The organism is Massilia sp. BSC265 (assembly GCF_000740675.1).
GTDB lineage: Bacteria > Pseudomonadota > Gammaproteobacteria > Burkholderiales > Burkholderiaceae_D > Telluria.
The window spans coordinates 110,372-163,919 of the sequence record NZ_JPXI01000034.1 but is presented as its reverse complement, the minus strand read 5'-3'; the positions used below and the strand labels follow the sequence as shown (position 1 = coordinate 163,919).

The 53,548-nt window shown below is 66.0% G+C and carries 45 protein-coding genes (1 of these 45 only partly in view); 26 read left to right on the top strand and 19 right to left on the bottom strand.

Annotated elements, in window-relative coordinates; all coding sequences use genetic code 11:
• Nucleotides 1-1,047: choice-of-anchor Q domain-containing protein (locus MA09_RS15870; protein ID WP_036250511.1), on the top strand; the 1,047-nt coding region annotated here is incomplete at its 5' end.
• 87 nt (nt 1,048-1,134) lie between these two features.
• Here the strand turns inward: MA09_RS15870 and MA09_RS15865 are convergent.
• Nucleotides 1,135-2,439 carry a replication-associated recombination protein A gene (locus MA09_RS15865; protein WP_036250509.1) on the bottom strand — a complete coding sequence of 435 codons (1,305 nt, stop codon included), beginning with the start codon at nt 2,437-2,439 and terminating at the stop codon, nt 1,135-1,137.
• Between the two features lie 156 nt (nt 2,440-2,595).
• Here MA09_RS15865 and MA09_RS15860 point away from each other — a divergent pair, with 156 nt between their 5' ends.
• Nucleotides 2,596-3,144: a hypothetical protein gene (locus MA09_RS15860; protein ID WP_036250507.1), complete on the top strand. Its 549-nt coding sequence runs from the start codon at nt 2,596-2,598 to the stop codon at nt 3,142-3,144.
• 82 nt (nt 3,145-3,226) lie between these two features.
• Here the strand turns inward: MA09_RS15860 and lolA are convergent, their stop codons facing one another.
• Both lolA and MA09_RS15850 read right to left on the bottom strand, forming a co-directional pair.
• Nucleotides 3,227-3,862: an outer membrane lipoprotein chaperone LolA gene (gene lolA, locus MA09_RS15855; protein ID WP_036250504.1), complete on the bottom strand. Its 636-nt coding sequence runs from the start codon at nt 3,860-3,862 to the stop codon at nt 3,227-3,229.
• A 97-nt stretch (nt 3,863-3,959) separates the two neighbouring features.
• Nucleotides 3,960-6,443, bottom strand: coding sequence for a DNA translocase FtsK (locus MA09_RS15850; protein ID WP_036250501.1), 2,484 nt, complete (start codon nt 6,441-6,443; stop codon nt 3,960-3,962).
• A gap of 219 nt (nt 6,444-6,662) precedes the next feature.
• On the opposite strand from MA09_RS15850, the gene trxB reads away from it, so the two are divergent.
• The 4 genes from trxB (at nt 6,663) to MA09_RS15830 (ending at nt 11,297) form a co-directional block, all read left to right on the top strand.
• Nucleotides 6,663-7,628 carry a thioredoxin-disulfide reductase gene (gene trxB / locus MA09_RS15845; RefSeq protein WP_036250499.1) on the top strand — a complete coding sequence of 322 codons (966 nt, stop codon included), beginning with the start codon at nt 6,663-6,665 and terminating at the stop codon, nt 7,626-7,628.
• Between the two features lie 14 nt (nt 7,629-7,642).
• A complete protein-coding gene (locus MA09_RS15840; protein WP_036250497.1) occupies nt 7,643-8,311 on the top strand; it encodes a Smr/MutS family protein in 669 nt (222 codons plus the stop codon).
• A 116-nt stretch (nt 8,312-8,427) separates the two neighbouring features.
• A complete protein-coding gene (locus MA09_RS15835; RefSeq protein WP_229440750.1) occupies nt 8,428-10,608 on the top strand; it encodes an ATP-binding protein in 2,181 nt (726 codons plus the stop codon).
• Nucleotides 10,609-10,691: 83 nt separating this feature from the next.
• Entirely contained in the window at nt 10,692-11,297 is a 606-nt protein-coding gene (locus MA09_RS15830; protein ID WP_036250491.1) for a trimeric intracellular cation channel family protein, read from the top strand.
• 140 nt (nt 11,298-11,437) lie between these two features.
• Here the strand turns inward: MA09_RS15830 and MA09_RS15825 are convergent, their stop codons facing one another.
• Nucleotides 11,438-11,776, bottom strand: a complete 339-nt coding sequence (locus tag MA09_RS15825; protein ID WP_036250489.1) for a P-II family nitrogen regulator — start codon at nt 11,774-11,776, stop codon at nt 11,438-11,440.
• A 25-nt stretch (nt 11,777-11,801) separates the two neighbouring features.
• Complete coding sequence (locus MA09_RS15820; RefSeq protein WP_036250486.1) at nt 11,802-13,850, bottom strand: NAD(+) synthase; 2,049 nt, start codon at nt 13,848-13,850, stop codon at nt 11,802-11,804.
• Between the two features lie 51 nt (nt 13,851-13,901).
• On the opposite strand from MA09_RS15820, the gene MA09_RS15815 reads away from it, so the two are divergent.
• Both MA09_RS15815 and MA09_RS15810 read left to right on the top strand, forming a co-directional pair.
• A complete protein-coding gene (locus MA09_RS15815; protein ID WP_036250484.1) occupies nt 13,902-15,041 on the top strand; it encodes a GNAT family N-acetyltransferase in 1,140 nt (379 codons plus the stop codon).
• A gap of 94 nt (nt 15,042-15,135) precedes the next feature.
• Entirely contained in the window at nt 15,136-16,236 is a 1,101-nt protein-coding gene (locus MA09_RS15810) for a serine hydrolase (protein WP_051933508.1), read from the top strand.
• On the opposite strand, the gene MA09_RS24885 is transcribed toward MA09_RS15810, so the two are convergent.
• Together MA09_RS24885 and MA09_RS15805 are read right to left on the bottom strand one after the other, a co-directional pair.
• Nucleotides 16,223-16,399, bottom strand: a complete 177-nt coding sequence (locus MA09_RS24885; RefSeq protein WP_161783231.1) for a hypothetical protein — start codon at nt 16,397-16,399, stop codon at nt 16,223-16,225. The two genes, MA09_RS15810 and MA09_RS24885, sit on opposite strands and share 14 nt — an antisense overlap.
• Nucleotides 16,400-16,499: 100 nt before the next feature.
• Nucleotides 16,500-17,420, bottom strand: coding sequence for a LysR family transcriptional regulator (locus MA09_RS15805; protein WP_036250482.1), 921 nt, complete (start codon nt 17,418-17,420; stop codon nt 16,500-16,502).
• Between the two features lie 272 nt (nt 17,421-17,692).
• On the opposite strand from MA09_RS15805, the gene MA09_RS15800 reads away from it, so the two are divergent.
• From MA09_RS15800 to MA09_RS15755, 10 genes are all read left to right on the top strand, one after another.
• On the top strand, nt 17,693-19,984 hold the full coding sequence (locus MA09_RS15800; RefSeq protein WP_036250480.1) for a TonB-dependent receptor: 2,292 nt from the start codon (nt 17,693-17,695) through the stop codon (nt 19,982-19,984).
• A 113-nt stretch (nt 19,985-20,097) separates the two neighbouring features.
• Nucleotides 20,098-20,982, top strand: a complete 885-nt coding sequence (locus MA09_RS15795; protein WP_036250477.1) for an alpha/beta fold hydrolase — start codon at nt 20,098-20,100, stop codon at nt 20,980-20,982.
• A 19-nt stretch (nt 20,983-21,001) separates the two neighbouring features.
• Nucleotides 21,002-22,204, top strand: a complete 1,203-nt coding sequence (locus MA09_RS15790; protein ID WP_036250476.1) for a substrate-binding domain-containing protein — start codon at nt 21,002-21,004, stop codon at nt 22,202-22,204.
• Between the two features lies 1 nt (nt 22,205).
• Entirely contained in the window at nt 22,206-22,997 is a 792-nt protein-coding gene (locus MA09_RS15785) for an ABC transporter ATP-binding protein (protein ID WP_036250474.1), read from the top strand.
• Entirely contained in the window at nt 22,990-23,724 is a 735-nt protein-coding gene (locus tag MA09_RS15780; protein ID WP_036250472.1) for an ABC transporter ATP-binding protein, read from the top strand. The genes MA09_RS15785 and MA09_RS15780 overlap by 8 nt, the downstream gene beginning before the upstream one ends.
• A gap of 8 nt (nt 23,725-23,732) precedes the next feature.
• Nucleotides 23,733-24,773 (top strand): branched-chain amino acid ABC transporter permease, encoded by a 1,041-nt coding sequence (locus MA09_RS15775; RefSeq protein ID WP_081897629.1) that lies wholly within the window; start codon nt 23,733-23,735, stop codon nt 24,771-24,773.
• A gap of 5 nt (nt 24,774-24,778) precedes the next feature.
• Nucleotides 24,779-25,861, top strand: coding sequence for a branched-chain amino acid ABC transporter permease (locus MA09_RS15770; protein WP_036250575.1), 1,083 nt, complete (start codon nt 24,779-24,781; stop codon nt 25,859-25,861).
• A 231-nt stretch (nt 25,862-26,092) separates the two neighbouring features.
• A complete protein-coding gene (locus MA09_RS15765; protein WP_036250469.1) occupies nt 26,093-26,779 on the top strand; it encodes a choice-of-anchor J family PEP-CTERM protein in 687 nt (228 codons plus the stop codon).
• A 29-nt stretch (nt 26,780-26,808) separates the two neighbouring features.
• Nucleotides 26,809-27,234, top strand: a complete 426-nt coding sequence (locus MA09_RS15760) for a post-PEP-CTERM-1 domain-containing protein (protein WP_152594677.1) — start codon at nt 26,809-26,811, stop codon at nt 27,232-27,234.
• Nucleotides 27,231-28,694, top strand: coding sequence for a PA domain-containing protein (locus MA09_RS15755; RefSeq protein ID WP_051933507.1), 1,464 nt, complete (start codon nt 27,231-27,233; stop codon nt 28,692-28,694). The genes MA09_RS15760 and MA09_RS15755 overlap by 4 nt, the downstream gene beginning before the upstream one ends.
• 123 nt (nt 28,695-28,817) lie before the next feature.
• Here the strand turns inward: MA09_RS15755 and ppa are convergent, their stop codons facing one another.
• From ppa to hemC, 5 genes are all read right to left on the bottom strand, one after another.
• Nucleotides 28,818-29,357 carry an inorganic diphosphatase gene (gene ppa, locus MA09_RS15750; protein ID WP_036250464.1) on the bottom strand — a complete coding sequence of 180 codons (540 nt, stop codon included), beginning with the start codon at nt 29,355-29,357 and terminating at the stop codon, nt 28,818-28,820.
• Between the two features lie 103 nt (nt 29,358-29,460).
• Nucleotides 29,461-30,657: a heme biosynthesis protein HemY gene (locus tag MA09_RS15745; protein ID WP_081897628.1), complete on the bottom strand. Its 1,197-nt coding sequence runs from the start codon at nt 30,655-30,657 to the stop codon at nt 29,461-29,463.
• Nucleotide 30,658: 1 nt separating this feature from the next.
• The gene (locus MA09_RS15740) at nt 30,659-31,786 is read right to left on the bottom strand and encodes a uroporphyrinogen-III C-methyltransferase (RefSeq protein WP_036250459.1); all 1,128 of its coding nucleotides are present in this window, start codon (nt 31,784-31,786) and stop codon (nt 30,659-30,661) included.
• The gene (locus MA09_RS15735; RefSeq protein WP_036250457.1) at nt 31,783-32,568 is read right to left on the bottom strand and encodes a uroporphyrinogen-III synthase; all 786 of its coding nucleotides are present in this window, start codon (nt 32,566-32,568) and stop codon (nt 31,783-31,785) included. Before MA09_RS15735 ends, MA09_RS15740 begins: the two co-directional genes overlap by 4 nt.
• Before the next feature lie 38 nt (nt 32,569-32,606).
• On the bottom strand, nt 32,607-33,611 hold the full coding sequence (hemC, locus tag MA09_RS15730) for a hydroxymethylbilane synthase (RefSeq protein ID WP_081897627.1): 1,005 nt from the start codon (nt 33,609-33,611) through the stop codon (nt 32,607-32,609).
• A 180-nt stretch (nt 33,612-33,791) separates the two neighbouring features.
• Between hemC and ppc the strand changes: the two genes are divergently transcribed.
• Nucleotides 33,792-36,596 carry a phosphoenolpyruvate carboxylase gene (ppc, locus tag MA09_RS15725; protein ID WP_036250454.1) on the top strand — a complete coding sequence of 935 codons (2,805 nt, stop codon included), beginning with the start codon at nt 33,792-33,794 and terminating at the stop codon, nt 36,594-36,596.
• Nucleotides 36,597-36,724: 128 nt separating this feature from the next.
• Here the strand turns inward: ppc and MA09_RS15720 are convergent, their stop codons facing one another.
• The 4 genes from MA09_RS15720 to rpoD all read right to left on the bottom strand — a co-directional run bounded on the left by MA09_RS15720 (nt 36,725) and on the right by rpoD (nt 44,469).
• Complete coding sequence (locus MA09_RS15720; protein ID WP_161783230.1) at nt 36,725-38,923, bottom strand: family 10 glycosylhydrolase; 2,199 nt, start codon at nt 38,921-38,923, stop codon at nt 36,725-36,727.
• 264 nt (nt 38,924-39,187) lie between these two features.
• On the bottom strand, nt 39,188-40,783 hold the full coding sequence (locus MA09_RS25540) for a methyl-accepting chemotaxis protein (protein WP_036250452.1): 1,596 nt from the start codon (nt 40,781-40,783) through the stop codon (nt 39,188-39,190).
• Nucleotides 40,784-40,794: 11 nt separating this feature from the next.
• Nucleotides 40,795-41,571, bottom strand: coding sequence for a transporter (locus tag MA09_RS15710; protein ID WP_036250450.1), 777 nt, complete (start codon nt 41,569-41,571; stop codon nt 40,795-40,797).
• 204 nt (nt 41,572-41,775) lie between these two features.
• Nucleotides 41,776-44,469, bottom strand: a complete 2,694-nt coding sequence (gene rpoD, locus MA09_RS15705) for an RNA polymerase sigma factor RpoD (protein WP_036250448.1) — start codon at nt 44,467-44,469, stop codon at nt 41,776-41,778.
• A gap of 827 nt (nt 44,470-45,296) precedes the next feature.
• On the opposite strand from rpoD, the gene MA09_RS24195 reads away from it, so the two are divergent.
• The 4 genes from MA09_RS24195 (at nt 45,297) to MA09_RS15685 (ending at nt 48,436) form a co-directional block, all read left to right on the top strand.
• Complete coding sequence (locus MA09_RS24195) at nt 45,297-45,674, top strand: ProQ/FINO family protein (RefSeq protein WP_229440754.1); 378 nt, start codon at nt 45,297-45,299, stop codon at nt 45,672-45,674.
• Nucleotides 45,674-46,315, top strand: a complete 642-nt coding sequence (locus MA09_RS15695) for a 3'-5' exonuclease (RefSeq protein WP_051933503.1) — start codon at nt 45,674-45,676, stop codon at nt 46,313-46,315. The genes MA09_RS24195 and MA09_RS15695 overlap by 1 nt, the downstream gene beginning before the upstream one ends.
• 118 nt (nt 46,316-46,433) lie before the next feature.
• On the top strand, nt 46,434-47,171 hold the full coding sequence (locus tag MA09_RS15690; RefSeq protein WP_036250445.1) for a cytochrome c553: 738 nt from the start codon (nt 46,434-46,436) through the stop codon (nt 47,169-47,171).
• Entirely contained in the window at nt 47,168-48,436 is a 1,269-nt protein-coding gene (locus MA09_RS15685) for a cytochrome c (protein ID WP_036250444.1), read from the top strand. Before MA09_RS15690 ends, MA09_RS15685 begins: the two co-directional genes overlap by 4 nt.
• Before the next feature lie 11 nt (nt 48,437-48,447).
• Here MA09_RS15685 and MA09_RS15680 read toward each other — a convergent pair whose 3' ends face one another.
• The 3 genes from MA09_RS15680 to MA09_RS15670 form a co-directional block, all read right to left on the bottom strand.
• Nucleotides 48,448-49,008 carry a hypothetical protein gene (locus tag MA09_RS15680; protein WP_051933502.1) on the bottom strand — a complete coding sequence of 187 codons (561 nt, stop codon included), beginning with the start codon at nt 49,006-49,008 and terminating at the stop codon, nt 48,448-48,450.
• Between the two features lie 87 nt (nt 49,009-49,095).
• Nucleotides 49,096-50,385, bottom strand: coding sequence for a sorbosone dehydrogenase family protein (locus tag MA09_RS15675; protein ID WP_036250443.1), 1,290 nt, complete (start codon nt 50,383-50,385; stop codon nt 49,096-49,098).
• Complete coding sequence (locus tag MA09_RS15670; RefSeq protein WP_036250441.1) at nt 50,382-50,825, bottom strand: DUF2231 domain-containing protein; 444 nt, start codon at nt 50,823-50,825, stop codon at nt 50,382-50,384. Before MA09_RS15670 ends, MA09_RS15675 begins: the two co-directional genes overlap by 4 nt.
• 155 nt (nt 50,826-50,980) lie before the next feature.
• Between MA09_RS15670 and MA09_RS15665 the strand changes: the two genes are divergently transcribed.
• From MA09_RS15665 to MA09_RS15655, 3 genes are all read left to right on the top strand, one after another.
• Nucleotides 50,981-51,193, top strand: a complete 213-nt coding sequence (locus MA09_RS15665; RefSeq protein ID WP_152594676.1) for a hypothetical protein — start codon at nt 50,981-50,983, stop codon at nt 51,191-51,193.
• 145 nt (nt 51,194-51,338) lie between these two features.
• The gene (locus tag MA09_RS15660; RefSeq protein WP_161783229.1) at nt 51,339-51,791 is read left to right on the top strand and encodes a hypothetical protein; all 453 of its coding nucleotides are present in this window, start codon (nt 51,339-51,341) and stop codon (nt 51,789-51,791) included.
• Nucleotides 51,788-53,548 carry the 5' portion of a pitrilysin family protein gene (locus MA09_RS15655; RefSeq protein WP_200883077.1) on the top strand. The gene runs 1,089 nt beyond the window's last position, so the window shows 1,761 of its 2,850 coding nt (coding positions 1-1,761); it begins with the start codon at nt 51,788-51,790; the stop codon falls past the right edge of the window. Before MA09_RS15660 ends, MA09_RS15655 begins: the two co-directional genes overlap by 4 nt.

The window sequence follows — 53,548 nt, the reverse complement described above, 5'->3', positions numbered from 1 at the left end:
ACCTCGTTCTACCCCCTGTACGTGGCCACCACCGGTTCGGATTCGAACCCGGGTACCCAGGCGCGTCCGTTCAAGACCATCAACAAGGCCGCCTCGGTGGCCAAGGCCAACACCACCGTGCACGTGGCCCCGGGCACCTACTACGGCAATGTCTCGACCAGGCTCAGCGGCACCTCGACCGGCGCCATCCGCTTCGTGTCCGATACCAAGTGGGGCGCCAAGATCGTCGGCAGCGGCACCGAAGTCATGTGGCTCAACAACGGCAGCTATGTCGAGATCAACGGTTTTGATATCAGCGGCCCGGGCCGCCTGGGTATCCAGAACATGGGCTCGAACACCCTGGTGACCAATAACCGCGTCCACCACATCACCGTCTCGGGCGGCTGCACCGGCAGCGGCGGCGCCGGCATCGTCAACGCCAACTACACCAGCTCGGCCGGCCACATCATCGGCAACGTCGTGCACGACATCGGCAAGCCGGGCGGCTGCAACGGCGTGCAGGGGATCTACTCGTCCAACAAGGGCAGCAAGATCCTGAACAACATCGTCTACCGCGCTTCGGCCTACGGCATCCACCTGTGGCACGCCGCGACCGATTCGATCATCGCCAACAACACCGTGTTCGCCAACGGTTCGAGCGGCATGGGCGGCGGCATCGTCACCGGCGTGGGCGACAAGCCGGGCAACATCCAGCTGAAGAACACGATGGTCGTCAACAACATCGTGTACAAGAACCCGCGCCAGGGCATCTCGCAGTACTGCTACTCGGGCCAGAACTGCATCGGCTCGGGCAACGTCACCGCGAACAACCTGGTCAACGGCAACGGCTCGGCCATCACGCTGCGCGCCGGCAGCGCCACCGGCACCGTCACCGCCGATCCGAAGTTCGTCAGCTACAACCCGACCGGCGCCGGCGACTATCGCCTGCAGAGCACCTCGCCGGCCGTGAACAAGGGCACCAAGAACTATGCCCCGACCGTCGACATCCTCAACGTGGCCCGTCCGAAAGGCGGCGCCTGGGACATCGGCGCCTACGAGAACTACTGATCGAGGCATAGCGGCAGGGGCACTCGATACAGCCCTGCCCGCAACACCAAGCCCTGCGATGGCCAGCCCATCGTGGGGCTTTTTTTGTCAGGCCCCGCCCGCCTCGTCGTCGAGGCTGCGCAGGAAGGCAAGCTTCTCGGCGATCTTCGATTCCACGCCGCGCGGCACCGGCCGGTACCAGCCCGGCTCGCGCATGCCGTCCGGCAGGTAGGTCTCGCCCGCCGCATAGGCATGCGGCTCGTCGTGGGCATAGCGGTAAGCGTGGCCGTAGCCGAGTTCCTTCATCAGCTTGGTCGGCGCATTGCGCAGATGAACCGGAACCTCGCGCGACTTGTCCTTCTTCACGAAAGCCATCGCTTCGTTGAAGGCGTTGTAGCCGGCATTGCTCTTGGCGGCGATCGCCAGGTAGATCACGGCCTGGCCCAGGGCCAGCTCGCCTTCGGGCGAACCGAGGCGCTCGTAGGTCGTGGCGGCATCGTTGGCGATCTGGAGCGCGCGCGGGTCGGCCAGGCCGATGTCTTCCCAGGCCATGCGCACGATGCGGCGCGACAGGTATTTGGCGTCGGCGCCGCCATCCAGCATGCGGCACAGCCAATAGAGCGCCGCGTCCGGATGCGAGCCGCGCACCGATTTGTGCAGGGCCGAGATCTGGTCGTAGAAGTTGTCGCCGCCCTTGTCGAAGCGGCGCGCGTTGAGCGTCAGCGCGTTCTCGACGAATTCGGCCGTGATACGGGTGACGCCCGCCGTGTCGCTTGAGGTCTTGGTCTGTTCCAGCAGGTTGAGGAAACGGCGCGCATCGCCGTCCGCATAGCCGACCAGGGTGTCGACCGCGACTTCGTCGAAGCTCAGGTGCTGCAGCACGCGCTCCTGGGCGCGTTTGAGCAACTGGCGCATCTCCTCGTCGTTCAGCGCCTTCAGCACGTAGACCTGCGAGCGCGACAACAGTGCCGAGTTGACCTCGAACGAAGGATTTTCGGTGGTGGCCCCGATCAGGGTCACCAGGCCCGACTCCACGAAGGGCAGCAAGGCATCCTGCTGCGACTTGTTAAAGCGGTGAATCTCGTCGATGAACAGGATAGTGTGCTTGCCCTGCTGGAGGTAGTGCTCGGCCTGTTCGACGGCGGCGCGGATGTCCTTTACGCCTGACAGCACGGCCGACAGCGCGATGAACTCGCAGTCGAAGGCGTAGGCGGTCAGGCGCGCCAGCGTGGTCTTGCCCACGCCGGGCGGCCCCCACAGGATCATCGAATGCGGCTTGCCGGACTTGAACACGAGGTTCAGCGGCTTGCCGGGGCCGAGCAGGTGGCTCTGGCCGATGACTTCGTCGATGGTACGCGGGCGCAGCGCTTCCGCCAGCGGCGGAGAGGGTTCGGTCTTGAACAGGTCATCCATGACGCGCTCCTGGGACGGTCAACGGGGATGCGAATTGAAGCAAATGGTTGTGCATGTGGCTAGTGTAGCCGATGCGGCCACCGCGGGCAGGCGGGCAGCAGGCTGCGCGGGCGGGCCTGCCCTATAATCCGGTGTTTTCCACGCCGGAGCCGTCCCATGAAGAAAGCCGCGCCCGTCCTGATGATCCAGGACGTCTGGTCCAGGTGGACCAAGGCCTCGCGCGCCGCCGCCGATGCCGGAGTGCGATTGGCCGTGCCCCGCGTCCACCGCCTGCCGCTCTTGAGCGGGGATGACACGATCCGTCATGAAGTGGCGGTGCTGGAAACGGAGGGCTTCGAACCGCGCCACCTGGTCCGGCCCCTGGACGATCCCGCCTGGGCCCATGACCGGCCTGCCCGGCCGGACAATCTGAAAGCCTGGCGGGTCGGCGATGCGTTTGCGGTGTCCTTGTTTCGGCCCTGGGACAGCATGCTGACCACCCAATGGCCGGCCTGGCTGGCCTCGCCCCTGTTCGAAGGCGGCGTGGGTGATGCCGTCCGGATCGACTGGAACGCCCGCTTCCGCTCTTCGCTGTTCGGCTCGAACCGCTCCTACTTCTACGAGGAGCACACCATCTGGGTCACGCTGCAGGCCGCACCGACCGACTCCGCCTTCCTCGATCTCGAGCCGATCAAGCACATCGACCTGCGTACCCGGATCTACTGAGTTCAGGGCTTGCCGACCGCCCTTCCGCTTTCGCTCAGCGCGGGCGCCGCCACGACGATCATCCGGTAGCGCCCGAAAGACTTTACTGGTTGACCACGTCGGCGCCCTTCGGCACCGAGAAGGTGAACTGCTGGGCGCCCAGCGCCGGATTGCGCTGGAAGTTGGTGAACTTCAGCAGCGAGACCTGGCCGAACTGGTCCTTCAGCTCCATTGCCACCGGCACGCCGCCCTTCAGGCCGATGCCGATCTGCTCGAAGGTGGTGTCCTTCGTCTTGGGCACCGCGGTCAGCCACTCGGCGCCGTCACGCTCGCCCGCTTCGGACAGGGTGAAGTTCTTCTCCAGGTCGTTGCTGCCGAACAGGATGGCGGCCGGGGACGAGCCCAGGGCGTTGCCCAGCTTGCGGGTGGTGACCTGGTTCAGGTCCTTGTCGTAGATGTAGAGCGTTTCGCCGTCGGCCTGCAGCAGCTGCTCGTAGGGCTTCTGGTAGGTCCAGATGAACTTGCCGGGACGGGCGAAGACGAAGCTGCCGCTCGAGACCGGAGCTAGCTTGCCGCTCTTGGATTTCGTCAGCTGCTGCTGGGTGAATTCGCCCTTGGCGGATTTGGTGGTGGCGACGAAGCTCTTGAACTGGTCGAGAGCGGCGGCGCTGGCGGTGCCCGAAACGGCCAGCGTTGCGCCTGCGATGAGTGCTGCGAAGCGGGTAGTCGTGAATTTCATATGCATTCCTCTTGTTGTGGTCCGCCACCGTGCGTTGACCGCGTGGGCGGGGGACCCGCCCACCCTACGAAAAACGATCCGCGGCGGTGGGCGTGGGTTATTCGGCGGTCGTGGCCGGCACGAGGATGTCGCGGTTGCCGTTCGACTGCATCGGCGACACCAGGCCGCTCTGCTCCATCTGCTCGATCAGGCGGGCGGCCCGGTTGTAGCCGATGCGCAGGTGGCGCTGGACCAGCGAGATCGAGGCCTTGCGGTTCTTGAGCACCACGGCCACGGCCTGGTCGTACATTGCATCCGATTCGCCGCCGCCTTCGCCCGCGGGGATGCCTTCGGCATTGCCCTCTTCCAGCGTGCCGCCTTCGAGAATGCCTTCAATATAGTTCGGTTCGCCCAGCGACTGGAGATGTTTTACAACTCGATGCACTTCGTCGTCCGACACGAAGGCGCCGTGCACGCGGATCGGCAGGCCGGTACCGGGCGGCATGTACAGCATGTCACCCATGCCCAGCAGGGTTTCCGCGCCCATCTGGTCGAGAATCGTGCGCGAGTCGATCTTGGACGAGACCTGGAAGGCGATGCGGGTCGGGATGTTCGCCTTGATCAGGCCGGTAATGACGTCCACCGACGGCCGCTGGGTCGCCAGGATCAGGTGGATGCCGGCCGCGCGCGCCTTCTGGGCGATACGGGCGATCAGCTCTTCCACCTTCTTGCCCACGACCATCATCAGGTCGGCCAGTTCGTCGATGATGATGACGATGGTCGGCAGCTTCTCCAGCGGTTCCGGCGAATCCGGGGTGATCGAGAACGGGTTCGGGATGTGCTCCTCGCGCTTGGCGGCCTCGAGGATCTTGCCGTTGTAGCCGGCCAGGTTGCGCACGCCGAGTTTACTCATCAGCTTGTAGCGGCGTTCCATCTCGTTTACCGCCCAGTTCAGCGCGTGGCCGGCCTGGCGCATGTCGGTCACGACCGGCGCCAGCAGATGCGGGATGCCCTCGTACACCGACATTTCCAGCATCTTCGGGTCGATCAGGATCAGGCGCACGTCGGCCGGGTCGGCCTTGTACAGCAGCGAGAGGATGGTGGCGTTGATGCCCACCGACTTGCCGGAACCGGTGGTGCCGGCCACCAGCAGGTGCGGCATCTTGGCCAGGTCGGCGCACACCGGCTTGCCGGCGATGTCCTTGCCCAGGGCGACCGTCAGCGCGGAGGCGCTGTCGCCATAGACCTTGGAGCCGACGATTTCCGACAGGCGCACGATCTGGCGCTTCGGGTTCGGTAGCTCGAGCGCCATGTAGTTCTTGCCCGGGATGGTCTCGACCACGCGGATCGAGGTCAGCGACAGCGAACGTGCCAGGTCGCGCGCCAGGTTGACGATCTGGCTGCCCTTCACGCCGGTGGCCGGTTCGATCTCGTAGCGGGTGACGACGGGACCGGGATAGGCGGCCACGACCTTGGCTTCGACGCCGAAGTCGGACAGCTTCTTCTCGATCAGGCGGCTGGTGAACTCCAGGGTCTCGATGGAGACCGCCTCCTGCGCCGGCGGCGCCTCGTCCAACAGGGCCAGCGGCGGCAGGCCGCCATCGCTCGCCAGCTCGTGGAACAGCGGGGTCTGCATCTCTTTCTGGGCGCGCTCGGACTTCGGCACGCTGGTCATCTGCGGCTCGATCTTGATCGACGGTGCCGGGGCCTGGGCCATCGGCGCCGGGGCGGTCGCCGGCATGGCAAGCGAGGCCGGCACCGACGGCGGCAGAATGACCGGTTCAGCGCGCGGCTCCAGCGCCGGCTCGGCCTTGACGATCGGCGGCGGGGCCGGATGCTTTTCGGTGTACTTCTGGCGCTCGTTGACCACCAGCTCGTCGCGCTTGACGGCCGCGGCTTCGCCCTGCTTGCGGTCCTCGTGGTCTTCCATGCGCATGCGGAACCAGCCGATGGTGTTCTCGACCGTCTCGCCGATGCGCTCGGCCACGGCCAGCCAGGATACCTGGAAGAACAGCGAGAAGCCCAGGCCGAACAGCAGCAGCAGGAGCAGGGTCGCGCCGGTAAAGCCGAAGGCGACGTGGGCCGAATGGCCGATCAGCTGGCCCAGTACGCCACCCGCCGCGCGCGGCAGCTCGACGTTCCACGACCACATGCGCAGGTATTCGAGTCCCAGGCTGCCGGCGAACATGATCGCGAAGCCGGTCCAGCGCACATACATCTCGCCGGCGTGGGGCGGCTCCTCGTCCGCCGGGCCGAGCTTGTCGGTCAGGCGGCGCCAGCCCTTCCAGACCCCGCGCAGGAAGATCACGCCCCACCACCAGGCCGAGAAGCCGAAGATGAACAGCAGCAGGTCGGACAGCCAGGCGCCGGCCTTGCCGCCCAGGTTGGCGATCCTGGGGACGGAATTGGCGTGCGACCAGCCGGGGTCGCCCTTGTTATAGCTTAATAAAATAAGGACGAAGTACAGGAAGGCCACGGCCATGGCAATCCAGCGCGCTTCCGACAAGAGGCGCGAGAGCCGGCCAGGCAGGGGCTGGCGGGCGCGCGTGGATTGCGCAGTGCGGGTGTAGCCAGAGGCGCTGGCGGGGCTGTTCTTGCTCATTGCTCGGTACTGCCGAAGTGATTACATGAGTGATATGAAAAGCGAAAAAGAAGTGTTCGCTATCAATAATCCGCCCATTCTAAGCCATATACGGCTGGGCTGGCCTACGATTCATGCTCGTGTGAATCATCGTCTATAATCCAGTGTTGCAAACCGAGCCTTGATCTTTCCAAAGGCCGCCCCCAGTTTCCGCATGTTCATCTCTTATTGAAGCCTCCCATGACTACTTCCAAACACGCCAAAGTCCTGATTCTCGGTTCCGGTCCTGCCGGCTACAGCGCAGCGGTCTACGCCGCGCGCGCCAACCTGAGCCCGATGCTGGTGACCGGCGTCGAACAGGGTGGACAGCTGATGACCACGACCGACGTCGAGAACTGGCCGGGCGATCCGCTGGGCGTACAGGGTCCGGAACTGATGCAGCGCCTGCTGCAGCATGCGGAGCGCTTCAACACCGAGATCGTGTTCGACCACATCCACACCACCTACCTGAACGAAAAACCGATCCGCCTGGTCGGCGACTCCAACGAGTACACCTGCGACGCCCTGATCATCGCCACCGGCGCCTCGGCCCAGTACCTCGGCCTGCCGTCGGAACAGGCCTTCATGGGCAAGGGCGTGTCGGCCTGCGCCACCTGCGACGGTTTCTTCTACCGCAACCAGGAAGTGGCGGTCATCGGCGGCGGCAACACCGCGGTCGAGGAAGCCCTGTACCTGGCCGGCATCGCCTCCAAGGTCACCTTGATCCACCGCCGCGACAAGTTCCGCGCCGAGCCGATCCTGGTCGACCGTCTGATGCACAAGGTCCAGGAAGGCAAGATTGTGCTGGAACTCAACCATACCCTGGACGAAGTCCTGGGCGACAACAGCGGCGTGACCGGCCTGCGCATCAAGTCGGCCACCACTGGCGAGGCCAAGGACGTGGCCGTGCACGGCCTGTTCGTGGCAATCGGCCACAAGCCGAACACGGGCATCTTCGAAGGCCAGCTTGAAATGCACAACGGTTACATCAAGACCCGTTCGGGCACCGAGGGCATGGCGACCGCCACCAGCGTGCCGGGCGTGTTCGCGGCCGGCGACGTCCAGGACCACGTGTATCGCCAGGCGATCACCAGCTCGGGCACTGGCTGCATGGCGGCGCTCGACGCGCAGCGCTACCTGGAAGCGCTGGAAGACGATCCAAAATAAGGAGCAGTAGTACGATGGCGGGCATGAAGGATTTCTCTGAACTGAAGGGCTTGCGCGACAAGCTCAAGGAAGACGAGCGCCTGCGCGCCATCGAGAAGGCCGAGCGCGAGAAGCGCGAGCGGATCGCGCGCGAACGCGCCGTGGAATTCCGCGGCGCGATGCAGGGCGTGACGAAGCTCCCTGAATCGAATCGCTACGTGTACCGCCCGGTGTACGTGGCGTCCGACCGTGTCTTCAAGGACCGCACGCCGCTCACCGAGGAAGAGGAAATCGAAGCGGTGCTGCGCGAGTCGCTGTCCGACCAGTTCGACGTCGAGGGCCTGCTCGACGAAGACCCTTCCCTCAGCTATGCCCAGCCGGGCGTGGGACCTGACGTCGTAAAGAAGCTGCGCAAGCGCCATTGGCCGGTGCAGGACGAGCTCGACCTGCACGGCATGAACCGCGACCAGGCGCGCGACGCCGTTACCGATTTCCTCCACCGTGCCAACCGCCGCGGCGTGCGCTGCGTACGCATCGTCCATGGCATCGGCTACGGCTCGCCGAAGGGCGAACCGGTGCTGCGCGGGATCGTGCACAGCTGGCTGGTACAAAAGAGCGAAGTCGTCGCCTTCTGCGTTGCGGGAAAGAAAGATGGTGGCCACGGCGCCCTGATCGTCCTGTTGCGCCCTGCCCTGCTCGAGTGAGCAAACGTACGGAATACAACGTCGGCACACTAGTAGAATGTGTCTGAATATGTATTGGCTGTACAATGCGCTCGTCCGGGATTTGCCGGATTTGACGAGAAGGGAATGGTGGCGAATTGAAGGGTACATCCGTGGTTCCGATGGAGCACGGTCGCCAGGTCGACCTGCTGAATTGTGCCGATGAGCCGATCCACATCCCCGGCTCGATCCAGCCCCACGGCACCCTCCTCTTCTTCACTGCCGACGGCGCGCTCGAAGGCTGGAGTGCCAATGCCCCGGCGATGCTCGGCATCACGCCCGAACTCGGCGTTCCCTATGCCTCGCTGGCTCTGCCGCGGGCAGCGCTCGAACTCCTGATCGACTACATCGGGCCGGGCGAGCCTGAAGTCTCGCCCTCGATGGTCCCGGTCTGCATCAACGGCATGGATTTCGACTGTGTCGTGCACGCCGCCCTCGGCCGGGTGATCGCAGAATTCGAACGGCGCGAGGTGAGCGCCGACGAGGTGACGCAGTTCGCGCTCAAGGCGCACGCCTCCATCGACCGCCTGCGCCGCCAGAAAACCATCGAAGGCCTGCTGTCCATCGCGGTGGACCAGATCCGCGAGTTCACCGGTTTCGACCGCGTGATGGCCTACCGCTTCCGCCCGGACGACAGCGGCGACGTCGTCGCCGAAGCCCGGCGCGAGGACATCGTGCCCTACCTCGGCCAGCGCTACCCGGCCTCGGACATCCCGGCCCAGGCGCGCCGCCTGTACGTTTTGAACACGCTGCGCTCGATCATCGATGTCAACGACACGATGGTGCCGCTGCTGGGCCCGGCCGATGCGCTGCCGCTCGACATGAGCCACGCCGTGCTGCGCAGCGTCTCGCCGGTCCACATCGAGTATTTGAAAAACATGGGCGTCGGCGCCTCGATGAGCGTGTCGATCGTCATCAACGGCCGGCTGTGGGGACTGATCGCCTGCCACCACATGTCGCGCAAGCTCGTGCCCTATTCGATCCGCATGGCAGCCGACGTGCTGGCCCAGGTAATGGCCTCGACCATCCACAGCATCGAGTCGCGCCAGGAAACCCAGATGGTCGAACGCGCGGCTTCGACCCGCACCAAGCTGGTCGAAGACTTGCTGATCGAGGACGATCCGCTCGAAACCTTCGGCCGCTTCGCCGAGGCGGTGCTGGCGGCCACGCAGGCCCAGGCCCAGGTCACCTGCTACTACGGCAAGGTCCGTGTGCATGGGGACCTTCCCCACGACCTGGCCGAAGCCATTGTCGCTTCCCTGCCCGACGCCGAGCACGACCTCGTGGTGCGCGAGAAGCTGGACGACTGGCCGGAATCGATCCGCGACCGGCTCGGCAAGTGGGTCGGGCTGCTTGCCATGCCCTTCGATCCGGCAGCGAACGGCTGGAACGTGCTGCTGCGCGTCGAGCAGATCGAACAGGTCGCCTGGGGCGGCCTGCCGGAAAAGACCACGACATTCGGGCCGCTGGGCGAGCGCCTGACGCCGCGCGGCTCCTTCGACGCCTGGTACGAGACGGTGCGCGGCCATGCGCATCCGTGGGAATCGACCATCCTGGCCAATTCTCGCCTGACCCTGGCCGAGCTGGTGCGCGTGATGACCTCGCGCCGCGCCCAGACCGAAGCCACGCGCGCCCAGTTGCTGGCCATGCTCGGCCACGACCTGCGCGATCCGCTCCATTCGATCAACATGGCCGGCATGGTGCTGGAAAAAGGCAGCGCCCAGCCGACCCTGGGCAAGCGCATCCAATCGTCCACCAGCCGCATGCAGCGCATGATCTCGCAGGTGCTGGACATGAGCCGCATCGACGGCGGCCTGGGCCTGGGCGTGACGCTCGAGCCGGTCAACCTGACGGCGCTGGTGGAAGACCTGATCGACGAGGCGCGCCTGGCCTACCCGACCGTTCCCTTCCTGCTCACCTGCGACGAGCAGGCGATGGTCAATGCCGACAGCGGGCGGCTGGGACAGGTGCTGTCCAACCTGCTGAGCAATGCGCGCCACCATGGCGAGGTGGGCAAGCCGGTGCGCATCTGCGTGCGCGTGGAGGGCAAGGAGGCAGTGGTCGACGTCAGCAATGCGGGCGGGCAGATCCCGACGGAGGTGGTGGCGACGCTGTTCAACCCGTTCAAGCGGGCGTCGCTGAACAACCCGCGCAATCGCACGGGCATGGGGCTGGGCCTGTACATCGCACAGCAGATCGTGCGCGAGCACCATGGCGAGATCGCGTATCGCCATGATGGGAACGAGGTCATCTTCTCGGTGCGGCTGCCGCTGCTGTAGCGTGGGCGGGTTCCCCGCCCCGCCCTACCGTAAATGCCGAGCGGCATGGTAGTCTAGCAACACCACCCGCTCTTCATCACCGCATGACCCTCATCAAGTTCATCGAAATCATGGCGATCCTGGTCGGCGCCTTCTCCGGCTTCATCGAAGCGCGGCGCAAGCGCATGGACCTGGTGGGCGTCTTTACGGTGGCCTTCATCACCGCTTTCGGCGGCGGCACCCTGCGCGACATCCTGCTCGACCGCCGGCCGCTGTTCTGGGTCATCCACCAGGAATACGCAATCCTGATCTTCGTGCTGGCCCTGGTGGCCTCGCCGCTGATCCGCACGCTGCGCCAGATCGTCTCCGAGCGCCTCATCGTCATCGCCGACGCCGTAGGTCTTGGTCTGTTCTCGGTCGCCGGCGTGTCTGCCGCGCTGGCCGCCGACATGCCGATCTTCATCGCCTCGATGATGGGCGTGATTACCGGGATCTTCGGCGGGGTGCTGCGCGACATCGTCTGCAACGAAGTGCCGATGGTGTTCCGCGACGGGAAGCCCTACGCGATCTGCGCCTTTCTGGGGAACTGGCTGTTCCTCCTGATGGGCAAGTACGGCGTGGATCCCGACTTCGCGCTGTGGTCGAGCGCGCTATTCATCAGCGGGCTGCGCCTGATTACCTGGAAGTTCGATTTGCGCATGGGGCGGTAGGGTGGGCGGCTTTACTCGACACAATATTCAGCCAGTGTCAGTTGCGCCGCCCACGCGCTGAGCGTTAGATCACCGCGTGGGCGGCATCAGAAGCGTCGGTATGCCCCCTCCTCGGTATAGCCGCCCACCCTACGACAAGCTTACACGGCGTCCGCCCCGGTCTCGCCGGTACGGATGCGAATCACCTGCTCGACGTTCTGAACAAAAATCTTGCCGTCGCCGATCTTGCCGGTGCGGGCCGCCTTGATGATGGCGTCGACCACCCCGTCGGCCATGGCGTCGTCCACCACCACCTCGATCTTCACCTTCGGCAGGAAGTCCACCACGTATTCGGCGCCGCGATACAGCTCGGTATGGCCCTTCTGGCGGCCGAAGCCCTTCACTTCGGTCACGGTCAGGCCGGTGACGTTCACTTCGGCCAGCGCCTCGCGCACTTCGTCGAGCTTGAAGGGTTTGATCACGCAGGTAATCTGTTTCATTTTCTTGTCTCTCAAATAAACACGGTTAGTCTGGAATATTCTTCAGGTCATCCATCCACACGGTGGCCTCGGAATCCGAAGGTGCGCGCCAGTCGCCGCGCGGCGACAGCGAGCCGCCGTTGCCGACCTTCGGCCCGTTCGGCACGCAGGTGCGCTTGAACTGGCTGGTCTTGAAGAAGCGCCACAGGAAGATGCCCAGGTTCTTCTTGATCGCGGCCAGCCCGTACTCGTTGCGAGCCGAGGCCGCGCTCGGCCACCTGCCCTGCTCGCGGTCGTGCCAGGCGCTCCAGGAGAGGAAGGCCACCTTGCTCGGCTTGAAGCCGTAGCGCAGCGTGTAGTACAGGTTGAAGTCCTGCAGCTCGTAGGGACCGATGGTGTTTTCGGTGATCTGCGCCGGCTTGCCGTCCTTGTCGCCGCCCGGCACCAGCTCGGGGCTGATCTCGGTGTCCAGGATCTTCAGCAGCACGTCCTTGCCACCCTCGACCACCGCCCCGGTCTCGGCCACCCAGCGCACCAGATAGGAAATCAGGGTCTTCGGCACGCTGGCGTTGACGTTGTAGTGCGACATGTGGTCGCCCACGCCGTAGGTGCACCAGCCCAGCGCCAGTTCCGACAGGTCGCCGGTGCCGATCACGATCCCGTTGTGGAAGTTCGCAAGGCGGAACAAATGGTTGGTGCGCTCGCCCGCCTGCACGTTCTCGAAGGTGATGTCGTACTCTGCCTTGCCTTCCACATAGGGGTGGCCGAGGTCCTTGAGCATCTGGATGCAGCTCGGGCGGATGTCGATCAGCTGGGCGCTGCAGCCCACTGCCGCCATCAGGTCGTTGGCCTGCTTCAGCGTGCGTTCGCTGGTGGCGAAGCCCGGCATGGTATAGGCGAGGATGTTGGTGCGCGGCAGGCCGAGGCGGTCCATGGCCTTGGCGCAGACCAGCAGCGCATGGGTCGAGTCCAGCCCGCCCGAGACGCCGATGACCACTTTCTTGATGCCGGTACTCGCGAGGCGCTGGATCAGGGCCTGCACCTGGATGTTGTAGACCTCGGTGCAGCGCTCGTCGCGGCGCGCCTGGTCGGCCGGCACGTAAGGGAAGCGTTCGACGGTACGGGCCAGGGGCATGTCGCGGTCGAGCGGCAGGTCGAGCGTAAACTGCACCACGCGGAACTTCGACACCTCGTCCGCGTGGCGGCGCACCGACTGCGCGAAGGTGGTCGCGTGCATGCGCTCGTTCGACAAACGATCCAGGTCGACGTCGGCAAAGATCACGTGCGAGTCGTCGCTGAAGCGTTCCGACTCGGCCAGCAGCTCGCCCTTTTCGTAGATGAGCGACTGGCCGTCCCAGGCCATGTCGTTGGTCGATTCTCCGAAGCCGGCCGAGGTGTAGAGATAGGCCGCCAGGCAGCGCGCCGACTGCTGGCCGACCAGCTGGTGGCGGTAGCCGCTCTTGCCCACCACGACGTTCGAGGCCGACAGGTTGACCAGCACGGTGGCGCCGGCCATCGCCGCGAACGAGGACGGCGGGATCGGCACCCAGACGTCTTCGCAGATCTCGACGTGGAAACGGAACAGCGGCAGGTTCTCGATCTCGAACAGCAGGCTGGGGCCGAAGGGCACGATGGCGCCGAACAGCTCGATCTGGTCGCTAGCTGCGCAATCGGCCGCACTGAACTGCCGGGATTCGTAAAACTCGCCATAATTAGGCAGGAAACTCTTGGGCACCACGCCTAGCACCCGGCCACCCGCGACCACGGCGGCGCAATTGAAGAGCTGGTGGTTCACCTTGAGCGGCAGGCCGACGACCAGCGCCACCGGCAGGGCCTTCGAAGCCTCGATGATGCGGGCCAGGCCGTCGAGGCAGGCGTCGAGCAGCGCACGCTGGTGAAACAGGTCTTCGCAGCTGTAGGCCGACAGGCCAAGTTCCGGAAAGGCCACCAGCACGGCGCCCTGGTCGGCGGCCTGGCGAGCAAGCCGCAGGGTCTGCTCGACGTTGAAGGCCGGGTCGGCGATGCGGCAGCGCGGGATGGCCACCGCGACGCGGGCGAAGTGGTGCGTATAGAGGTTGAAGAATCGGTTGTTCATTGGTGAGACTTTCGCAACGTCGTCGCTCATCAATTCGTTAGGGATGTCATTTTGAATTATCGCACGCATATCGTTTCTTCTTTGTCCGAGATTGGAGCGCAGCAGTGGGACGCGCTGGTCGCGGCACAGGAAAATCCCAACCCCTTCCTGTCCTACGCCTTCCTGCATGCCCTGCACGAATCCGGCAGCGCGGCACCCGGCACCGGCTGGCAGCCGCAGTACATCGCCCTGTACGATGGCGAGCGGCTCGCCGCCGCCCTGCCCCTCTACGTCAAGGGCCACTCCTACGGCGAGTACGTGTTCGACTGGGCCTGGGCCGATGCCTACCACCGGCACGGGGTCGAGTACTACCCGAAGCTGCTCAGCGCGATCCCGTTCACCCCGGTGGCGGGACCGCGCTTGATGGCGGTGGACGATGCCGCCCGTGCAGCACTGGTCGACGTGCTGGTGGCCACGCAGGGCGCGGCCGAGGTCTCCTCGACCCACGTGCTGTTCCCGCCCGAGGAACAGGCGCGCCAGCTTGCGGATGCCGGCTTCATGCTGCGCAGCGGCGTGCAGTTCCATTGGCTGAACGGGGGATACAGCACTTTCGAAGACTTCCTGGCCACGCTCGAACAGAAGAAGCGCAAGAACATCCGCGCCGAGCGCAGGAAGGTGCGCGAGGCCGGCGTCACGCTGCGGCGCGTGCGCGGCCGCGATGCGCTCGATGCCGACTGGCTGCTGTTCAACCGCTGCTACCGCCACACCTACAAGGCGCACTATTCGACGCCCTACCTGAACCTGGACTTCTTCCGGCGCATCGGCGCGAGCATGCCCGACAACATCCTGCTCGTCATCGCCTCGCGCGAGGGGCGCGACATCGCCGCCTCGCTGGTGATCCACAACGAGACCACGCTGTTCGGGCGCTACTGGGGCGAGCTGGAACACGTGCCCTGCCTGCACTTCGAGGCGGCCTACTACCAGCCGCTCGAGTTCTGCATCGAAGAGAATATCCAGGCCTTCGAGGGCGGCGCCCAGGGCGAGCACAAGATGGCGCGCGGCTTCCTGCCGACCCGTACCTGGTCGGCGCACTGGCTGGCGCATCCCTCGTTCGCCGATGCGATCGAGCGCTTCCTGGAGCGTGAAAAAGGCGGTATCGACGACTACATGGACGAGCTGAACGAGCGCAATCCATTCCGCGAGTCGCGCTGAACGGGCGCTCCCCCGGCAGTGTGGAAATGCACGCATTTTCGGCTGGCCGGCGCGTGCTATCGTCGCCGCCTGTCATCGTCGGACATCAACGTGCATGAAGCGCCCCCTCCTCCACCTTCTGCTGCTCTGTTTCCCCTTCGCCGTCATGGCTGCGCCCGATACGCCGGCCACCCTGACCCAGTCCCTCGACCACATCGTCGCGGCGCGCTTCAAGCCGGAACTGCCGGGCGTGGCGGCCCTCGTCGTCAAGGACGGCCGTCCGGTCCTGCGCAAGGCCTACGGCATGGCCAACCTGGAACTCGGGGTCCCGATCCGCCCCGATCACGTATTCCGGATCGGTTCGACCACCAAGCTGTTCACGGCGACCGCCGTCATGCTGCTGGTCGACGAAGGCAGGCTTGCCCTCGACGCCCCGGTCAAGCGCTACCTGCCGGAAGCGCCGCCCCATTGGGACAAGGTCACGATCGAGCATCTCCTGAGCCATACGAGCGGCATTCCCAACCTGTCGATGGATTCCGGCTACTACCGCACCACCGCACGGCTGGAGCACACGCTGGAGGAACTGGTTGCGCCGGTACGCGACCGCCCGCTCGACTTCGCGCCCGGGACGAAATTCGCGTACAACAATACCGGCTACAACCTGCTCGGCATGGTGATCGAAAAGGTCTCGGGCGAAGGCTTCTTCGCCTTCCTGGATCGCCGCATCATCCAGCCGCTCGGCCTGAAGCACACCCGGGAAGGCAGCGACCAGCAGCTCATTCCCGGCCTGGTCAGCGGTTACAGGGGTGACAAGCAGCGCGGTCCCGCGCCCGCCATGCTGCTCGCCAACAGTAACCTGCATGCCGCCGGCGGCCTGGTCAGCACCGTCGACGACCTTGCCGCCTTCATGCTCGGGCTGCAGTCGGGGAAGCTGGTCTCGCCGAAGGGCGTGCAGCGCATGAATACCGAACACCTCCTCCCTGACGGCAAGGCGACCGGCTATGGACTCGGGACCTGGCTGCGCAAGCTCAACGGCAAGCGCCTGGTCGGGCACGGCGGCTACATCCTCAACTTCTACAGCCAGCTGGAGATGGACATCGATTCGGGCATCGTCGCGGTCACGCTGCATAACGGCGACCGGTTCGGCGGCGACAACGAAGTATTGAGCAAGCAGCTGATCGCGGAAGTGCAGGCCTGGCACCCTAAGGCGCAGTGAGCAGCGCCTGGCCAGGGATCTTCGACGGCTCGCCCGCGAGCTTGTCGAGCGCTGCCGGCACACCCGCGGCCGGCAGCACGTAGCGGGCGTAGGGCACGCCGTGGATGAAGGTAGGACATTCCTCATAAGCGTGTTCGTACTGCGCGAAGGCGGCGAGCGCCACGGCATTCACGCCTTCACGGCCAGTCGGCTGGAAGTGCCGATCGCGTATTCCATTTGTTGATCGGCTCCCATCATCCTGCTGCTCGCAATATCGTTCGTGTTCAGCTTGCGGACAAGCCCACGCCTTCTTCCACGAACAGGTCCGGATGGTTCTCCGCGCACTCGCGCAGCAGGTTCCACACCACCTTCACCCGGCGCAGCCGGTACAGGTCGGTCGGCGCAGCCAGCCAGAACGAGCGCTCGGCCTGGAAGCCCGGCAGCACCCGCACCAGGCGCCCGTCGCTAGGTATCGCATAGGGCGGCGCCATCATCAGGCCCATGCCGAGCGAGGCTGCTTCGAGCTGCGCGGTCATGCCCGAGCAGCAGATGCGGCGGCGCGGGGTAAACCCGAGTTCGTTCAGGTACGAGAGCTCACGGCTTGCCAATCGGTCCTGCACGTAGTCGACGAAGTCGTGGCCTGCCAGGTGGGCCTGGGTCCGGATCGGCGGATGCTTCGCCAGGTAGGAAGGCGATGCGTACAGGTAGAAGTGGAAGGAGGCCAGGCGCGTGACCATGTAGCGGCCGGTGGTGGGCGGATCGAGCATCACGCCGAGGTCGGCCTCGCGGTTGGCCAGGTTGGCGAAGCGCGGCAGGTTCAACAGGTCGATCGACAGGTCCGGGTGCTGGGCCAATAGCCTGGCCAGCAGCGGCGCCACCACGCGCACCCCGAACACTTCCGGCACGCCGAGCCGCACCACGCCGTGGGCCGCCACTTCCGCCCCGCCGATCTGCTCGGCCGCAGCCAGCGCCGCACCCTCCATCGCCTCGGCATGCGGCAGCAGCGCCTGCCCGACCTCGGTCAGCTCGTAGCCTTCGCGCGAACGGTCGAACAGGGTGGAGCCGAGCTGCGCTTCCAGGCGGTCGATGCGCCGGGCTACGGTCGTGTGCTCGACTTCCAGCCGGCGCGAAGCGCCCGACAGGGTGCCGGCGCGCGCCAGCTCCAGGAAGAATCGCAGGTCGGTCCACTCTGGCAGCGTATTCATCGGGCGCGTTGTTTGATGTCAAGATGACATATTGTGCACTAGTGCACATTCCCCCTGCAATCAAATGAAGCTTTTTCGATGCGGCAGCGCACAAACGGTGCGCCATCGCATTCCTCCCTTGTCAACACGCGCACCAGCCCCGTGCAGCGAGCTGTGCATTTTTGCACAACGGGGTGGGCGATTGTTGACTATCTAACCAAACCCAACCGAGGCAAACTGCTGACCATGCGAAAACCTGAACGCATGCCGCTATCAAAAACAAGGAGACATCGATGCGTCTGACCAAGAATAAACTGAAGCTGCTGAACCCCGCCATCCATTCCGCCGTGGCCCTGCTAGTCTTATCTAGCGGCAACGTGGCCTACGCCCAGGACGCCGCCGGCGCCCCGCCGGCAGCCAGTGCCGGAGAAGGCGGCGTCAACAAGGTGGTCGTGACCGCCCGCCGCCGCGAGGAAACCCTGCAGGACGTGCCGGTCTCGGTCACCGCCTTCAGCGCCGACCAGCTCTCGAAGGTCGCGACGCCGGACATCACCGCCCTCGCGACGGCCCTGCCGAACACCACCCTGAAAGCCTCGCGCGCCACCAACTCGACCCTGACCGCCTTCATCCGCGGCGTCGGCCAGGCCGACCCGCTGGCCGGCTTCGAATCGGGCGTCGGCATCTACATCGACGACATCTACCTGGCGCGCCCGCAGGCCGCCGTGGCCGACATCTACGACGTCGAGCGCATCGAAGTGCTGCGCGGCCCGCAGGGCACGCTGTACGGCCGCAACACCATCGGCGGCGCCGTCAAGTACGTCACCCGCAAGCTGGCCCCGCAGCCGGATGCGCGCCTGCGCGCCACCATCGGCCAGTACGGCCAGAAGGAGATCGTCGCCACCGCCAGCACCCCGGTCTCGGAATCAGCCCGCATCGGCGGCACCTTCGCCCGCTTCAAGCGCGACGGCTTCGGCAAGAACCTGACCACCGGCGGCGACAACTACGACAAGGATGTCACCGCGGCCCGCCTGTCTGCCGAGTTCACGCCGAGCCCGGACCTGTTCATCCGCATCGCCGGCGACGTCACCCAGGACGATTCCAGCCCAAAGAACGGCCATCGCCTGATCGTCGGCCGCACCAGCGGCGCCCCGATCCTGAGCAACGTCTTCGACACCCGCGCCAACCTGATGCAGGCGCTTGGCAAGGACCAGGAAGTCAAGGCGCACGGCGTCTCGGCCACCGTCGAATACACCATCAACGACGAGTGGAGCGTGAAATCGATCACCGCCAAGCGCAAGGACAAGTCCTACGCGCCGATCGACTTCGACTCGCTGGCGGTCACCGACATGCACGTTCCGGCCCTGTATACCAACGAGCAGTTCAGCCAGGAATTCAACCTCACCTACACCGGTGAACGTTTGCAAGGCGTGGCTGGGATCTACTACATTGACGCCAACGCCTTCAACAAGTTCGACACCATCCTGGGCGGCGCGGTTCCGACCTCGACCTACACGATGGGCGACATCGACACCAAGGCCTGGGCGATCTATGCCGACGGCAGCTACAACGTCACCGACGCCTTCAGCGTCTCGCTGGGCGGCCGCTACACCGTCGACGAGCGCGAAGCCGAAGTGCTGCGCCAGATCTACCTGGGTGGCAACGGGTCGCCGGGGATGGGCAATCCCGGCGCTATCCTGTTCCGCACCGACACCGACCTGCGCGGCGGCATCCTGAAACGCAAGGACAAGAAGTTCACCCCGCGCGTGGCCGTGAACTACAAGATGAATGCGGACCACAACGTGTACGCGTCCTATTCCGAAGGCTTCAAGGGCGGTGGCTTCGAACCGCGCCTGAACGTGGTCGGCACCCGCATCCCGCTGTCGGTGGCGCAGCGCGGCTACGAGCCGGAAACCATCGAGACCTACGAGCTGGGCCTGAAGTCGGCCTTCAACGGCGGCCGCATCACCACCAACGCCGCGGTGTTCTACAGCGACTACCAGGACGTCCAGATCCCGGGCTCGGTGGCGATCGACACCAACGGCGACGGCCGCGACGACAGCTTCGCCGGCGTGACCACCAACGCAGGCAAGGCCAAGATCAAGGGCGCGGAACTGGAAGCCATTGCCAACCTCACCCCGAACTTCATGGTCGCGGGCATGTACAGCTACATCGACGCCGAGTACAAGGAATACATCTCGGCCGGCGTGAACGTGGCGGGCCAGCGCGTATTCCAGAACACGCCGAAGAACTCGGCCAACCTGCGCTTCAACTACGACATCCCAATGCCGGTGATGGCCCATGGCGGCAAGCTCTCGCTGATCGGCAGCGCCTCGTACAAGGGCGCCACCGCCCAGTTCGAGACCCCGTCGATGCTGGACCAGGAATCGTACAAGCTGTATGACGCGAGCATCGTCTGGACCCGCACCGACGGCAAGGTCCGCGTCGGCCTGCACGGCAAGAACCTGAGCGACAAGCGCTACAAGACCGGCGGCTACCTGTTCCCGACCCTGGGCACCGAAGGCACCCTGACCGCGTTTTACGGCAACCCACGCCAGGTCTCGGCAACGCTCGAGTACCGCTTCTAAACCCCGAAGCACCCGGCAGCATCCCAGGCTGGCGCCTCCGGCGCCGGCCAGGAGGCTTGCCGCCCGACAAAACGCTTACCACGACCCGAACGACTCACAGGATATCAGCCAGCGTGTCCACTTTCACTCCACTCAGCTACACCAGCAGCGACGGGCTGGCGCTGTACGCGCGCGACTATCCGGCCACAAGCGGCGACGCCGGTATGAGCGCGCGCTTGCCGGTCATCTGCATCCACGGACTGACGCGCAATTCGGCCGACTTCGACGAACTCGCGCCCGAGCTGGCAGCCATGGGCCGGCGCGTGATCGCGGTCGACGTGCGCGGCCGCGGTCATTCGGCGCACGACCCGAATCCGGACAACTATACCCCTGCCGTCTACGCGGGCGACATCGTCAAGCTGATGGAGAACCTGGGCCTGTCGCGCGCCATCTTCGTCGGCACCTCGATGGGCGGCCTGATCACCATGACCCTGGCGGCGCGCCGGCTCGACCTGATCGCCGCCGCCATCATCAACGACATCGGTCCCGTCATGTCGGTGCGCGGCCTGCAGCGCATCGCCGCCTACGCGGGCCGCTGCAATGCGGTCGGTTCCTGGGAGGAAGCCGCCGCCTACCTGCGCGCCATCAACGCCTGCGCCTTCCCCGCCAACTCCGACGAGGAGTGGGGCAAGTGGGCGCGCCGCGCCTTCGAACAGAAGGATGACGGCCAGCTGGCGCTGCGTTACGATCCGAATATCGCGAATGCGATACAGACGGGTAAACTGCGCCCGACCTCGCTGGCCGCGCGCATGGCCTTCCGCCGGCTGGCGCGGCGCCGCCCCACCCTCCTGGTGCGCGGCGCGCTGTCCGACCTGGTCGAACGGGAACAGGCCGACTGGATGCGCAAGGCCGCCCCGGAACTGCACTATGCGGAAGTGCCGAACGTCGGCCATGCGCCCATGCTCACCGAGCCGGAGGCGCTGGAGGCGATCCGCGCCTTCCTGGCCAAGCTACCGTAAGAATCACAAGGAGACTGACATGAACCACCTGATCAAACCCCTGGCCGTGGCCATCGTGGCGGCCTTCGCCGCCGGCGCCGCCCCCACCGTGTACGCGCAGGGCAAGGACCTGAAGATCGCCCTCATCGCCGGCAAGACCGGCCCGCTCGAAGCCTACGCCAAGGAGACCGAGACCGGCTTCATGATGGGCCTGGAGTACCTCACCGGCGGCACCATGCAGATCAACGGCCGGAAAATCAAGGTCATCGTCAAGGACGACCAGTCCAAGCCGGACCTCGGACGCACCCTGCTGGCCGAAGCCTACGGCGACGACAAGGTCGACATCGCGGTCGGCACCACCTCGTCCGGCTCGGCCATCGCCATGCTGCCGGTCGCCAAGGAATACAAGAAGGTGCTGATCGTCGAACCGGCCGTGGCCGACGCGATCACCCAGGAAAAGTGGAACAAGTATGTCTTCCGCACCGCGCGCAGCTCGATGCAGGACGCCCTGGCCGCCGCCAGCACCTTCAAGAGCGGCAGCGTCGGCTTCCTGGCGCAGGACTACGCCTTCGGGCGCGACGCCATCGAGGCGGGCAAGGAAGCGCTCAAGACCACCGGCAGCAAGGCCGTTGTCGTGCACGAGGAATATGCACCGGCCACCGCCACCGACTTCACCGCGCCGGCCCAGCGCCTGTTCGACAAGCTGAAGGACAAGCCGCAGCCGCGCGTGCTGCAGATCGTCTGGGCAGGCCCGAACCCGCTGAACAAGATCGCCGACATGAAGCCGGAGCGCTTCGGCATCGCCCTGGCGCCGGGCGGCAACATCCTGCCGGTGATGAAGACCTGGAAGAATTTCGCCGGCACCGAAGGCACCATCAATTACTACTACGGCTTCCCGAAGAACAAGATGAACGACTGGCTGGTGGCGGAACACACCAAGCGCTTCAAGATGCCGCCTGACATGTTCACGGCGGGCGGCATGGCCGCGGCCGGCGCGGTGGTGGCCGCCCTCTCGAAGGCGCCCAACGCGAAGAACGGCGACGAGATGGTGGCAGCGATGGAAGGCCTGTCGTTCGACACGCCGAAAGGCCGGATGACCTTCCGCAAGGAAGACCACCAGGCCATCCAGCCGATGTACCACTTCCGCATCAAGAAGGACCAGAAGCACGAATGGGACCTGCTGGAACTGGTGCGCGAGATCCCGGCATCCGAACTGCCGGTGCCGGTGCGGAACAAGCGCTGACATGAGCTCCCAGGCATCCCAGCCCTCCCTCTCGACCCGCGACCTGACCATCCGCTTCGGCGGCCATGTCGCGGTGAATGCGGTGACGGCGGACTTCCATCCCGGCACCCTGACCGTCATCGTCGGCCCCAACGGCGCCGGCAAGACCACCTACTTCAACCTGGTGTCGGGCCAGTTGCCCGCCACCTCGGGCAGCGTGTTCGTGAAGGGCCAGGACATCACCCGCGCCGGCGCCGCAAAGCGCACCCGCCTCGGGGTCGGCCGCGCCTTCCAGCTGACCAACCTGTTCCCGAACCTGACGGTGGCGGAGAACGTGCGCCTGGCGGTGCAGAGCCGCGCCGGCCTCGGCCTGAACTTCCTGTCGATCTGGTCCAGCCACAAGGAACTGATCGCGCGCGCCGAGCACTACCTGGAGCGCGTGGGCCTGGTCAAGCGCCGCGACGCCTGGGTGCGCACGCTCTCGCACGGCGACCAGCGCAAGCTGGAAGTGGCCATCCTGCTGGCGCTGGAACCGGACATCATGATGTTCGACGAACCGACCGCCGGCATGAGCGTGGACGAAGTGCCGGTGGTGCTCGACCTGATCCATGCCGTGAAATCCGAACGCAACAAGACCGTGCTGCTGGTCGAGCACAAGATGGACGTGGTACGCGCCCTGGCCGACCGCATCATCGTGCTGCACAACGGGACCCTGGTGGCCGACGGCAAGCCGGCTGAAGTCATGCAATCGAAGATCGTACAGGAAGCCTATCTTGGAACACCCGAATCTGCAAACAGCGCAGCCCATGCCTAAGACAGCAGAGCCGCTGCTCACCCTGAAGGGTGTGCACACCCACATCGGCCAGTACCACATCCTGCAGGGCGTGGACCTGACGGTGCCGCGCGGCGGCCTGTCGGTCCTGCTCGGCCGCAACGGCGCCGGCAAGACCACCACCCTGCGCACCATCATGGGCTTGTGGAAGGCCAGCGCCGGCAGCATCAGCTTCGACGGCCGCGACATCACGAAGATGGCCACGCCCGACATCGCCCGGCTGGGGATCGCCTACGTCCCGGAAAGCATGGCCGTGTTCTCGGACCTGACCGTGCGCGAGAACCTGTATCTCGCCGCCCGGAATGGTCCTCTGGACCAGGCTCGCGTCGACTGGATCTGCGGTTTCTTCCCGGCGCTGAAGAAGTTCTGGAACTACCCGGCCGGGAATCTCTCGGGCGGCCAGAAGCAGATGGTGGCGATCGCCCGCGCGATCGTCGAGCCGCGCAAGCTGCTGCTGGTCGACGAGCCGACCAAGGGCCTGGCGCCGGCCATCATCCAGAGCCTGATGGCCGCTTTCCGCGAGCTGAAGGACACCAGCACCAGCATCCTGCTGGTCGAGCAGAACTTCAACTTCGTGCGCTCGCTCGGCGACACGGTCAGCGTGATGGACGACGGCCGCGTCGTGCACGCCGGCTCGATGGCCCAGCTTGCCGGTGACGAGGAACTGCAGCAGCGCCTGCTCGGCCTCTCGCTCGACTCTCATCAATAGGAATAACCATGAGCGCAACCCTACCCATTTCCGGCAAGGACACGCCCCTGCAGAACAACACGCCCTTGCCGAAGGCGCCGCGCGACATCGCGCCGCTGCTGCTGGTGCCGGCGCTGATGCTGGCCATGCTGCCCCTGGTCGGCAGCTTTCCCACCTGGGTCACCCTGACCGTCGCCGGCCTGGCGATGGGCATGATGATCTTCATCATGGCGAGCGGCCTGACCCTGGTCTTCGGCCTGATGAGCGTGCTGAACTTCGGCCATGGCGCCTTCGTGTCGGTCGGCGCCTTCTCGGCCACCCTGGTGCTGCTGCCGATGCAGGGCTGGCTCGAGATGGACTCGCTGCTGGTCAACCTCGGCGTGCTGGCGCTTGCCATCACCGTCGCCATGATCGTCACCGCCCTGCTGGGCTGGGCGTTCGAGCGCGTGATCATCATGCCGGTCTACGGCCAGCACCTGAAGCAGATCCTGATCACCATGGGCGGCATGATCGTGGCCGAACAGCTGATCCACGTGATCTGGGGCGCCGAAACCATTGCCCTGCCGCTGCCGACCGCGCTGCGCGGCGCCATCTTCCTGGGCGACGCGGCCATCGAGAAGTATCGCCTGGTGGCGGTGGTGATCGGCCTGCTGGTCTTCATCGGCATGTTCCTGACCCTGAACCGCACCAAGATCGGTTTGCTCATCCGCGCCGGCGTCGAGAACGGCGAGATGGTCGAAGCGCTCGGCTACCGCATCAAGCGCCTGTTCGTCACCGTGTTCGCGGCCGGTTCGGCGCTGGCCGGCATGGGCGGCGTGCTGTGGGGCCTGTACAAGGAAACGCTCACCGCCGCGATGGGCGGCGAGATGATGGTCCTGATCTTCATCGTCATCATCATCGGCGGCCTCGGTTCCGTAGGCGGATGCTTCATCGGCGCCTTGCTCATGGCGCTGGTCACCAACTATGCCGGCTTCCTGGCGCCGAAGGTCGCGCTGGTCTCGAACATCATCCTGATGATCGCGATCCTGCTGTGGCGCCCGGCCGGCCTGTACTCGAAAATGCGGGGTTGAACCAGATGCTGCACCGACTTCTTTCCGCCGACATGCCGCGCAGCCGCCTGCTCTCCGCAGTGCTGCTGATCATCCTGCTGGGATTGGCCTTCGCGCCCTTCCTGAGCTCGGGCGCGCGCCCGCTCAACACCGCCGCCACGATCTGCGTCTACATCGTGCTGGTGGCGTCCTACGACCTGCTGCTGGGCTACACGGGCATCGTCTCCTTCGCCCACACCATGTTCTACGGCATCGGCGCCTACGGCATCGGGCTCGGGCTGGCGCGCGTGGACGAGCCCACCTGGAGCGCCGCCCTCGGCGGCCTCGGCATCGCCCTGCTGCTGGCGCTGGCCCTGGCCCTGGTGGTCGGCCTGTTCGCCCTGCGGGTACGCGCCATCTTCTACGCCATGATCACGCTGGCCGTGGCTTCTTCGTTTGCGGTGCTGGCCTCGCAGCTGTCGGACTTCACCGGCGGCGAGGACGGCATCACCTTCAGCGTGCCCGAAGTGCTGACGCCGGGCTTCACGCTGGTGGAGAACGAGGTCTTCGGGCGCGCCATCGACGGCAAGCTGATCACCTATTACCTGGTGTTCTTCGGCTGCCTGCTGCTGTTCCTGTTCCTGCTGCGACTGGTGAATTCTCCTTTCGGCCGGGTGCTGCAGGCGATCCGCGAGAACGAGTTCCGCGCCGAGGCGCTCGGCTACCGCACCATGACCTACCGCATCTGGGCCAACTGCCTGGCGGCCCTGGTGGCGGCGCTGGCCGGCGCCCTGATGGCCCTGTGGCTGCGCTACGTGGGCCCGGATACCTCGCTCGGCTTCAAGGTGATGACCGACATCCTCCTGATCGTCGTTATCGGCGGCATGGGCACGATGTACGGCGCGGTGGTCGGCGCGGCGCTGTTCATCATCGCCCAGAACTACCTGCAGGGACTGATGGGCGCGGGCTCGGAGGCGCTGGCAGGCGTGCCGCTGCTGGCAGCGGCGCTGCATCCGGACCGCTGGATGCTGTGGCTGGGCGTGCTGTTCATCCTGTCGATCTATTTTTTCCCGATCGGGATTGTCGGGAAGCTGAGGCTGCGCAGCTTCCTGGCGCGGCAAACCAGGTAGTTCCCCCGCCCTCCTCGGCTTTGCTCACGGCCTCCTCGCGGAGGCCGTTTCTTTTCCCGCCAATTGGTTCCCCTCCTGCCGTTGAGCGGGGCCGATCCTCGTTCGGCCCGCATTGAATGAACATCAATGCTCCTTGCAAGCCTGCTCATACCATAAAGACAACCATGGCCTCGCCGTCAGCCAGCGCGAGTGGACCACCATTTTTTTCTGGCTCAGTGTGAAAGGGGAATCATGAAGCGACTTACCTCACTTGCCGGCGCGGCGCTCGTCGCGGCGGCCACGTGGGCGCCACTGTCGAGCCATGCCGCCGGTGTCGTCATCCTCGACGAAGGCTTCGGCAGCGTGGCCGGACTGTCCGATTGGGCGCAGATCAACCGCAGCATGCCTGCCGGCTCCGGCTGGTTCCAAGGCAACACGGGCGTCTTCACGGCACAGTCGGGCGCAGCCAGTTCCTATGCCGGCGTCAATTATCTCAGCGCCGCTGGCGGGATGGGCATGGTGGACAACTGGCTGATCACCCCCACCCTTTCGCTGAACGGCCTGACCACCCTCTCCTTCTTCGCCAACCGTGCACCTGAGCCCGGCTTCTTCGACCGGCTCGAGGTGCGCTTCGGCTACGGCAGCAATACCAGTGCCGACGGATTCGACACGCTGCTGCTGACCATCGGCGGCGAGAACAGTTTTCCCACGCAGTGGGCGCAATGGACGACGAGCCTCGATGTCCAAGGTGAAGGACGCTTCGCTTTCCGCTACCTCGGCGACGCCGACACGCTCTCCTACATCGGGCTCGATACCGTCAAGGTGGTCACCGCCGTGCCGGAACCGTCGACCTACCTGATGCTGCTGGCCGGACTCGGCGCGGTCGGGGCGCATGCCCGGCGCTCGCGCAAGCGGGCGCCGGTGCCTTCTTCCCATTGAGGCGCCCCTTACCGTTCCAGGAGAATGCCATGTTGATTCATAAATTGATGTGCTGCCTGCCGCTTGCCGCGCTGGCCCTCCCCGCGTTCGCCCAGCAGGCCGAACCCAGGCAGGTCGAACCGAAGCAGGTCGAAAGCCGGCAGGGAATGGTCGTCGTGCGCGATGCCGACACCGGCGAACTGCGCGCGCCCACCCCTGACGAAGCGCGCGCCCTCCACCCGCGTACGAACGCATCGGCTGCGGGCGCGGCCGCCCCCGCGCCGAAGCTGGTCACCGGTCCCGGCGGACGTCGTTCGGTTCAGCTCGGCGAGCGCCACATGGTGTATTCGGTCGTGACCCGCGGCGCCGACGGCAAGCTCGACGAGCAATGCGTGCACGGCGCACATGCTGCCGAGCACGCGCTCAAAGGCGCGCACAAGCACGGCACCACCAAGCCAGAGGAGCATCACCAATGAAAGCTGCCAAGCTCACCACCTTCCTGCGCAGCACCGCCGCCTCGCTGGCATGCTCGGTTGCCACCGTCCTGGCCGCCACCTTCGCCGGTGCCGGCGCCGCGCAAGCGGCCGCCACCATCGTCATCGTCAACCAGAACGCGCCCGGCGAAGGCTTCAACGACCCGACCCCGGCCGCACCGGTCGGCGGCAACAGCGGCACCACGCTGGGCCAGCAGCGCCTGATCGCCTTCCAGCGCGCCGCCGACATCTGGGGCGCCACGCTCGACAGCAATGTGACGATCCGCATCGGTGCAGCATTCGTACCCCTGTCCTGCACGGCCACCGGCGCGGTGCTCGGTTCGGCAGGCGCCTACGAGATCTGGACCGATTTTCCGAACGCCCCGCGCGCCAACACCTGGTACCCGGCGGCGCTGGCCAGCAAGCTGGCGGGCGAAGACCTGACGGCGCCGACCGACCCGCACATCATCGCGCGCTTCAACTCGCGCCTTGGCCTGTTCCCCGATTGCCTGCCGGGCTCGCCCTTCTACCTGGGCCTCGACAGGCGCGCCAATGGACAGATCGACCTGGTCACGGTGCTGCTGCACGAAATGGCGCACGGGCTCGGCTTCCAGACCTTCACCGACGACGAAACCGGCGAGCAGTTCTTCGGCATCCCGTCGATCTGGGATTACTTCCTGGTGAACAACCGCAACAACATGCCCTGGGTCGCCATGACCGACGAGCAGCGCCGCATCTCCGCCATCACCTGGCGCGGCCTGTCCTGGAACGGCCCGAACGTGACCGCCGCGGTGCCGCGCGTGCTGGACCCGCGCACCAACCTGAACATCGGTGGCGCGAACGCCGGCGCCGCCCGGGGCGATTACTTCGTCGGCGATGCTTCCTTCGGGCCGCCGGTGGGTGCAAGGCCGGTGAGCGGCCAGCTGATGCCGGTGGTCGACCAGCCGAACGGTACCGGGCTTGCCTGCACGCCGCTCAACGCCAACAATGCACTTGCGGTACGCAACAACATCGCCCTGGTGGACCGTGGCAGCTGCGATTTCGTCACCAAGGCCCGCAACGTGCAGGCGGCCGGCGCCATCGGCATGCTGGTAGTGGACAATGTGCCGGGAGACGTCGTCGGCCTGAGCGGCTCCGATCCGAGCATCAGGATTCCCTCGCTGCGGATCACGCTGTCCGACGGCGTCGCCATCAAGGCCGCGCTGCAGCAGCGCTCGCGGACGATGTCGGGCGTGGTCGCCACCTTCGGCCTCGACCGCACCCGGCTGGCGGGCACCGACCGGCAACGGCGCATCCTGATGTACACCCCCAGCATCAATCAGCCGGGCTCCTCGGTGTCGCACTACACCACCGAAGCCAAGCCGAACCAGCTGATGGAGCCGTCGATCAACACCGACCTGCGGCACGCGGTCAAGCCGCCGTACGACCTGACCTTCCCGCTGCTGCGTGATATTGGCTGGTAATGTGCTGCTGGTAAGCGCTTGATTGGCAGGCGGACGCCACGCCCTCTGCCGCCAAAGAAAAAGCCGGCGTCCCCTTGAAGGACGCCGGCTTTCTGTCATGTGCGCGGCGCGACGCGCCTCTGCTTATTCCTGGCCCTTGCGCTTGAACGCTTCGACGCCGTTGGTGATCTCGGCCTTGGCGGCTTCTGCATCGGCCCAGCCTTCGATCTTGACCCACTTGCCAGGCTCGAGGTCCTTGTAGTGCTCGAAGAAGTGCTGGATCTGCTGCAGGCGCAGCTCTTCCAGGTCTTCCAGCTTCTGGATCTTCTTGTACATCGGCAGGACCTTTTCGACCGGCACCGCGATGACCTTGGCGTCGCCGCCGCCGTCGTCGGTCATCTTCAGCACGCCCAGCGCGCGGCAACGCACCACCACGCCCGGCGGCAGCGGGAACGGGGTGATCACGAGCACGTCGCACGGATCGCCGTCATCGGCGATGGTCTGCGGCACATAGCCGTAGTTGCACGGATAGTGCATGGCGGTACCCATGAAGCGGTCGACGAAGATCGCGCCGCTGTCCTTGTCGACCTCGTACTTGACCGGGTCGGCGTTCATCGGGATTTCGATGATGACGTTGAAGTCGTTCGGCACGTCTTTGCCGGCTGGGACGTTATTCAGGCTCATGGAATTCCTTGGTTGCTGAAGTTTCAATAAAGTGCGTCATTATAGCGAAAGCAGCAGCGGATGGCGCGTCGTGCATGGCAGTGAAGTGCTCCAATGGAATACTTCACAGGATACTGGCCAGCGCGCACTGCCGGTAATGGTTCGCCGCCTCCTGCTCCTGCCCCAGCGCCTCGTGCATCTGGGCCAGCTTCAGGTGCGCCTCGCGCACCATGGGCGTCTCGGTGGCTTCCGACAGCGCCCCCTCCAGGTAGCGCTGTGCCTTGCCCCACAGCTTCTGCTTGAGGCAAAGCGAACCCAGGGTCAGCGCCAGCTCGGGGTCCGTCGGACGGTCCTTGAGCCAGGCTTCGCAACGTTCGATCTGGGCCAGCAGGGTCTGGGAGCCGGCAGGCCCGGCCGCCTCGCGGTAGGCGCGCACCACGCGCTCGTCCCAGTTCGCCTTGAGCGCTTCCTCGGCGATGGCACGCGCCTCGTCGTGCAGGCCGCGGGCGTTGAAGGCGCCGGCGGCGCGCGCCGCGATATAGGGCACCTGGCGGTCGGATGCCGGCACACCGGACCAGACACGGCGGATCGATTCGGCATCGTGGCCTTGTTCGCCCAGCAGGGCTTCGTAGGCCATCTCGCGCAGGCGCGTCGACAGCGCCGGATGCAGGGCCTTGCGCTTGTCGAGGATGCGCACCAGGCGCAGCACTTCCGGCCAGTTGCGCGCCTGCTGGTGGGCCTTCATCGACCACTGCAGCGCGTGGATGTGGCGCTGGCCGCTGGCGTTCAGTTCGGCCACCGCCTCGAGCGCGGCTTCCGGCTGGTGGTCGTCGACCAGCAGCTCGGTCACCGTCATCAGGCGCGCGATCTTCAATGAACTGTCGTGCACGATGCCGGCCAGCCAGGCGTCACGGCGGGCCGGCTCGCGCATGCGGTGCGCGGCCCGGGCGCCGATCAGGGCCGCCAGGCCGGCGTTCTCCGGCAGCTCGGCGGCGCGCATGGCGGCTTTCTCGGCATGGCCGAAGCGGCCTTCGAACAGGGCCTTGAGCGCGTCGCGCAGGCCCTTGTTGCCTTCGCGCTCGCGCTTGCGCTGGCGGTAGGCAGCCACGCGCTCGGGCATCTTGAGGGTCGATTTCAGTGCCCGTACCAAGCCGTACACGACCGCGAACAGCAGCACCAGCAGCACGACGAACAGGTTGAGCGACATGTCGAGCCGGTGCGGCGGGTAGAACAGCACCACGTTGCCCGGGTTGAAGCGTGCCGTCACGGCGATGCCGATGGCCGCGGCCATCAGGGCGACTAACCAAAGGAGGAGCCGCATCTTATTGCTTCGCCTTGTAGTTGCGCACCGCGTTCAGGCTCTCGGACAAGGTCGGCATCTCGATGCTCAGGTTGTTCGCCTGCACCTGGCGCAGCGCGGCCAGGGTCGACTGGGTGGCGCGGGCGCGCGTATCGAAATACTTGAGCAGGATGGTCTGGCTACTAGCCAGGTCATCGCGGAAGGCCGCCTCGTTGCGCGACAGCAGGGCCAGGCGCGCGTTCAGCAGGCGCAGCTTGAGGTTCTCGCGCACGAAGAAGGATTCGGTCGGCGACAGCATCAGCGCTTCCGGCGTGTCCACGCTGCGCACGCGCACCAGCTGGCGCACGTCGTCCCACATCTCCTGGCTCCAGTTGCGCCAGGTCTGGACCATGCGCTGGCCCAGGCTCAGCTTTTCGGGCGCGGGCTCGGCGGCGGCGCTGCCAGCCGGCTTGCGGGTGCTGCGGCTAGGGGCCGCGGGCAGCAGCGGCTTTTCGTCGGACAGCATCGGCAGCGTGTCCACCTGGGCGATGACGTTGTCCAGGCGCAGCGCGACCCCGGCCAGGTCGACCGCCGGCATCGCCTTCAGGCGCTCGATGTCGGCGCCGATGGCGCGGCGGATGTTCAGGAACTGCGGCTTGTCCGAACGGCCCAGCGAACGGTCGGCGTTCTGCAGCGCGATCAGGGCGCCCTGCACGTTGCCCGCCAGCTGGAGCTGCTGGCTGGCCGTGCTCAGCACCTGCTCGACCTCGCTCAGCGCCCATTCGTCGCGGTTCTTCGACAGGTCCTGGTAGAGCTGTTCCAGCGCCAGCTGCTGGGTCTGGGCTTCGGATTGGCGGCTCTCCAGCACGCCCACCTTGATCTGCAGCTCCTTGGTCATGTCCGACACCTCGCGCGCCAGCGCCGCGGTCTCGGCATTGACGGCATTGCCCTTCTGCAGGCTCTGCGCCATGTCGCGGCGCAGGGTGTTGATGCGGCTGTGCGAGCTCCAGGTTTGCACCGCCAGCAGCAGGGCGAGGATGGCCACCGCCGCCGGCAAGGGACGCTGCAGCGCCTGGATCAGCCCCTGCCCCGTCGATGGACGCGCCGGCGCTTTCTGGACCGTGACGCTGCCCGATGGGATCTGTTCTGGATTATTTTGTTGTTCGTTCATTCTTGAGATTGTATCGCGGCAAACAGTGCAGCAACCAAGCGTGCGTCGCCGGAACCGGTCAGGGTGATCCGATCGCATCGGAGCGAGCGCGCCGTCTCCGCTATCCGTGCATGGGGAACGATCAGGTGCTGCACCCTCAGCCGGTCGATGCCGGTGTCGGGATCGAGCTGCCGCACCAACCCGGCGAGGCCGCGCAGCGCTTCCGAACTCGTGATTATCCAGTCGTTTGGCTGCGCCAGCAAGGCGCCCAGCTCGACCGCCAGCGCCTCGGTCAACGGCGGCACGCTGCGGCGATAGGCGGCGACGGTGTCGACCTGCGCCCCGGCGGCGCGCAGGGTGTCGGCCATCAGCTCGCGCCCGCTTTCACCGCGCACGATCAGCACGCGGCGCCCGGCGAAGGCCGACAGGTCGAGGCTGGCGAGCAGGTGTTCCGAGTCGCTGCTGGCCGCGTCCGGCGGGCAATGGATGGTGGCGTTGTCACCCGTGATGCCGTGGCGGGCGAGCGCCGCGCGGCTACCCTCCCCCACGACGCCGATCGGCACGCTGGCCGGCCAGCCGTCCAGGTGCTGGAAGGCGGCATCGATCGCGTTCGGCGAAACGAACGCCACCAATGCATAGGACGGCAGCTCGGCCAATGCTGCGCGCAGCAACGAGGTATCGTCGAGCGGCGCGATCTCGAGCAGCGGCAGCACGACGGCCCGGCGCCCGCGCGCACGCACGGCCTGCGCCAGCGGCTCCGCCTGGGCGCGCGGCCGGGTGATGACGACTGCCCGCTCAGTCATGCTCTCAGTCATGCCGACCCTGCATCCTTCTGCATGCTTCAGCTGCCCTGGCTCGACGCCGGCGCAGCCTCGACAGCCGCGGCCGCGGCCGCGTCGGCCGCGTCGGCCGACTGCTTGCACACTTCCAGGATCGCATGCGCATCCTGGTCTTCCAGCAGGATCGCGACCTGTTCGCCGAGGAACTCCGGATGCTCCCAGGAGCCCGCGACTTCGGCCTGCGCGGTGCGCTGGCCGTCCGGGGTGGCGACCATCGCGCGCAGGCGCAGGGTGGTGCCGGTGACCGTTGCAAACGCCGCCAGCGGGATCTGGCAGCTGCCGCCGAAGATTTTCGACACCTTGCGCTCCGCTGTCACGGCGCGATAGGTGGCATCGTGGTTCAGCGGCTGCAGCAGCGCGCGCAGATCGACGCCGTCGCTGCGGGGGCCGCTGACGATCTCGATCGCCATCGCGCCCTGCCCGGCCGCCGGCAGGCTGTCCTCGGGTTCCAGCAAGGCGCGGATGCGCTGCGGCAGGCCGAGGCGCTTGAGGCCGGCCGCCGCCAGGATGATGGCGGCATACTCGCCGCGGTCCAGCTTGCCCAGGCGAGTGTCGAGGTTGCCGCGCAGCGGCTTGATGACCAGATGCGGGTAGCGCGCGGCGATCAGGGCCTGGCGGCGCAGGCTGCTGGTGCCGACGATCGCGCCCGGCGGCAGCTCGGCCAGGCTGGCGTAGTCGTTCGACACGAAAGCGTCGCGCGGGTCTTCGCGCTCGAGCACGGCGGCCAGCTCGAAGCCTTCCGGCAGTTCCATCGGCACGTCCTTCAGCGAATGGACCGCCAGGTCGGCGCGGCCTTCGGCCATCGCCACTTCCAGTTCCTTGACGAACAGGCCCTTGCCGCCTACCTTGGAGAGCGCACGGTCGAGGATTTGGTCGCCCCGTGTTGTCATTCCGAGAATTTCGACGCTGCACTGCGGATATAATGCGGCGAGACGCGCACGCACATGTTCCGCCTGCCACATGGCCAGGCGGCTCTCGCGGGATGCGATAATCAGCTTTAGAGGCATGAGTTTCGCGGGCGCTCCTTGCGCCGATTCAGTTACATTCAACACGGATTCTTTCACTGTCGTCGGGCCCATCAGGACGATGACGTTTCCGGCCCTTGCTTAAGATCACAAATTTTAGCATGGGGCCTCCTGCAGACGATGGCCAACCGCCATGGCGCTAACAATTCATTTGTGGTCGATATGGAAAACCCAGCTGCACTAGACAACCCTGCAATCCAAGCCGCCGGCGACAAGGATGCGCCGCTGAAAGAAGACATCCGCCTGCTCGGCCGCCTGCTCGGCGACGTGCTGCGCGAACAGGAAGGCGACGCCGTGTTCGAGGTGGTCGAGACCATCCGCCAGACGGCAGTGCGTTTCCGCCGCGACGCCGACCCGGTCGCCGGGGAAGAACTCACCACCCTGCTGCACCGGCTCACGCGCGACCAGACCATTTCGGTGGTGCGCGCCTTCTCGTATTTCTCGCACCTGGCCAACATCGCCGAGGACCAGCACCACATCCGCCGCCGCCGCGCCCACCTGATGCGCGGCGCCGAACCGCGCCAGGGCAGCGTCGGCCATGCGCTCGGCAAGCTGGTTGATGCCGGTGTGCCGCAGGAGGTCGTCGAGGACTTCTTCAAGGACGCGCTGATCTCGCCGGTCCTCACCGCGCACCCGACCGAGGTGCAACGCAAGAGCATCCTCGACGCCGAGCACGACATCGCGCGCCTGCTGGCCGAACGCGACCGCGGCCTGACGCCCGGAGAACTGAAGCGCAACACCCAGCTGCTGCAGGCACGCATCGCCACCCTGTGGCAAACCCGCATGTTGCGCTACTCTAAGCTGACCGTGGCGGACGAGATCGACAACGCCCTGTCCTATTACCGCATTACCTTCCTGCGCGAGGTGCCGGGCCTGTACGACGACATCGAGGACGAGATCGCCACCTACTATGGTGGAGAAGCGAAGCTGGGCGAAGCGCAGTACCTGCAGATGGGCAGCTGGATCGGCGGCGACCGCGACGGCAACCCGAACGTCAACGCCGACACCATGCGCCATGCGCTGGTGCGTCAGTCGACCACCATCCTCGACTTCTACCTCGAGGAAGTGCACGCCCTCGGCGCCGAGCTGTCGGCCTCCACCCTGATCGTCCCGGTGACGCCGGAGATGCAGGCCCTGGCCGACGCCTCGGTCGACAATTCCCCGCACCGCAGCGACGAGCCCTACCGCCGCGCCCTGATCGGCATCTACGCCCGCCTGGCCGCCACCGCGCGCGAACTGGGCGTCGACCACATCCTGCGCAAGGAAGTCGGCGAAGCCCCGCCCTACCTCGACGCCGGCCTGTTCGCGGCCGATTTGGAAGTGCTGGCCGATTCGCTGCGCGCCAACCACGGCGCCGTGCTGGTCGAGCCGCGCCTGGCCGGCCTCAAGCGCGCCGCGCGCATCTTCGGCTTCCACCTGGCCTCGCTCGACATGCGCCAGAGCTCGGACGTGCACGAGCGCGTGCTCGCCGAGCTATTTACGCGCGCGGGAGCCGAAGCCGACTATGCTGGCCTGAGCGAAGAACGGAAGGTCGAACTGCTGCTGCGCGAGCTGGCGCAGCCGCGTCCGCTCTACTCGCCCTACGAGAACTATTCGGACGAAACCAATTCCGAACTGGCGATCCTGCGCGCCGCGCGCGACATCCGCCAGCGCTACGGCAGCCGCGCGATCCGCAACTACATCATCTCGCACACCGAGACCGTGTCGGACCTGCTGGAAGTCCTGCTGCTGCAGAAGGAGACCGGGCTGATGCGCGTGTCGTCGGGGACCAGCGACGTCATGGTGATCCCGCTGTTCGAGACCATCCCCGACCTGCAACGCGCCAGCAGCATCATGGACGAGTGGATGTCGATTCCCCAGGTGGCGGGCATCATCGAGAAGCAGGGCCGCCTGCAGGAGGTCATGCTCGGCTACTCCGACTCGAACAAGGACGGCGGCTTCCTCACCTCGAACTGGGAGCTGTACCAGGCAGAGCTGAAGCTGGTCGACGTGTTCGCCGCCAAGGGCGTCAAGCTGCGCCTGTTCCACGGCCGCGGCGGCACCGTGGGCCGTGGCGGCGGCCCGAGCTACGACGCGATCCGCGCCCAGCCGCCGGGCACGGTCAACGGCCAGATCCGCCTGACCGAACAGGGCGAGATCATCGCCTCGAAGTTCTCCAATCCCGAGATCGGCCGGCGCAACCTGGAGCTGCTGGTGGCGGCGACGCTGGAAGCAAGCCTGGTGCCGCACCCGGCCGACGAGGTCAACAACGCGCGTCTGGCGCGCTACGAAGCCGTGATGGCCGAGCTGTCCGGGCGCGCCTACCGCGCCTACCGCAACCTGGTGTACGAAACCCCGGGCTTCACCGACTACTTCTTCAGCGCCACGCCGATCGCCGAGATCGCGGAACTGAACCTCGGTTCGCGCCCTGCCTCGCGCAAGTCGACGCGCCGCATCGAAGACCTGCGCGCGATCCCCTGGGGCTTCTCATGGGGCCAGTGCCGCCTGCTGCTGCCGGGCTGGTACGGCTTCGGCACCGCCGTTAGCGGCTGGCTGGCGGATGGCGACCGCGAGGAACGTCTTGCCCTGCTGCGCGAGATGCACGGCGCCTGGCCCTTCTTCGCGACCCTGCTGTCGAACATGGACATGGTGCTGGCCAAGACCGACCTGGCGATCGCCTCGCGCTACGCCGGGCTGGTGGCGGACGTTGAGCTGCGCGAGCGCATCTTCCGCCGCATCACCGCGGAACACGGCGAGACGCTGCGCTGCCTCGAGGCGGTGACGGGCGTGGGCGAGCGCCTGGCCGGCAATCCGCTGCTGGCGCGTTCGATCCAGAACCGCTTCGCCTACCTGGACCCGCTGAACCACCTGCAGGTGGAGCTGATCCACCGCCGGCGCAAGCTGGGGGACAATGCCGATCCGCGGGTGCACCGGGGGATTCACCTGTCCATCAATGGGGTGGCGGCGGGCCTGCGCAACACCGGCTGAGCCGCTTCTGTAGGGTGGGCGGGTCTTCCCCGCCCACGCGGTGATAGATGGCGACTCCGCGTTCGCGCCGGATGATCTTGCTGCTAACGATCACCGCGTGGGCGGAGAATCCGCCCACCCTACGAACATCACCCCGCACACACCCCCAGTGCACTCCCCTTCTTCAGCAAGGCCGGCACCGCATTCGGCGACACGCACACCTGCGCCCCCGGATTGCCCTCGCTGCCCGTCCTGTTACACACCATCACCTTGTCCTCGCCGCAGCGCGCGTCGATCACGTTGACCGTCGCCGTGGCCTGCGCGAAGCAGCTCTCCGGGCTGCTTGCTTGCACCGTGAAGCTGAAGCTGCCCGCCCCAGTCGGTGCAAAGCTGGTCACCGCGCCGCTGGTCGACGACAACCCTCCCGCCGGGCTCCAGGTGAAGGTCGACGAGCCTGCCGCGTCGGACGCGGCAAGCTGCACGCTCTGCGGGCCATAGCCGAGCGCGATGGTGCTCGCCGGCAGCCCGGTCGCATCCCCTGCGCCAGGCACCACGCTGATCGACGGCTGCGGCACGTGGCCCAGCACCCGTACGGTGCCTTCCGCGCTGGCGCTGTTGCCGCCCTTGTCGACGGCGCTGAGCATCACCTTCTGCGCGCCGATGTCCGAGCACGAGAAGCTGGTGCGCGAGGCGCTGAGCGACTCCACACCCCAGTTGTCGCTGCTGCCGCCGTCGAGATCGCTCGCGGCGATCGAGGCCGTGCCATTTGCCAGCGTCACCGACACCTCGCGTGTGCGCACGACGGGCGCCTCGAAATCGTTGCTGACCGTGTTGGCGCGTGCGCTTTCCGCGCTCAGGCGGTTCAGCGCCGTCACCGTGTAGTAGTAATACTGGCCAGGGGCCACGCCCGTGTCGGCGAAAGCGTTGGTGGCGGTGTCGGTCACGCCCAGCAGGTTGGCCGGGTTTTCCAGGTCCATCTCGCGGTCCGGCGAGCGGTAGATGGCGTACTTGCGGGTCTTCGCGAATTCGTCCGCGCTGTCCGCCGCCGGCGCCCAGACGAGGCTCACGGCGTTGTTGTCGCCTGCGCTGGCGTTGAGGCCTGCCGGTGCGGCCGGCGCACCGGTCCCTTTCCAGGCCATGGTCGGCAGCAGCGCCGGACGGGCGTAGGTGCTGTTCTTCAGCGCGGTGCGGTAGCCCAGCGGGTCGTTCTGCAGGAACTGGTGGCGGAAGTGGACCTGGCCCGAGATGTTCGCTGCGGCGCGGTTCATTGCGATCTGGTTGTTGATCTGGTTCGGGTCGGTCCAGCCGGCGGTGTTCACCTTGTAGTCGGCCAGGCCGATGTACATGTGGCGCTCGTAGGCGTTGTCGTTCCACCACGGCACCAGGAGCTTGTAGTCCGAACCCGTCTGGCCGATGTACCAGTAGACCTGCGGCGCCAGGTAGTCGACCCAGCCCTGCTGGATCCACTTGCGGGTGTCGGCGAACATGTGGGTGTAGTGCTGCAGCGCGCCGGCGCTGGTCGGCGAGCCCAGCGCCGGATCGGTGGGGTGGCTGCGGTAGATGCCGGACGGCGAGATGCCGAACTTCACCCAGGGTTTCACGGCGCGGATACTGTCGTTCACGCGTGCGATCAGGATGTCGATGTTGTCCCGGCGCCAGGCGGCGCGGCCTGCGGCGTCATCCGGGAAGCCGCGCGGATCGGCGTGGTAGGCGGCGTCGTCGCCGGTGGTGCCGTTCGGGTAGAAGTAGTCGTCGAAGTGGATGCCGTCGACATCGTAGCGGTTGACGATGTCCATGATGACCTTCACGACGTGGTCGCGCACCTCTGGCAGGCCCGGGTTGAGGATCTTGACGGTGCCGACCGTGAGCATCCATTCCGGATGGGCGAGCGACACGTGGTCGGGCGCATACATGGCGGTGTTGTTCTGGTTGGAGGCGGTGGCCACCGCGCGGTAGGGGTTGATCCACGCATGGAATTCCATGCCGCGCTTGCGCGTCTCCTCGATCGCGAACTGCAGCGGGTCCCAGGCCGGGCTCGGCGCACGCCCCTGCTGGTTGGTCAGGTAGTAGGACCAGGGTTCGAGCTCGCTCGGGTACAGGGCGTCCGACTGGCTGCGCACCTGCAGGAAGGCGGCATTCATGCCGGTCGCCTTGTTGTGGTCCAGGATCGCCCGCAGGGCCTCCTGCTGCTGCGCGGGGGTATGGTTGCGGTTCGGCCAGTCGAGGCTGATGTGGGTGCTGATCCAGACGCCGCGCATTTCGCGTTTGGGCGGGACCGTTTGCGCATCGGCGTGGGAATACGAAGCGACCAGCATCGCGGCTGCCGCTGCAAGCAAAAGTTTTTTCATGTTGTCTTTTTTGCGGGTTGAGGTGAACGCACCAGAGGAGCGCTGGCGGCGGTTCCCGGCGCCTCTCCACGCGCCGATGTGTTGCCATCCGCGAAACAGCGTACGCCCGAGCAATTTTGACAACCAATGAATTTCGGAACAGGCCGCATAACTTTCGTGCATAAGTGGCAAGAAAGTTACGTCAGGAAGAGGGGGATGTTGCGAAAGGAGGCCCGGCGGAGGCCGGGCCTGGGTGTTCCGGTTCGGCACCGGAGCGCTTGCTGTCTACTGGAATGCCAGCGCCAGCGCCGCCGATGGCTGTGCACGCGGCACGGCGGCACGGTCGCCACCCAGCTTGAACATGTCCACCAGGCTGCTGAGCTTTGCCGCCTGGGCTTCCAGCGATTCGGCCGCTGCGGCGGCCTGCTCCACCAGCGCCGCATTCTGTTGCGTAGCAGCGTCGATGTCGCCGACGGCCTGGTTGACCTGGCCGATACCGGCTTCCTGTTCGCGGCTGGCGGCGCTGATCTCGGCCATGATGTCGCTGACGCGCTGCACGCTTGCCACCACCTCGTCCATCGTGCTGCCGGCCTGGCCGACCAGGCGGCTGCCCTCGCCCACGGTAGTGGCGGTGCTGTCGATCAGCACCTTGATCTCCTTGGCCGCCGTATTCGAGCGCTGGGCCAGTGCCCGCACCTCGCTCGCGACGACTGCGAAGCCCCTGCCCTGCTCGCCGGCGCGCGCCGCTTCCACCGCGGCGTTCAGGGCCAGGATATTGGTCTGGAATGCAATGCCCTCGATAACGCTGCTGATGTCGCCGATCTTGCGCGACGCGTCGTCGATCGCGCCCATGGTCTGCACTACCTGGCCCATCACGGCGCCGCCACGCGCCGCCACCTCGCTCGCGGAGGCCGCCAGCTGGCTGGCCTGGCGCGCGTTGTCGGCATTCTGGCGCACGGTCGTCGTCAGTTCTTCCATCGACGACGCGGTTTCTTCCAGCGAGCTGGCCTGGTTCTCGGTGCGGCGCGACAGGTCCTGGTTGCCGGCCGCGATCTCCTGCGAAGCGATGCCGATCGAGTCGGTGCCGTCGCGCACCGCGCTGACGATGCCATGCAGGTTGGCGCGCATCGACTCGAGCGCGCGGCGCAGGCGCCCCGTCTCCGTGCGGTCGCCGTCCGCGACCGCAGCCATTGTATGGCCCAGTTCGCCGTCGGCGATGCGGTCGGCAAACACGATTGCTTCTTCGAGCGGATGCACGATGGCACGGATCAGGAAGCTGCCCATCGCAACCGTGGCCACCATCGACGCCAGTGCGACCAGCACGATTTTCAGGCTCGAGTCCTCTGCCACGGAATCGCCGGCAGCGCGTGCGGCATCCGAATCCTTTTCGATCAGTTCGCTCACGGCTTCCATGCCGCCTTCGAGCTTGCGGAAGCTGTCCATGAAGCTGCCGAAGGCCGCGCGCGCGGCCGCCCCGTCGCTGCCGGCAAGCGCCACGATGCGGGCGGCGCTGGCCAGGTAGGCCTCCGCGTCTGGTCGCACTCTCGCAATCGCTGCCTTCACGGCGGCGTTGGTTTCCTCGACGTCCAGCTTCGCCATCGTCTGCTTGAAGACGGCAGCATGCTCGTCGGCGCTGCGGCGCGCGTCGGCATGTTCTTCCGGCGTGGCGGCCATCAGCGCGGCCAGCACGTCGCCGCGCAGGGCGTCGTGCATCATGTCTGCCTGCATCTGGTGGCGCAGCGCGGAGCCGTTGACGCTGATCGCGTCCATCGAACGGTCAAGGGCGCCAACCGACAAGTAACCGATCGCGCCCACCACGCCGCAGAACAGCAGCGTAACCAAGTAGGAGAGATACAGCTGGTGCTTGATGCTCAGTTTCATCGTGGATCCGGTCAGAGTTTGAAGGAGAAGCCGATGGTAAAGGCCGTATCCGGCGTCCGGCTGTTCAGACCGCGCGACAGCATGGCGTCGAGCTGCACGGTATCGGACAGCAGGTAGGCGCCGCCGAGGTCGAGGCTGGCCTGGGTGCCGCCGTGGCTGCTCCTCGCGATCTGCGGCAGGGCGACCTCGACGAAGCCGCGCAGGCGCTCGTTGATCGATTTGCCGACCACCACGCCGAGAATGCCGTAGCGGTAGCGTCCGCTCTCGTCCCGCTCGACACCGACGCCCGGCATCACCCCGAGCGAATAGTCGCCGGGCAGTTCCCACTCGCCGACCACGCGCAGCGAAGGACGAGCGCCCTTGCCGCGGAAGGCGCGCGAACCGCTGTCGAGGTCGGCGTGCAGCAGCACGCCGACGGACGGCAGAGTGCCGGCCGCGTCCATCGCGTGCCATTTCAGGCCGAGCGAAGCATCGGCATACCCCGTTTCGGTTGCGCGCACGCGACCCTCGGCGTGGCGATGGTTGGTGCGGCCGTCGGTTTCGGCGCGCAGCTCGAAGCTCTCGCCGATCCCGTAACGCAGCAAGGTCGGGGTCGCCACCAGGCGCTCGCGCACCGGTCCGCTGCGTTCACGCTCGAGCAGCACACTGGTTTCCAGCTGCACCCGGCCCTTGCCGACCACGTTGCTCGATTCGACGAAATCGGGCCGGTCAGTGGAGATCGGGTCCTGGGCGTGGACAGCGGTGACGGCAAACAAGGCAAGCGTGGCGAAGATGGCGATGTACTTCATGAAAAGTCCAGTAGGGTTAGAGCAGCGGTCTGCATAACAACAATCGTTTCCGCTCAGAATGATAACCCTTCTGCCATCAGGGTCAAAATATAGACGAATCAATAATTGCTATAAAGACAAGCAAGCGTTGCTATCTGGCTGCAGTAGACAAAAAAAATGCCTTCCGGCGCTGGGCGGGAAGGCACTTTGACGAGACGGTAAAAATTACTGGTTGTGCAGGAAGGTCTTCAGCTTGTCCGAACGCGACGGCTGGCGCAGCTTGCTCATCGCCTTGGCTTCGATCTGGCGGATACGCTCGCGGGTCACGTCGAACTGCTTGCCCACTTCTTCCAGCGTGTGGTCGTTCGACATCTCGACGCCGTAGCGCATGCGCAGCACCTTGGCTTCGCGCGGGGTCAGCGAGTCCAGCACTTCCTTGATCACGTTGCGCATCGAGGCGTGCAGCGCGGCGTCCAGTGGTGCCAGGGTAGTGTTGTCCTCGATGAAGTCGCCCAGCTGCGAGTCGCCGTCCTCGCCCATCGGGGTTTCCATCGAAATCGGCTCCTTGGCGATCTTCATGATCTCGCGAACCTTGTTCTCTGGCATTTCCATCTTGGCCGCCAGGGTCGGCAGGTCCGGCTCGCTGCCGGTTTCCTGCATGATCTGGCGCGAGATGCGGTTCATCTTGTTGATGGTCTCGATCATGTGCACCGGCACGCGGATGGTACGGGCCATGTCCGCGATCGAGCGCGTGATGGCTTGGCGGATCCACCAGGTCGCGTAGGTCGAGAACTTGTAGCCACGACGGTACTCGAACTTGTCCACCGCCTTCAGCAGGCCGATGTTGCCTTCCTGGATCAGGTCGAGGAACTGCAGGCCGCGGTTGATGTATTTTTTAGCGATGGAGATCACCAGCCGCAAATTGGCCACCGTCATTTCGCGCTTGGCCTGGCGTGCACGCTTCTCGCCCGCCGCCATCTGCTTGTTGATGCGGCGCAGGTCGGCCAGCGGCAGCGCCACGCGCGCCTGCAGGTCGATCATGCGCTGCTGCAGTTCCTTGATGGCCGGCAGGTTACGGCTTAATACAGCACTGTACGGGTAGGCGCAGTCGACTTCGCGGTCGCCCCATTGCAGGTCGGTCTCGTTGCCCGGGAAGACCTTGATGAAGTGGGCGCGCGGCATGCCGCAGCGGTTCACGCAGATGTCCAGCACGGCGCGCTCGATCGAACGCACTTCGTCCATCTGGCCGCGCAGGGTGTCGCACAGTTTTTCCACGATCTTGGCGGTGAAGCGGATGCCCAGCAGCTCGTTCGAGATGATGGCCTGCGCCGCTTCGTACTCTTCCGATCCGTAGCCGACCGTCTTGAAGGCGTGGCCCATGCGGTCGAACTGCTGTTCGATCAGGGCGAATTTCTCCAGCGCGCTCTTGCGCAGCTGCGCCAGCTGCTCGGCCGAGTAACCGGCCGCGCCGCCGCCGGCGGAGCCTTCTTCTTCCTCTTCCTCGACTTCGACCTCTTCTTCTTCCTCGTCGTCGCTCGATGCGGAGGCGGCGCTCGGCGCCGGCGCGGAAGTTTCGTTCAGGTCGACGAAACCATCGACCACGTCGTCGATCTTCATTTCATCCGAAGCGATCTTGTGCGACAGCGCGATGATTTCCGAAATCGTGGTCGGGCAGGCCGAGATTGCCTGCACCATGTCCTTCAGGCCTTCTTCGATGCGCTTGGCGATCTCGATCTCGCCTTCGCGGGTCAGCAGCGACACCGCGCCCATTTCGCGCATGTACATGCGGACCGGGTCGGTGGTGCGGCCGAAGTCCGAGTCGACGGTCGACAGCGCGGTGGCGGCGGCCGCTTCCACTTCGTCGTCGCTGGTCGCGGTCGGCACGTTATCCGACAGCAGCATCATTTCGGCTTCCGGGGCGCGCTCGTAGATCGCGATGCCCATGTCGTTGAAGGTCGCGATGATGCCCTCGATCGCTTCCGGATCGACGATGTTTTCCGGCAGCTGGTCGTTGATCTGGGCGTGGGTCAGGTAGCCGCGTTCCTTGCCCATGTTGATCAGGTTCTTGATCTGCTGGCGGCGCTTTTCGAGTTCCGCTTCCGAGAAGCCGCTGTCGCCGCCCAGCATGCCCGCCAGACCCTTGGCCTTGCGCTCGCGCAGCTTGGAGGCGACCTTCATTTCGGCGCGCTCGACGGCGTTCAGCGCCGCGACTTCGTCGTTTTCCGGCACGAACTCGCTCGGCTTGCGGCCGCGGCGGCCCGGGACCTTCACCTGCGGCAGCAGGTAGCCCGAGGTGTCGATCGCGGCCAGCGCGGCGGCGTCGGTGGTGGCGCTGACGGCGCCCACGGCGGTGGCCGGCGCCGGTGCCGGCAGTGCGTTGGCGTCGGTGCGGCGGGTACGGGTGCGCACGACCTTCGGCGCGGCCGGTGCTTCCTCTGCAGCCGGAACGACGGAAACTGCCGGTGCGGCAGGCACGGCCTCGGCCTCGGCCGGCGGCGCTTCTGCGTGCAGCGCATGCGCTGCACCCTTCAGGGCGGCCAGCTTCGAACCACGCTTACGCACGACCACGGTCGCCGCCGTATTCGGCACGGCGGCAGTGTAGTCGTCGAAGGGTGCCGGCTCCACGGGTGCGGCGGCTGCCGGCGCCTCGACCGGCTCGGCCACCACCGGCTCGGCGGCAACCGGCGTGTCCAGTGCGGCTTCGTTCGCCGCGCCTTCCACCTCGCCTGGCGCCTGTTGCGCTTCCAGCGCAGCCTTGGCAGCAGCCAGGCGCGAGCGGGTCTTCACCACCGTCACCTTGGCCGCCGCTTCCGTCTCGAGGAAGTAGGAGGTCGCGGTTTTCGGCACTGCCAGCTGTGCCGTAGCCTTGGCGGGCGCTTTCTTGGCGGTCAGTGTCAGTGTCTTGGCGGTGTTTTTCATAGTGAAACTCTCTCCAGTCGAGGCATGCGGCTGCCTGCGAGTCAATGTCAGCGGGACCCGCGGACGGGTCCGATGTGGGTTTGGAAGCGGAAGTGGCCCTAGCTGAGGGCGGACACGCGGACTTCAAGCACACCTTCCCCGCGGCAGCCTGCACTCCTGGCAGAGTGGCGGCGGGCTGAGGAGAAGTGAACGGTGTTTAAAATCACGGTGTGCATGTCGGAACGAAAAAAAGCCCGTCGGATGAAACGGGCTTGCATCTCATGTTCAGGAAGAACAGAAGGAAGGCGATATTATGCCGCATTGCAAGAATTGGTGATAATTGAAATATCCCATAATGGATATCACCAACCTGAATATGACACGAGCGCTTCGCCGATCTCCCGGCCCATCTGCGGCGGCGCAAGCCGTGCGCAAGGCAAGGGGCGGATCATACACGATTTCACGCCCGTATGCCCGTCTGCTCGCATTGCACCACCAATCAAATTCTCAAGATTAATGAAACAAGTACAATACGGCCCGCACTGGCGTACGGGCGCCGTGCTATCCTTCGCTTTCCCGTTCTTACAATGAAGTCAATGAATACCACTACCGCTGCCGATACCGTCGACACCACCGCTCCTGCCACTCCTGACACGCCGGATTCGCCGTCCGTGGAGGCAACCATCCCGGCACCTGCACAGGACAAGGGGACGAGCGGCGCGACCGATAACGCGACCGATAGCGCGGCAACTGACGCGGCAACTGACGCGGCAGCCGACGAGCCTGCCGTACAGGCGCCCGCCCCTGCAGCGGCTGCCGCCGGCACCCCCGCCCCGTCGGCGCGTGCCCTGCTCAAGCAGCTGCAGCAGGAGTTCCCGGCCTTCCGCGACTGCCTGCCGCTGGCGATCGGCATCGACAAGCAGCTGCTGGCGCGCATGCCGGACCTGAACCGCAAGCTCATGCGGGCTGCGCTCGGCATCCACACCGGCTCGATGCGCTACCTGCGCGCCATGGAAAAAGCCAAGGTGCGCTACAACCTCGACGGCACCCCGGGCGCCGAAGTGACCGACACCCACCGCCAGCACGCCAAGGAGCAACTGCAGGAGCGTTTCAAGAAGGAAGCCGAGCGCAAGAAGGCCGAGCGCGAAGCCGCCGCAGCCGAAGAGGCGGACCGCCAGCGCCAGGAAAAGCTCAACGCCCTCGCGGCCAAGTTCTCGCGCAACTGATGTCCGGTCCGAGCGTCGCCGATCCCGACGAACTGCTGCCGCCCTACGAAGGCATCCGCCTGGCGGACGTGCGCATCGTGCGCACGCCCGTCGAGGCGGCGGCCGCGCTGGCGGCACTGTCGCAAGCCGACGTGGTCGGCTTCGACACCGAATCCAAGCCCACCTTCTCCAAGGGCGAGGTCTCGACCGGCCCACACCTGGTGCAGCTGGCCACCGACGAGCTGGCCTATCTGTTCCAGATCGGCAGCGCCGCCAGCGCGCAGACCGCCCTGGAAGTGCTCAAGCCCGTGCTCGAATCGGACAGCATCCTGAAGGTCGGCTTCGGGCTGGGCGACGACCTGAAACGCCTGCGCAGCAAGCTCGGCATCGATGCGCGCAAGGTGCTGGACCTGGCGACGGCCATGCGCCGGCGCGGCGAGCGCAACACGCTCGGTGCCAAGACCGCGGTGGCGCGCTTCTTCGGCCAGCGCCTGCAAAAGTCGCGCCGCATCACCACCACCAACTGGGCCCTGCCCCAGTTGAGCGAGAAGCAGGTGCTGTACGCGGCCGACGATGCCCACGTGGCGCTGCGCCTGTATCGCTACTGGCTCGCCAACCCGCCGGCCGACGACAGCAGCCCGCCCCCGCGGCGCGCTTCGTAGGGTGCTTGGCTTCGCCGCCCGCGATCTGGTCCGCTGGACTGTGATCTGCTCCACTGGAGCAGATCACCTAGTCCACTGGACCAGATCACTTCCGGCATTGCTACTGCCGCGTTCATCCATGAGTCGACGCCGCATGCTGTTCGCAGTCCTGATCCTGTCCGCGGGCGCGCTGCAGGCCGCGCCACAGGCCGCGATACAGGCCGACCATGGCGCCCGGGTGCCGGACACCCTGGCCCAGCGCCTGCTCGCCTGCACCTCCTGCCATGCGCGCGTCGATGCGCGCGGCAATCCGGTGAACGACAGCTACTTCCCGCGCATCGCCGGCAAGCCGGCCGGCTACCTGTACAACCAGCTGCTCAACTTCCGCGAGGGCCGGCGCCAGTACCCGCTCATGACCTACCTGGTGGATCACCTGCCCGACCCCTACCTGCGCGAGATCGCCGGCCACTTTGCGGCCCAGCCGCCGACGGCGCACGCGGCCGAGGCTGCCCCTGTTCCTGCGCAGCTGCTGGAGCGGGGTCGCCAGTTGGTCATGCAGGGCGACAGCGCGCGCAAGCTGCCGGCCTGCATCGCCTGCCACGGCCAGCGCCTGACCGGGGTCGAGCCCGCGATCCCCGGCCTGCTCGGCCTGCCGCGCGACTACGTGAACGCGCAGTTCGGCGCCTGGCGCAACAAGGCGCGCCGCGCCCATGCACCGGACTGCATGGCCGAGATCACCGCCCGCCTGTCGCTCGAAGACGTGAACGCCGTCTCGCACTGGCTGGCTGCCCAGCCCATGCCTGCCGACCCGCGCCCGGACACGCCCGTCGCCCGTCCCCTGCCGCTGGCCTGCGGCAGCGCACCGGAGGCGCGATGAAAAAACTTGCCCTGGTATCGACCGTCGTCGCCGCCATTGCCCTCCTGGTCGCGGCCCTCGCCTGGCCGCGCGAAGAATTCATTCCCTCGACCTCGCCCGCCGCATGGGCGCCGACGCCCGAGAACATCGCACGCGGGGCCTACCTCGCGCGTGCGGGCGATTGCGTGGCCTGCCACACCGCGCGCGGCGGCCCGGAATATGCAGGCGGACGCGCGCTCGACACGCCCTTCGGCCGCCTCTACGGCCCGAACCTCACACCGGACCTGGAAACCGGCATCGGGCGCTGGTCCGCCGACGACTTCTGGAATGCCCTGCACAACGGCAAGTCGCGTGACGGCCGCCTGCTCTACCCTGCCTTCCCGTACACCAACTACACCCGGATCTCGCGCACCGATTCGGATGCCATGTTCGCCTATTTCCGCAGCCTGGCGCCCCGGCGCCGCTTGACCCCGCCGCACGAACTGGACTTTCCCTACGACCAGCAGGCCCTGCTGGCCGGATGGCGCCTGCTGTATTTCAGGCCGGCCGTATTCACGCCCCAGCCGGGACGCGACGCCGAATGGAACCGCGGCGCCTACCTGGTCAACGGCCTGGGCCACTGCAGCGCATGCCACAGCACGCGCAACCGGCTCGGCGCGGCCGGCGACACGCTCTCGGGCGGCCTGATTCCGACCATCGGCTGGTATGCGCCGTCCTTGACCGCGGGCGGCGAAGTGGGCCTGGGCGACTGGGACAAGGAACACATCGTCGCCCTGCTGCAGACTGGCGTATCGCCGCGCGGCTCGGCGACCGGGCCGATGGCCGAGGTGGTGGCGCGCAGCCTGCAGCACCTGAACGGCTCCGACCTGAGTGCGATGGCGACCTACCTGAAGTCGCTGCCCGCAACGGACACGACACCGGCGGACAGCGGCGAGCGCGCGAGCGAGCCGCTGCTGGCCGAGGGCCGGCGCCTGTACGGCCGCTACTGCGTGGAGTGCCATGGCGCCGACGGCAAGGGGAAGGCCCCGGCCTATCCCCCGCTGGCCGGCAACCGCGCGGTGACGCTCACGCCTGCCGTGAATGCAATCCGGATGGTGCTGCACGGCGGCTTTCCTCCCGGCACGGCCGGCAATCCGCGCCCCTACGGGATGCCGCCCTACAGCCACGAGCTGGACGACGCGCAGGTGGCCGCCGTGCTGACCTATGTGCGCGCGAGCTGGGGCAATGCGGCGGCAAAGGTCACGGCGCCGGACGTCAACCGTTACCGCAGCGTGCCGCTCGACTAGTGGCAGGGTTCTTACCTGAGGTGGGCATCCACATCGCGCGGATCGGTCAGCGTGATCAGCCCCTTCGCGAGGGTGAGCACGATCAGGATGCCGACGATATCGCCGGTGATCATTGCCGCCAGTGCGGTCCAGTCCACCAGCCCGGTCTGTACCCACATGAAGGCATGGTGGAATGCGGGACTCATGATTCCACATAAGACCCCGGTGAACAGGAGCCGACCTGCTGTCAGGTTCCCGAGACGCGGCCCCAGGTCGAACCAGTGCTTGGCGAACAGATAGGCCAGGTAGGGCCCGCCGGCCCCGGCGACCGCGCCATACACGGCGCGGGCCTCGTCCTGGAACGCGAAATGGTGGAAGTTGAGGTAGAAGCCAGCCAGCAGCAGGCCGACGAATCCGGCAAACCCGAACAGCAGCGTGGCCAGCAGCCGGATGCCGGCTGGGAGAAATACCCAGTTGATCCCGCTGCTTTGCTCGAACTGGATGAATACCAGCTCATTGAGCCAGTTCAGGCCGAGGAAGGCGATAGTCGTGATCCCGACGTGGCCCAGCTGTCTGGCGGCTTGTTGTTTCAAATGGGGCATTGCGGCGTGAAGCGAATATGATGTTGCAGCGAAGTAAACATTGTACCCGCATACATATGCACTCCGCTGCCCTGCCCCTCAGCGGCTCGGGATCACCCGCCACACGGTATTGGACAGATCGTCCGCGACGATGAGCGCACCACGCGGATCGACGGTGACGCCCACGGGCCGCCCGCGCGTCTTCCCGTCGGCATCGCGAAAGCCGGTGACGAAGTCGACCGGCTCGCCGGATGGACGTCCATTCCTGAACGGTACGAAGATCACCTTGTAGCCGACCGGATCGGCACGGTTCCAGCTGCCGTGCTCGCCGACGAAGACGCCGTCGGCATAGGCCGGGCCCATCGCCGGCAGCGAGAACGCCAAGCCGAGCGCGGCGACGTGCGCGCCCAGGCTGTAGTCCGGCTTGACGGCGGCGGCAACCTTCTTCGGATCCCCCGGCTTGACGCGCGTGTCGACGTTCTGCCCCCAATAGCTGTACGGCCAGCCATAGAAGGCCCCTGGGCGCACCGAGGTCAGGTAGTCCGGTACCAGGTCCGGCCCGATCTCGTCACGTTCATTGACCACCGCCCACAGCTGTCCGCTGCCCGGCTGGATCGCCAGGGCCGTCGGGTTGCGCAGGCCAGTCGCATAGGGCTTGTACGCTCCCGTGGCGGCATCGACCTGCCACACCATGGCGCGGTCGACTTCGGCTTCCATGCCGCGCTCGGTGATATTGCTGTTCGAGCCGATGCCCACGTACAGGAAGCGACCGTCGGGGCTGATCGTGAGCGCCTTGGTCCAGTGGTGGTTGATCTCGGAAGGCAGCTTGGTGACACTCGTCGGCGGTCCGCCGGCCTGGGTCTGGCCTTCAGTGTAGTCGAAGCGCACCAGCTCGTCCTGGTTGGCGACGTAGAGCTTGTTGTCGAAGAAGGCCAGGCCGTAGGGGGCATTCAGCTTGTCGGCGAACACGGTCTGCAGTTCGTACACGCCGTCGCCATCGGCATCGCGCAACAGGGTCAGGCGGTCGCCACCCTTGACCTTGGTATTGCCCTTTGCCTTGATATAGCCGGCGATCACGTCCTTGGGCTTGAGCTTGGCAGCGTTGCCGCCACGCCCTTCCGCCACCAGGATGTCGCCATTCGGCAGGACCAAGGTCTGGCGCGGGATCTTCAGGCCGGTCGCAATCGCGGTGACGCTATAACCCTGGGGCACGGTCGGCTTCTGCTTGCCCCATTCCACCGGCTCGGCGATCTTCATGTCCGGCAGCAGGCCGCGTTCAGGCGCGGGCAGTTCGGGATCGGGACCGTGGGCCAGCTTGCCGCCTTCCTTGCTGCAGGCGCCCAGCAGGAGCAGCATGCCCAGGCATGCGAAGGTGGATGACGGCTTCATTGCGCTCCCCCGTGACGTGGGCCGGCTTGCGGACCGAGTCCCAGCCAGGCCGCGGCCAGGCTCAACACGGTAACGACGATCGACAGCACCATGCCGGTCGGCATCGAGGCCCAGGCGTCTTTCGCATGCTCGAAGGAGTTGAGCAGTCCCACTACCCACGTTGCAAGCAGCACCAGGAAGTAGGTCATGGGGCGCCCGGCCTTGCGCTTGGCCCGCAGCAGGTTCATCAGCGCGAACAGGAGGGCCAGCCCGCTGAGCAGCTCGGCGCCGGCAAGCAGCCAGGATGCGAAGTTGTTCCACTGGATCTGGTAGGTATTGTAATAGGCGATGTCGCTCAGCAAAGCGCCGAGAAACAGGGGGACGGACCCGGCAAGCAGGATGGTATGCAGCAGGCCTGGCGGGCTCCGGTAGCTCGCACTGACCGTGGCTTGAGAAGACATCGGCGTTGTCCTTCCTCGATTGGCTTGGCCCAATCTTATCGATAATGCAAATGGCATGGCGCATTGTTGAGCCCAGTGATAACCCGCGATGTTCAAGCCGTTTTGTTCTGGTAACTTCAACAAGAATGGTCCAAGCAACGACGAAAGCCGGCTTCATGCACAAACACCTCATGCGCAGCGCCTTTGTCTTCACCGTATTCGCGGCGCCGATGGCGTTCGCCCAGGTCGATCACGCTGCCGCTACGGGCGAATACGACTTCAAGGCCGGCTCCGGCATCAGCCTCCACGCCTTGAGCCCGCTGCAGGTCGAGAACCTTGCGGCGGCCGGCAAGGTGTGGGGTTCCCGAAGTATCACCATCCCGCGGTGACCGGCGGCCAACGCCAGTGGGACTTCGCGCTGTTGAAGCTGCTCCCCGAGCTCCTGGCGGCAAAGGATCGTGAAACTGTGGACGCCATCCCGCACCGCTGGATTGTCCAGCTAGGTCCGGTTGCCGATTGCAAGCCATGTGCGACATGGAACCAGCAAGACTTCCAGTTGCCGCCGAACCTGACGTGGCTGGACGATACGCGCCTGCTGAGCCCTGCGCTGCGCAATGCGCTGTCAAGCGTGCCGACATTCCGGGCTATATGGAACGAGCTGCAAACACCAAGGGCCTGATCGTCGATATCCGGAACTACCCCTCCGAATTCGTCCCCTTCGCCCTCGGCCAGTATTTCGTCGACAAGCCGACCATGTTCGCCCGCTTCACGATCGGTGACCTCAGCAATCCGGGCGGCTTCGAGTGGAGCCCCGAAGTCGCGCTGCAGCCAATGGCGCCGCGCCGCATACGCTGCGGATGGAGTGCATGCCTGCCAAAGTCAGCCAGTAAAAAGTTCGGCAGCGATTGTAGCGATCAGGAAATTACAATACCATCCAGCACTGATGGCCTCGCGCCCATTCCCTATTGTAAGGATCCGATTGCATGAAGATGTCTCCCCTGCCCCTCCTGCTGGCCGCGTGCTTCACGTCGACCGCCCTGGTCCCCGCACACGCCGCCAAGCCGGCGGTGTCCAGCCAGGCGGCCGGCCTGAAGGTGGATTACCAGAAGTTCACCCTGCCCAACGGCCTGGATGTGATCTTCCATATCGACCGCTCCGACCCGGTAGTGGCCGTGAACCTGACGGCGCACGTGGGCTCGGCCCGCGAGAAGGCAGGCCGCACCGGTTTCGCCCACCTGTTCGAGCACCTGCTGTTCCTGGAATCGGAAAACCTCGGCAAGGGCGGCCTCGACAAGATGAGCGCGCGCATCGGCGGATCCGGTGCCAACGGCTCGACCTCGCAGGACCGCACCAACTACCTGCAGACGGTCCCCAAGGACGCGCTCGAGAAAATGATCTGGGCCGAAGCGGACAAGCTCGGCTGGTTCATCAACACCGTCACCGATCCAGTGCTGGCCAAGGAAAAGCAGGTCGTCAAGAACGAGAAGCGCCAGGGCGTGGACAACGCCCCCTACGGCCACACCCGCTACGTCATCAACAAGGCCCTGTATCCGGCCGACCACCCTTATAACTGGCAGGTGATCGGCTCCCTCGACGACCTGCAGAACGCCACCCTCGACGACGTCAAGGAATTCTTCCGCCTGTGGTACGTGCCGAACAACGTGACCCTGGTCATCGCGGGCGACTTCGATCCTACCCAGGCGCGCAAGTGGGTCGAGAAGTATTTTTCCGAGATCAAGCGCGGCGCGCCGATCGAGGCGATGGCCAAGCGTCCCGGCGTGGTGAAGCAGACCGTCAAGCTGGCCCACGAAGACAATTTCGCCAAGCTGCCCGAGCTGACCATGGCCTGGCCGACCGTCGAGGACCTGCATCCGGATTCGTATGCGCTCGAAGTGCTGGCCGAATACCTGTCGCAGACCAAGCGCGCGCCCTTCTACAAGGTGCTGGTCGAAGACAGCAAGCTGGCGCCCAGTGTCCAGATCGGGAACCAGGCGGCCGAACTGGCGGGCCAGTTCATGCTGCGCGTGCGCGCCTTCGAGGGCAAGCCCCTCGACGAGGTGGCTGCTGCGGTCGAGCAGGCCTTCGCCAAATTCGAGCGCGAAGGCATCCCTGAACGCGACCTGAACCGCATCAAGGCCGGCCTCGAGACCCGTTTCTACAACTCGGTGTCCAGCGTGCTCGGCAAATCCGCCCTGCTCGCCGAATACAACTACCTGACCGGCAACCCGGGCTATGTGGAGGAAGGCGTCAGGAAGACGCTGGCCGTCACCAGCGCCGACGTGCGCCGCGTATACGACACCTACATCAAGGGCAAGCCCTATGTCGCGACCAGCTTCGTCCCGAAGGGCAAGCTGGACCTGGCCCTGCGCGGTTCCGGCAAGGCCGACGTCGTCGAGGAAAAGGTCGTGCAGGGAGCGGAAGGCGCGGTCGACCCGAGCGCGAACGCCGACTACACCCGCACCCCGTCCAGCTTCGACCGCAGCAAGGAACCGCCCTACGGCGCGGCACCAAGCGTGAAGGTACCGCGGGTATGGGACACCAGGCTCGCCAACGGCATGCGCGTCTACGGCATCGAGAACAAGGAAGTGCCGCTGGTGCAGTTCGACATCGCCGTCGACGGCGGCCTGCTGCTCGACGATCCCGAGAAGGTCGGCGTGGCCAACCTGACGGCGCGCATGATGACGCAGGGCACCGCCCGCAAGACCCCGCAGGAACTGGAAGAAGCCATCCAGCAGCTGGGCGCG

What these genes read in the sequence shown, in the direction of transcription:
- MA09_RS15865 (WP_036250509.1), bottom strand. Translation starts at nt 2,439, where the DNA reads ATGGATGACCTGTTCAAGACCGAACCCTCTCCGCCGCTGGCGGAAGCG.
- MA09_RS15860 (WP_036250507.1), top strand. Translation starts at nt 2,596, where the DNA reads ATGAAGAAAGCCGCGCCCGTCCTGATGATCCAGGACGTCTGGTCCAGG.
- lolA (WP_036250504.1), bottom strand. Translation starts at nt 3,862, where the DNA reads ATGAAATTCACGACTACCCGCTTCGCAGCACTCATCGCAGGCGCAACG.
- MA09_RS15850 (WP_036250501.1), bottom strand. Translation starts at nt 6,443, where the DNA reads ATGAGCAAGAACAGCCCCGCCAGCGCCTCTGGCTACACCCGCACTGCG.
- trxB (WP_036250499.1), top strand. Translation starts at nt 6,663, where the DNA reads ATGACTACTTCCAAACACGCCAAAGTCCTGATTCTCGGTTCCGGTCCT.
- MA09_RS15840 (WP_036250497.1), top strand. Translation starts at nt 7,643, where the DNA reads ATGGCGGGCATGAAGGATTTCTCTGAACTGAAGGGCTTGCGCGACAAG.
- MA09_RS15830 (WP_036250491.1), top strand. Translation starts at nt 10,692, where the DNA reads ATGACCCTCATCAAGTTCATCGAAATCATGGCGATCCTGGTCGGCGCC.
- MA09_RS15825 (WP_036250489.1), bottom strand. Translation starts at nt 11,776, where the DNA reads ATGAAACAGATTACCTGCGTGATCAAACCCTTCAAGCTCGACGAAGTG.
- MA09_RS15820 (WP_036250486.1), bottom strand. Translation starts at nt 13,850, where the DNA reads ATGAACAACCGATTCTTCAACCTCTATACGCACCACTTCGCCCGCGTC.
- MA09_RS15810 (WP_051933508.1), top strand. Translation starts at nt 15,136, where the DNA reads ATGAAGCGCCCCCTCCTCCACCTTCTGCTGCTCTGTTTCCCCTTCGCC.
- MA09_RS15805 (WP_036250482.1), bottom strand. Translation starts at nt 17,420, where the DNA reads ATGAATACGCTGCCAGAGTGGACCGACCTGCGATTCTTCCTGGAGCTG.
- MA09_RS15800 (WP_036250480.1), top strand. Translation starts at nt 17,693, where the DNA reads ATGCGTCTGACCAAGAATAAACTGAAGCTGCTGAACCCCGCCATCCAT.
- MA09_RS15790 (WP_036250476.1), top strand. Translation starts at nt 21,002, where the DNA reads ATGAACCACCTGATCAAACCCCTGGCCGTGGCCATCGTGGCGGCCTTC.
- MA09_RS15785 (WP_036250474.1), top strand. Translation starts at nt 22,206, where the DNA reads ATGAGCTCCCAGGCATCCCAGCCCTCCCTCTCGACCCGCGACCTGACC.
- MA09_RS15780 (WP_036250472.1), top strand. Translation starts at nt 22,990, where the DNA reads ATGCCTAAGACAGCAGAGCCGCTGCTCACCCTGAAGGGTGTGCACACC.
- MA09_RS15775 (WP_081897629.1), top strand. Translation starts at nt 23,733, where the DNA reads ATGAGCGCAACCCTACCCATTTCCGGCAAGGACACGCCCCTGCAGAAC.
- MA09_RS15770 (WP_036250575.1), top strand. Translation starts at nt 24,779, where the DNA reads ATGCTGCACCGACTTCTTTCCGCCGACATGCCGCGCAGCCGCCTGCTC.
- MA09_RS15765 (WP_036250469.1), top strand. Translation starts at nt 26,093, where the DNA reads ATGAAGCGACTTACCTCACTTGCCGGCGCGGCGCTCGTCGCGGCGGCC.
- MA09_RS15760 (WP_152594677.1), top strand. Translation starts at nt 26,809, where the DNA reads ATGTTGATTCATAAATTGATGTGCTGCCTGCCGCTTGCCGCGCTGGCC.
- MA09_RS15755 (WP_051933507.1), top strand. Translation starts at nt 27,231, where the DNA reads ATGAAAGCTGCCAAGCTCACCACCTTCCTGCGCAGCACCGCCGCCTCG.
- ppa (WP_036250464.1), bottom strand. Translation starts at nt 29,357, where the DNA reads ATGAGCCTGAATAACGTCCCAGCCGGCAAAGACGTGCCGAACGACTTC.
- MA09_RS15745 (WP_081897628.1), bottom strand. Translation starts at nt 30,657, where the DNA reads ATGCGGCTCCTCCTTTGGTTAGTCGCCCTGATGGCCGCGGCCATCGGC.
- MA09_RS15740 (WP_036250459.1), bottom strand. Translation starts at nt 31,786, where the DNA reads ATGAACGAACAACAAAATAATCCAGAACAGATCCCATCGGGCAGCGTC.
- MA09_RS15735 (WP_036250457.1), bottom strand. Translation starts at nt 32,568, where the DNA reads ATGACTGAGCGGGCAGTCGTCATCACCCGGCCGCGCGCCCAGGCGGAG.
- hemC (WP_081897627.1), bottom strand. Translation starts at nt 33,611, where the DNA reads ATGCCTCTAAAGCTGATTATCGCATCCCGCGAGAGCCGCCTGGCCATG.
- ppc (WP_036250454.1), top strand. Translation starts at nt 33,792, where the DNA reads ATGGAAAACCCAGCTGCACTAGACAACCCTGCAATCCAAGCCGCCGGC.
- MA09_RS15720 (WP_161783230.1), bottom strand. Translation starts at nt 38,923, where the DNA reads ATGAAAAAACTTTTGCTTGCAGCGGCAGCCGCGATGCTGGTCGCTTCG.
- MA09_RS25540 (WP_036250452.1), bottom strand. Translation starts at nt 40,783, where the DNA reads ATGAAACTGAGCATCAAGCACCAGCTGTATCTCTCCTACTTGGTTACG.
- MA09_RS15710 (WP_036250450.1), bottom strand. Translation starts at nt 41,571, where the DNA reads ATGAAGTACATCGCCATCTTCGCCACGCTTGCCTTGTTTGCCGTCACC.
- rpoD (WP_036250448.1), bottom strand. Translation starts at nt 44,469, where the DNA reads ATGAAAAACACCGCCAAGACACTGACACTGACCGCCAAGAAAGCGCCC.
- MA09_RS15695 (WP_051933503.1), top strand. Translation starts at nt 45,674, where the DNA reads ATGTCCGGTCCGAGCGTCGCCGATCCCGACGAACTGCTGCCGCCCTAC.
- MA09_RS15690 (WP_036250445.1), top strand. Translation starts at nt 46,434, where the DNA reads ATGAGTCGACGCCGCATGCTGTTCGCAGTCCTGATCCTGTCCGCGGGC.
- MA09_RS15685 (WP_036250444.1), top strand. Translation starts at nt 47,168, where the DNA reads ATGAAAAAACTTGCCCTGGTATCGACCGTCGTCGCCGCCATTGCCCTC.
- MA09_RS15675 (WP_036250443.1), bottom strand. Translation starts at nt 50,385, where the DNA reads ATGAAGCCGTCATCCACCTTCGCATGCCTGGGCATGCTGCTCCTGCTG.
- MA09_RS15670 (WP_036250441.1), bottom strand. Translation starts at nt 50,825, where the DNA reads ATGTCTTCTCAAGCCACGGTCAGTGCGAGCTACCGGAGCCCGCCAGGC.
- MA09_RS15665 (WP_152594676.1), top strand. Translation starts at nt 50,981, where the DNA reads ATGCACAAACACCTCATGCGCAGCGCCTTTGTCTTCACCGTATTCGCG.
- MA09_RS15660 (WP_161783229.1), top strand. Translation starts at nt 51,339, where the DNA reads ATGGAACCAGCAAGACTTCCAGTTGCCGCCGAACCTGACGTGGCTGGA.